The organism is Ruegeria sp. BG8, from assembly GCF_056538325.1.
In genome coordinates this window covers 1-53,989 of record NZ_JBQFSZ010000009.1, presented here as the reverse complement: position 1 = coordinate 53,989, position 53,989 = coordinate 1, and the positions used below count along the sequence as shown (strand labels likewise).

The window sequence follows — 53,989 nt, the reverse complement described above, 5'->3', positions numbered from 1 at the left end:
AGAATTGGTCAAATCATATGACCACGGATTGCGGGTCGGTTCAAGGATGCGCGGCCATACAGTCATGAAAAAGGTCAATAATATTGACATTAATTTGTGAACCACTAGGCTGCCGCCGAAGTGGAGGAGCCCCATGTCAATGCAAGCCCTGTTCGCAACACGTGCATCCCGGATGAAAGCGTCTGAAATCCGCGAATTGTTAAAGCTGTTGGACCAGCCGGACATTATTTCGTTTGCAGGCGGCATCCCCGATCCTGGGTTGTTCCCGGCCGAGCCATTTGCAAAGGCATTCCAGTCGTCATTAGACGCTGGTCGGCAAGCGCAAGCGCTTCAGTATTCGGTCAGCGAAGGGTTCGGTCCCCTGCGGGAATGGCTGGTTGATCACATGCGGGACATTGGCGTTGCCTGCACTGTCGACAACATTTTGATCACGTCAGGGTCACAGCAGGCGCTGGACTATCTGGGTAAGCTGTTTCTTTCGCCTGGCGACACTGCGTTGGTCGGGTGGCCCACATATCTGGGCGCGATCAACGCCTTTGACGCATATGAGCCGCGTTTTGATCGGCTGATTTTGAATGGAAATCGGGGCGCTCGCGAATACACTAAGGCCGCGAAGGAGGGGCGCGTCAAGTTCGCCTACCTCTCACCGGATTTTGCCAATCCGACTGGTGAGACCGTGGATTTGCGCGGGCGCGAGACCTTGCTGGATTTGGCGGATGAGCTGAACATCGCGGTGATCGAGGACGGGGCGTATCAAGCCTTGCGCTATGACGGCGATGCTATTCCCCCGGTCCTTGCGCTGGAACAGGCGCGAAAAGGTGGGATTGAGGCGTGCCGAACGATTTATTGCGGCAGTTTTTCCAAGACACTTTCGCCGGGCCTTCGGGTCGGATGGGTAGTGGCAGCCGCGCCGATCATCTCGCAGCTTGTTCTGGTCAAACAGGCCGCAGACCTGCATTCGGCGACAATCAATCAAATGGCGATCAACGACGTCGCTCGCAGCTGTTTTAACACGCATATTCCGATGATCCGCAAAACCTATGGTGCGCGTCGGGATGCGATGCTGGTCGCGCTGCAGGAACACATGCCCGATGGAGTCGAGTGGACCAGACCTGAAGGCGGTATGTTCATCTGGTTGACTCTGCCGCAGGGTGTTGACGGGGCCGACTTGTTGGCCCGGGCTCTGGCAACGGTCAAACTGGCTTTTGTACCGGGCCGGGCGTTTTTTCCGGATGGCTCGGGTGCCAATACAATCCGGTTGAGTTTTTCGAACTCGGATGAAGACACGATCCGCGAGGGTATTCGTCGCCTGGGCGACGTTCTTCGCAACTAACCAGCAGAAAGAAACCGTTAACCATTCTTAGCCCATACTGTGGCCATGATCCGGTATTTGTCTTTGCTGCTGTTGGCTGCTTGCTCGGCCGGAACGCCTCATTTTCGCGAGGTACCTGCGACCCGCGTGGCGGTGAATGGCAGTGTTTTCGACGTGCGGATACGCGGTGATCTGGCAGAGGCCGTGCGCATTAACACCCAATACGCTCCACGTCTTGGGCCAATCCGTGACCGGGCAGCTTTGGCGATGGCGCAAGTTTCAGGTTGCCCGATTCTAGATGTTCTGGGAGATGCTGCCGTGACAGTTGGCGTGTTGGGCTGTGACCGCAGTGCTGGCGAACGTCTGCTGCTGACGGTCATCACCCGACCGAACTACGAATGTATAGATACGGGCCTTTTCGACCGTAGTGGCGACGATTATGGCTATCAGGTCTTTGAGTGTACGCCCTTCTGACCTACGCGTATTTCCGCGTATTTTGGCAAGATGTTGTGGATAAGTTCGCCCAATATCCCATATCCTGCGCAACTCCGTTGACTCGGGACCAATCCGTTGCGCAGACTTCGTGATATAGGAATCACGGGACTTATTGCCTTTGCGCTTTAGCAAACTCAAACTTACCGGCTTCAAAAGCTTTGTCGATCCGACCGATCTGATTATCGCGGACGGACTGACCGGAGTTGTGGGTCCCAACGGTTGCGGCAAGTCAAACCTTCTGGAAGCGCTGCGTTGGGTGATGGGTGAGAACCGCCCGAAATCCATGCGCGGCGGCGCGATGGAAGACGTGATTTTTGCGGGGGCGGCCACACGTCCGGCGCGCAATTTTGCCGAGGTTGTCCTGACGATGGACAATTCGGAACGTCTGGCCCCGTCAGGTTTCAATGACAATGATCAGCTAGAGATCATCCGCCGTATTACGCGGGATGTCGGGAGCGCGTATAAGACCAACGGTAAGGATGTGCGTGCCCGCGACGTTCAAATGCTGTTTGCGGACGCCTCGACAGGCGCGCATTCCCCGGCGTTGGTCGGGCAGAACCGTATTGCGGAATTGATCAATGCCAAACCGCGCGCCCGCCGTCGTATTCTGGAAGAGGCAGCGGGTATTTCGGGCCTTTATCAGCGCCGACACGAAGCCGAGTTAAAGCTGAAAGGAACCGAATCCAACCTGACCCGCGTGGACGACGTTCTTGAGCAGCTTGGAACTCAGTTGGCGCAGCTTGCGCGGCAGGCCCGTCAGGCCGCGCGATACCGCGAAATCGGCGAGCAGTTGCGGCAGGCTGAGGGCATGTTGCTGTACCGCCGCTGGAAAGAAGCGGACATCGCCCGCCAACAGGCAGAAGACAAGCTGCGCGAGCGGATTACCGAGGCATCCCGGGCTGAGGCCGAAGCGCGTGCCGCCGCCGCCAAACGCGCGGAAGTCGAAGAAATGTTGCCGCCATTGCGCGAGGAAGAGGCGATCGCCGCAGCCGTTCTACAGCGGCACCATGTGCAGCGTGACCAGCTTGCCGATCAGGAGGCCCGCGCCCGCCAGACGATTGAGACCCTGACCAACCGCATTCAACAACTTGGCCACGATATCGAACGTGAGACCGGCCTCAATCGTGATGCGGGCCAAATGATCGAACGTTTGGAGTGGGAAGCGCGTGAACTGGCAAAAGCAGCCGAGGGTCACGACGACAAGGTGGCCGAGGCCGCCGAGATCGCGCGTGAGGCGGCCTCGGTCCTGCAGGATCGCGAAGATCGTCTGTCACAAGAGACCGAAGATATGGCTCGCCTTGTCGCGCGGCACCAGTCGGCACAGCGGCTTGTGGAAGACAGCCGAAAAACGCTGGCGCGGTCAGAGGCCGAGGAAGAAAAGGCGCGCGTTGCGGTAGACGAGGCGCGGGGTGCGGTAAACGACGCCGCGGAAGCCTTTGAAGCCGCGCAAGAAGGCGAAGTCGAGGCACGCGAAGCTGCAGAAGCCGCCGAAGAAGCACTGGCTACGGCTGACGAACTGCGCACAGAAACGCAGGCCCGCGAAGCCGAGGCGCGTGCGCAACGGTCAGAGGCCGAAGGTGAACTGGGTGCGATAAGGGCTGAAACGTCGGCTTTGGCAAAGCTGGTCGAACGGGACACAGCCGAAGGCGGTCAGGTGCTGGATATGCTGCGCGTGGCCTCTGGCTATGAAAAAGCGCTGGGTGCCGCATTGGCAGACGATCTGCGTGCACCGCTGGTTGACGGGGACGGGCCGTCGGGCTGGGTGCAAGTCGCTGGATATGATGCGGATCAGCCATTGCCCGAGGGGGCTGAGCCGCTGGCCCTGCATGTTTCCGGACCAGATCGCCTGAGCCGCAGGATAGCGCAGATCGGTTTGGTCGATGCCGAGCAAGGTGCGCGTCTGCAAGCGTCTCTCAAGCCGGGTCAGCGATTGGTTTCGCTTGCTGGGGACCTCTGGCGTTGGGACGGTTTTCGTGCCTGGGCCGAGGATGCGCCTAGTGCTGCGGCTTTGCGGTTAGAGCAGCTAAACAAGCTGGAAGCGCTGAAGCAGGAACTGACGCGGACCGAAGCGCAAGCAGACGGAGCTCGTGCAGCGCATGAGGCGCTTTCGCAGCAACTGGCCGATGTGACCGAAGCGGATCGCCGCGCCCGCGAAGCGCGACGCGCTGCCGATCAGCGAATGGCCGAAACGGCGCGCCACCTGAGCCGGGCAGAGGCAGATCGCAACTTGGCGCAAGGCAAGCTGGAGACTCTGACTCTGGCAGTAGACCGCCACAAAGAGGACGCGATGTCCGCCCGTGCGCAGTTGCGCGAGGCCGAGGGTGCCTTGGCGGGTTTGGGTGATTTGGACAATGCCAGGGCCCAGGTCGAGGATATCAAGCAAACAGTAGAAGCCGCCCGCATTACCATGCTGACGCACCGCTCAACGCATGACGAATTGCGTCGCGAGGGCGAAGCCCGAACACGGCGGTCCCAAGAGGTGACGAAAGACCTGAGCGGCTGGAAACACCGGCTTGAAACAGCCGAAAAACGCATCTCGGAACTGGCTGAGCGTAAGGAAAGTTCGGAAGAAGAGCTAACCGAGGCAATGGCCGCCCCCAGCGAAATTGCCGAAGCGCGTGAAGAACTGAACGAGCTGATCGAAACCGCCGAGGCGCGCCGCGCAGATGCTGCGGATAAACTGGCCGCTGCGGAAACTCATCAGCGCGAGACTGTCATTGCCGAACGGGATGCGGAACGTTTGGCCTCAGAGGCGCGCGAGACACGCGCAGCGGCTGAGGCACGTTGCGATGCCGCAAAGGAAAGCGTTGCCGCGGCAGCCGAACGGATTGCTGAAGATCAGCAACTGACACCGAACCAACTGCTCAATCAACTGGACGTTAATCCCGACCAGATGCCTGCAGCGGATGCTTTGGAAGCAGAGGTCAACCGACACAAGCGTCAGCGCGACGCCATGGGTGCTGTGAACCTGCGGGCCGAAGAGGATGCCAAGGAAGTTCAGGATGAGTTCGACACGCTGAACGGCGAAAAGGCCGATCTGGAAGAGGCGATCAAGGCCCTGCGAAGTGGTATCGCCAGCCTCAACCGCGAAGGGCGTGAACGTTTGTTGACCGCGTTCGAGCAGGTGAACTCGAACTTTGCGATGCTGTTCAAGCACCTGTTCGGCGGGGGTGAGGCCAATCTGGTCATGGTCGAAAGCGATGACCCACTGGATGCCGGGCTTGAAATCATGTGTCAGCCGCCGGGCAAGAAGCTCTCGACCCTAAGCCTGTTGTCGGGCGGCGAGCAGACCCTGACCGCAACCGCGCTGATCTTTGGCGTCTTCCTCGCCAATCCGGCCCCGATCTGCGTGCTGGACGAGGTCGACGCTCCGCTGGACGACGCAAACGTGACGCGCTTCTGCGACCTGTTGGACGAGATGTGCCGCCAGACCGACACGCGTTTCCTGATCATCACGCACCACGCGGTGACGATGGCACGTATGGATCGTCTGTTTGGCGTAACGATGCAGGAACAGGGTGTCAGTCAGCTGGTCTCGGTCGATCTGAAGAAGGCCGAGCAGATGGTCGCGTGATCCATCACCGCAACGTTATGCCCGTTGCAGGTAAGTTCCGGCTAGACTGCCTAAATGACGCGCTTTTTGATCCTTGGTCTTTTGGCTGCTGGCCCTGTTGCGGCGGCTGACTGGCCTGTTAAACCCGGTGATGTTCCCCTGACTCACGCCGAGCTGGAAGCTCTGGCGGGTCGAACGCTCACCTTTTTTGATGACGGCCAATCCAAGTTTTCCGCAGGTGGGGCATATTCATACACCTATGCCAGCGGTGAATCTGCGTTTGGTACCTATTCCATCGCCGAGGATGGCAGCATCTGCATTGCCTATCGAAATGGGTTCAGCCGTTGTGATCTGTACGTTCGCAGCGGCGAGCGTTTGATCCTGATTGACGAAAACGGGGACCGTTATCCAGTTCGGGCGGAGTGACGGGCCGCATCGCAATTTACGTGCTGGATACATGAGGGGTTCCAAGCTATCACCGTCTGGATTTTGACAGACAGGTAGCCAGCCATGCAGATTGAACCGTTCGGCGTCGAGCTTTGGATGAACGAGTGGGAAACCCGCTGCGACTGGAACCTTGCCGAGACATGCGTTGAAAGCCTGACGATCGAACAGCTTCTGCGGCTGGCCGGTAGGAACGACACCGATCTGTCCGAGTTGCTGCCGATGAAGATGACCTATGGTGCGATTGAGGGATCGGACCGTCTGCGTCACGCTATTGCAACGCTGTATCCGGGACAAAACCCAACCAACATCATCGTGACGCATGGCACCATCGGTGCAAATATGCTGGTGCACAAAACCCTTGTGAGCCGTGGTGACCATGTCGTCGCTGTCGTACCTACTTATCAGCAGCATTATTCGATCCCGACCAGCATTGGAGCTCGCGTAGAGCAATTGATGCTGCGTGAAGAGGATGGTTGGCTACCGGATCTCGACGCGCTTCGCGCCATGGTGACGCCCGACACACGTCTGATTGCGCTGAACAACCCCAATAACCCAACGGGCGCGCTGATCCCGCGCGAGATGTTGGAACAAATTGCCGAGATCGCGCGTCAGAACGATGTCTGGGTTCTATGTGACGAGGTCTATCGCGGCACGGATCAGGAGGGTAACGGGATAACCGCCTCGATCGCCGAAATCTATGAAAAGGGGATCAGTACGGCAGGAATGTCCAAAGCCTTTTCTTTGGCCGGTCTGCGGTTAGGTTGGGTGGTCGCGCCTGAAACCCTGATCGAAGAGATTGCCATTCACCGCGACTATGACACGATCTCGGTCGGCCTGATCGATGATCATTTTGCGGCACTGGCGTTGGAAAATAAAGACGCAGTCCTTGCCCGTAGCCAAGATATAACGCGCGGAAATCTCGACATTCTGGCCAAATGGGTGGCGCAAGAGCCCAAGATTACCTGGGTGCGGCCAAAGTCCGGTACGACCGCTTTGCTCAAGTATGATCTTCCGATGCCATCACGCGAGCTTTGTGTGGCTTTGTTGGAAAAAACCGGCGTGATGTTCACGCCGGGTTCCGCATTGAACATGGAAGGTTATTTGCGGATTGGGTATGCCAACAACCCGCAGATTTTGCGCGAAGGTCTTGCGCGCGTGTCAGAATTCCTGGCGCGGTAATAGCTTTTACAAGCGATTCAGCAGATCGGTTGTCGGCCACGCGTCGGCGGGTAGGCCCAGGCGCAATTGCTCGGCCTGAACTGCTGCACGGGTTCCGGCCCCCAAAATACCGTCGATCTTGCCGACGTCGTGCCCGCGTGCCTGCAATTTGGTTTGCAACTGTTTCATCTGAGCGCCCGACAGGCCTTGTGGTGTGCTGCCTGCGTCATAAATCTGCGCGCCTTCCAGACGAGTGCCGAAATAGGCGGCCGTCAGGACGTAGACAAAACTTTGGTTCCATTCGAAGTAGACGTCAAAGTTGGGGTAGGCCAGAAATGCGGGCCCCTTCTGCCCCTGCGGCAGAATCAATGAGGCGGGCAGATCGGTCAGCGCGCCGCTGCGGGCACGAATACCCATTGACTGCCACTCTGCGATCGGGCGCGGCTTTCCCGGGCCGGACAGGGACCAATCCATCTGGGGCGGAACCGTGACCTCTTGCAGCCACGGCTGGCCCGGTTGCCAACCCAGATGCGACAGCATCTTGGCACCGGATACCAGCGCGTCTGGGGCCGATGTCTTTAGCGAAACAGTACCATCGCCGTCGCCGTCCACACCGTTTTCAAGAATATCTTGCGGCAGCATCTGCACCATCCCGATCTCACCCGCCCATGCTCCGGTAGTGCGGGAAGGATCAAAGTTCCCCCTTTGATACAGTTCAATAGCTGCGAAAATCTGAGGGCGGAACAGGTCGGGTCGGCGGCAATCATGGGCGAGCGTTACCAAGGCGTTTCGTGTGTTGAAATCGCCCTGCACTGCGCCGTAGTCCGTCTCGAATGCCCAAAACGCCAGTAAGACACCGCGCGAAACGCCGTATTCCCGCTCGATCCGGTTGAAAACAGCATCGTATTTGCGTGACATAGCTTGTCCGCGTTCGATCCGGTTGGCTGAAATCAGGCGGCGGGAAAAATCGATGAACGGTCTTTGAAAAACGCCCTGCGCGCGATCTGCTTTGAGAACCGCGCCGTCTTGCTGAACGCCATTGAAAAAGGCGTCGACGGTGGCTTTGCTGTACCCTTTCTGAATGGCCTCGGCTTTCAGGCCATTCACGAAGCTACCAAAGTTGCCGCCACATTGGGCGAAGGCAGACGTGGCGAACAGAGTTGCGGCAGCAAGGCTATAGAGAATGCGCATCAGATGATCCGTCAGAGAATGAAACCCAGACTAAACCACATCGACACGAGGCCAAGTGCAAGCCCCCAAACCCGCCAGAGCATGTTGCATGCGCGGAAAACCTCCGGTGCACCGATATCGCGCGGAGACCTGCCATTGACCCAAGCCAGATCGCGCAACTGACCATCATAGCTGCGTGGCCCGGCCAGGGCGACATTCAGCGCGCGTGCCATCGCAGCTTCGGGCCAACCGGCGTTGGGCGAGATATGGCGGGACGCATCTTCCACAATATCAGACCACTGATCCCGCTGCCCCGTCAGCGCAACGATCATCACGCATGTCAGGCGGGCAGGGATGAGGTTCAACAGGTCGTCAAACCTGGCGGATGCCCATCCAAATTCGCGATATTGCAGCGTCCGGTACCCGATCATGCTGTCCGCAGTGTTCACCGCCTTGTAGATCAACAGGCCGGGCAGCCCACCCACCAAGAACCAGAAGGCGGGCGCAATGACCCCGTCGCTGAGGTTTTCTGCAGCACTTTCGATGGCGGACCGCGCAACTTGTGCTTCGGTCATGTCACGCGTGTCACGGGAAACGATCATTGCCACTTTGGCCCGGCCTTCGGCCAAAGAGCTGCGCAGGCCAATACCAACATCGCGGACATGTGTCACGAGCGACTTCTGCGCGAGCAAGATGGCACATACGACAATCTCAACCAAGGAGCCGAACTGTGCCAGCACTAACCCCAGTATCAATGCGCCCAAGACCAGAATGGCAACGACCGCAACACCTTTGAGACGTTTGTTTGTGCCGTTGTTCAGGCGCTTATCCAACCAACCAATCCCGGTTCCGATCAACACGGCCGGGTGGGGCAACCGGGACCAAAGCCACTTGGGCTCGCCCAGAGCAGCGTCCAGGCACATGGCGCAGACCAAAAGAAAGGAGGTGCTCAAAGTGCAGCCTCCAACTTGTCCCAAGCGTCTGCTGGTGGCAGCCCAAGGCGAAGGAAGGTTTTCGAGTAGGGAAAGATGCGGCTCCAGATATGGGCTCGGGCCAGCCGTGCTTGCCACGCCGCCGCGTCGTCAACATTGTAAAGGCGGAATAAAGGGGTGCCACCGACCAGATTGGCACCTTTGGTTGTCATCAGGTGATCCAGCCTTTTGGCATCTGCCTCCAGTTTTTGACGCGTTGCCTTTGCCCATGCCACATCGCGCAAGGCCTGTTCGCCGACACGCAAGGCGGGGCCGGACACAGCCCATGGCCCGGTCAGATCGTTCAGGCGAGAGATCAGGTTTGGATCACCAATTGCAAACCCCAGCCGAAGCCCGGCGAGGCCCCAGAATTTCCCGAAGCTCTTTAACACTACAACGCCTGAGCGTTCGCTCAGATGTATCAAAGAGGCCGCGGGATCAACGTCGCAAAAACTCTCGTCGATAATGGTCAGCGGCGCATTGGCGTCTGCTTCTGACCAATAGCGACCATCCGGATTGTTTGGGTTTACGATCACCCGTGCTTCGGTCGGACCTTCGGCCTGAACACTCCAACCTTGCGCGCTAAAGGCGGCAGCGTGTTCGTTATAGGTGGGCATGGTGATCTGCACGCGACCTGCAGGTGCCAATGCAGGGATGCGCGCGATGACCGCCGAAGCCCCCGGTGCAGGCAGGATCATGGCGCTGTCTGGCACCGACCAGAAACTGCGCGCAGCATCTGTCAGGCGCTCGAACGCCCCGTGGTCGGGTAGGGCGGTCCAGTCTTCGGATGTCAGACCGCTGACCGCGTAGGGATCGGGGTTGATTCCTGTCGACAAATCGATCCAGTCGGCCCGCGTTCCCCCATAGGTGGAAACAGCCCCGTCCAGCCCGCCGCCGTGGTCCCGAGCGGCGCGCGGGTTCAAGTTTTTGTCAGAGCTTGTCATCGGGTATCTGCCGGAATCGCGTGTTTGAGCTTGTTTCAAGCGGATTTCTGCCATTTTGACAAGCGAATCCGCATGGCTCACCGAACCGGCAAATCGCGTTAACACTTTGTTAACGAAATCGCGTGATCACAAACCTTAGGGATCGGCACCGCTCACCACAAAACGTGCCGAGGTTGTCACTTATGAATGTTTTGATTGTTGAGAGTAACCCCGACTTAGGTCGGGTCTGGACGCGGCACCTTGAACGGCAGGGGGCTGAAGTCACTTTGGTCAGCGGGCAAGAAGCCGCGATACTGGCGCTTTATGGGGCCGAGTTCGACATAATCGTTCTGGATCTTGTGTTGGAAACCGGCAGCGCCCTGGCTGTTGCTGATTTTGCCAGCTATCGCCGCCCCGAGGCGCGGGTGATCTTTGTGACCAACACCACATTTTTTTCGGATGGTTCAATCTTTGCTCATAGTGCAAACGCCTGTGCCTATGTTCAAAGCGCAACGCCGCCCGAAGATCTGGCGGCGTTGGTTGAGCATTATGCTGCGGGACGCTGACCGCGGCCGTGCGGCTCTGTGTAGTCCAGCAGGGGGTTAGTCGGGATGATCCGATGGGGATTAATGCTCTCGTGGCTGTAATGGTAGTGGCGGACGATATGGTCCAAGTTGACCGTCGCCGCAACGCCCGGCCATTGGTACAGCTCACGCGTGTAGGCCCAAAGGTTGGGATAGTCGATCAGGCGGTGCCGGTTGCATTTGAAATGCAGGTGGTACACCGGATCGAACCGGATCAGCGTGGTAAACAACCGCCAGTCGGCTTCGGTGACGCGATGACCCATAAGATAGCGGTTTTGCGACAGGCGCTCTTCAAGCCAGTCGAGTGTATCGAATAACGGGTTAACTGCCGCGTCATAGGCAGCCTGGCTTGTTGCGAAACCGGACTTGTAAACACCATTATTCACGTCGGAATAGATACGAGCGTTGACCTCTTCGATCTGCTCTCGCATCGCCTCGGGCCAATACTCGTCCGTGTTTCCGGTGATCCCGTCGAAAGCCGAATTGAACATCCGAATGATTTCCGAACTCTCATTCGACACGATCGTTTCTTGCTGCTTGTCCCAAAGGATAGGCACAGTCACACGACCGGAATAGGCCGGATCAGCTTTGGTATAGATCTGATGGGCGTAGGTTAGTCCGTAGAGGTCGTCGCCCGTTGCCCCTTTGTCGTCGGTTTCAAAAGTCCAGCCTTGGTCCAGCATATCCGGGTGCACGACCGAAACCGAGATCAGGTCGTTCAACCCTTTCAACTCGCGAAAAATCAATGTGCGATGGGCCCATGGGCAGGCGTGACTGACATACAGATGGTAGCGATCTGGTTCGGCTTTAAAGCCGCCCTTGCCGGACGGGCCGGGGTTGCCATCCGCGGTCAACCAGTTGCGGAACTGCGCAGCGCTGCGTTTGAACGCGCCGCCGCTGGATTTCGTATCATACCATGTGTCGTGCCATTTGCCGTCGACCAACAAGCCCATGCTGATTTCCTCCGAATTCCGGTTTGGGAAAACATAGGTGGCACATGCGCCAGTTCCTATGCGTTGCAACGCGCATGTGACCTGCGTCTGCGCACAGGTTGGCCGGGTATCTCAGTGCAACAGGTCGTGAATTACGGCTCTCATGCACTTCGTTTTACTGGATTTTTACATTCAGTCCTTCAAAATGGAGTCCGCTGCGGGGGAAATTTGTTATGTCTACTTATGTTTCAAAGGAAGTAAGCGCCGAATTAGATGCGGCGCGAATCGCGGGTCTGAAGAAAACCAGCCGCCTTCGTGTCGAATACGGCGACAATACGTTTAAGATTTTAAGATTGTGGAAAGACGGTTTTACGGTTGAGGCCGAAACTACGCCGCGTCTGCGCGGTCTGGTCGATATCTACGATGGTGCCAACCATTTGTACCAATGCCTGATCATTGCAGATCAGGATGAAGCGGGTGAAATGCGCTACGAATTCAAGCGCAGCACGGCCGCCGCCGACAGAGCACCGCTGGATTTCTATCGTGCGCCGGACGCGCCTATCGCGCTGTTGGGCAAAGAAGACTAAAGCAAAACCCAACGGGTTGACCGCTGGGTGATTGTTTACTGCAGATCTGAAAAAGCGCGTTTCAAGCGTTCGCAGGCTTCTTCGACGCGACCTCGTTGCGTGGCCAGATTGAAACGCTCGAACGTCTCACCTCCCGCGCCGAAACCGGGACCCGGAGACGTGGCGATCTTTGCATCCTCGCGCAGACGTCGGATGAACTCGGCATGGTCCATGCCTGTGCCAGAAAAATCGACCCATGCTAGATACGTCGCCTTAAGGGGCATTGACCAAAGGCCGGGTATCTCTGCGATAGCGGCATCAAACACGCGACAGTTTTCGGCCAAATGCGCGACTTGCTGATCAGCCCAGGCCGCACCCTCGGGTGTATAAGCGGCGGTGATCATGGCTACGCCCAAAGCGCTTGGGTCATAGTCAAGCGTTTGAATCCGGTGGCGCATCTCGGCGCGCAGTTTAGCGTCTGGGATGATGATGTTTCCGGTCCGCTGACCGGCGATGTTAAATGTCTTGGATGCTGCGGTCAGGGTGACTGTCCAAGGGCGGGCATCCGGGGCGGCAACGTCCATGGGAACAAACGTGCTGCCGGGATAGACCAGATCGTGGTGAATTTCATCCGATACAAGTATCAGCCCGTTCCGTTCTGCAAAGGCTGCGACCGCGCGTAGTTCATCCGCCGACCACACCCGTCCCGACGGGTTCTGAGGCGAACACCACAGCAACAGCTTCTCTGTTCCGTTCAGCCGAGACTGCGCGTCTTCAAGATCAAGGTCGTAACCGTCTCCGGCACGTTTCAACGGGCATTCGACCACGCGGCGCCCGGCTTTGTTCACCTTATGCGCGAACTCATGATAGACCGGAGTGAATATGACGACGCCGTCGCCATGCTGGGTCCAAACGTCGATACAAAGGGCGATCGCGTTGCCCAACCCTTGCGAGGTCAAAACCCAATCGGTGTCGATATCCCAGCCATGTCGGTTTTTCATCCACCATTGAACGGATGACAGATAATCAGGGTGCATCCAGGAATAACCGAACACCCCGTGATCGGCCGCGCGCTTGACCGCATCAACCACGCACGGAGCCGTCGGGTAATCGGAATCGGCGGTCCACATGGCCAACCCATCCTCGGGTGAGATGCCATAGATCCTTTCGATCTTGTCCCATTTTGAACTGTTGGTTCCCCGGCGGTCGATCAGGTCGTTGAAAGTCATGTCTTCTCCATCTGTCGGGTCGAAAGCTAATCTCTATCTCGGCAGGTGCAAGGGGGCGTTGCGGTGAAGCGTGCGATGGCATAAATCAACCTCATGAAACGTAATATTCTGATCCATCCCGATCCCCGCCTGAAAAAGGTCTGTACCCCCGTGGCGGATCTGTCGGACGAGCTGCGCAAGCTGGCCGACGACATGCTGGAGACCATGTACGATGCGCCCGGTATTGGCCTGGCCGCGCCACAGATTGGTGTGCTGGACCGGTTGATCGTGTTGGATTGCGTCAAAGAAGAGGGCGAGAAACCGCGCCCATTGGTCATGTTCAACCCCGAGATCATCGCATCTTCGGATGAGACCAATGTGTACGAGGAAGGTTGCCTGTCGATTCCCGACCAATATGCGGACGTAACCCGCCCCAAGGTTGTGGACGTAACCTGGATGGACCAGGACGGCAACGCGTGCCAGGAAACGTTTGATGGCCTATGGGCGACATGCGTTCAGCATGAGATTGACCATTTGAACGGCAAGCTATTCATCGACTACCTCAAACCGCTGAAACGTCAGATGATCACACGCAAGATGCAAAAGCTGAAACGCGAGCAGGCCCGCGCATGAGCGTTCGGCCCTGTTTGCCCTGGCCCGACAAACGTCTTCGGACCAAGGCCGAAGATGTGGTCGAAATCACCGATGACATTCGCGCCATTTGGCAAGACATGATCGACACGATGGAGGCAATGCCGGGGGTCGGCCTTGCAGCGCCTCAAATCGGTGTGATGTTGCGACTGGCCGTCGTTGACGGGTCGGCGGAACGCGGCCGGGCCACGCGACTGGCGAACCCGGAAATCCTGCACAGTTCGGTTGAGCTGCGCGAACATGATGAGGCCAGCCCGAACTTGCCCGGCGTGTCCGCCAAGATAAAGCGCCCGCGCGCAGTGACGGTCAAGTTTCTGAACGACAAGGGTTTCATCGATCGCCGAGACTTTGTTGGCATTGAGGCGACGAGTGTTCAGCATCAAATCGACCATTTGAATGGCAGGATGTACTTTGACCGCCTCAGCAAAGTGAAGCGGGACATGTTGCTGCGAAAAGCGAAAAAGCAGGGCTGAAAATGCGCGTTGTTTTCATGGGAACGCCGGATTTCTCTGTTCCGGTTCTGGATGCGCTGGTCGCGGCAGGGCATGAAATAGCGGCTGTTTACTGCCAGCCGCCACGTCCGGCGGGTCGCGGCAAGAAAGATCGTCCAACGCCGGTGCATGCGCGCGCGACCGCGCTGGGCCTGACTGTTCGCCATCCGGTTTCCCTGAAGTCTGCGGAAGAACAGGCCAGTTTTGCCGAACTGAACGCGGATGTGGCAGTTGTCGTGGCCTATGGCTTGTTGTTGCCGCAACCAATTCTGGATGCGCCGCGGCACGGATGCTTGAATATCCACGCAAGCCTTCTGCCCCGCTGGCGCGGTGCCGCGCCGATTCATCGTGCGATCATGGCGGGCGACGCGCAGACGGGCATCTGTATCATGCAGATGGAGGCCGGTTTGGACACGGGCCCCGTCCTGTTGCGCGCAGCGACCGACATTGGGGCCGAAGAGACGACAGGGCAATTGCATGACCGGCTGTCTGAGTTGGGGGCCGACCTGATCGTGCACGCCCTGACATGTTTGCCGGAACTCACTCCAGAACCTCAGCCAGAGGACGGAGTGACCTACGCATCCAAAATCGACAAATCCGAGGCGCGGGTCGATTGGGCGAGGCCAGCCATTGAAATTGACCGCCTGATCCGTGGGCTTTCACCCTTTCCCGGCGCATGGACCGAGATTCAGGGCGAACGGGTTAAGTTGCTGGCCTCTCGGCTTGTGGATGGGCACGGCGCCCCCGGTGAGGTTCTCAACGATTCTTTGCGGGTTGCATGTGGAGATGGGGCCGTTGAACTGCTGCGCCTTCAAAGGGCGGGCAAGGGCGCACAGGATGCAGAGACATTTCTGCGCGGTTGGAACGTGACCAAAGGCAGTCAACTATAACAAAGGGACGATCCAGGTGTATTTGACGTTAATCGGGACAGTGCTGATCGCGGCGGCCGTTGGATCGCTGTCCGAAAAGTCGGGTTTCACGCGCAATGGATATCTTCAATCCATCATTATCTGTATCGGCGGCGCGTTTCTTTTCTATTTCGCACAGATCATGTTGCGCAGGATGTTCGGATTTGGCTTTGCCTTCGGGTCGCCGGGGTTGAACGCCATTGTCTCTTCGATCGGAGCGCTTATCATCGTTCCAACCCATTGGAGAAAATAGCGTGCCGGTTATTGCCCTCATTGTCATCGGAGCAGCAGCGGGATTTCTGGCCACCCGCTTGATGCGGATTGAGGCGGATATCCCAACCACGATGCTCATCGGGATTGTCGGCGCTTTGGTGGGCGGGTTCCTGTTGCGCGCGCTGATTGCCGTATCCGGCTGGCTGTCTGGCTTTGTCGGCGCCGTTCTTGGCGCCTTGCTGGTGATCTGGGTTTGGAAAACGTATCTGCGTCGTTAGTTCGTCGTTTTCCTGTTGGCTAAGCCTTGGTCTGGCTAGCGTGCGTCACATGTTTCCGCTGACCCAAGCTGTGGTGTTTGGCCCGTTGTCATCCCGTAAATCGCAGCTTCGGTGGTGTTCAACCAGTGCATGCCGTCGGCTGGTGCTGCTTCAAGCGTAAACCAGTAGAAATCCTCATCTACGCCGATGTCATTGTAGTAATCCAGATAGCGGTCATGCTCCGGATCGTCCTTAGGCAGCTCGCTGCCTTCGATGTTGAAGCCGCCCCAACTGTGAACGCCGACGCAGGCCCCCGGTTCAAGCGTACGCTGACGTCCAGCCAGAAACAGATCGGTACCGCCCGAGGCAACCAGTCCATCCGAGGGTACAAGCGTGTTGAACCCCCGCTCCCGGACGACCCGTGAAAAGATGACATTCGCTTCGTCGTCAACCGAGCCCTCGATATGCTGCAGAACCAGGGTTTTGGCATCAGGATTTTGCGCCGACGCTTGTAGAAATGCGTCCAGAGTTGTGTGGTCGATTGCGCCTGTCGCAATGATCCTGTCGCCTTGGGACACAAAGCTGACAGGGGTGTATTGCGGGGCGCAGGCGGTCAGCAGTGCAAAGCCTGCGGCGTAAAACTTCCATTTCATGCGAACATGGCCCCTTTTCTAACGGCGTGGCGGGCGGCTTTTATAGACGGGCAGCCTGAGGCCAAACAGCAACGAGCCTGCCCGTAACACCCAACAAATCAAAGCGCATGCTCCTAGCACGGCCAGGTCATCAAAACCGGCCCGATTGGCCATCACCGCCGTGATTGCCCCTGCAAACGCGCATGAGACATAGAGTTCGCCTTGTTTGAGGACCAAAGGAACTTCGTTGCAAACAACATCGCGCATCAGTCCACCCAGACATCCGGTGGCAATACCCATCAAAACAACAACGATCCCGGATTGGTTCAATGACAAAGCCGCGGCCGATCCCGCAGCCACAGCGATAGACAAAGCGAAACTGTCCAGCCAGATCAGCCAATTGTAGCGGCTTTCCACGAGATGCGCGGTAAAGAACACCAGCACCGCTGCGCCCGTCGCAATAAGGATGTAGTCAGGCTGCCCAACCCAGAAAACAGGGTGCCGATCCAACAGCAAGTCGCGAACGGTTCCACCACCTACAGCGGTCAGACAGGCGATAAATGCAAATCCGACAAGATCAAGCTGCGCTCGGCTGGCCACAAGTGCACCTGTCAGCGCAAAGACCAGAACCGAAGCGTAATCAAGCAGGGCAAGCCAGCTCACGCCTGAGCCTTTTTGGGCTTGAAGGGCGCCATGCCGGCACGGGCCAGTTCATCGGCTTTCTCGTTTTCCGGATGGCCCGCGTGACCCTTGACCCATTCCCATGTGACATCATGGCGGGTCTGCGCCTCATCCAGCCGCTGCCACAGATCGACATTCTTGACGGGCTTCTTGTTCGAGGTTTTCCAACCGTTCCGTTTCCACCCAAAGATCCAGCCTGTGACGCCGTTTTTTACATAGGCGCTGTCTGTAACCACGGTGATTTTCGAGGCGCGGTCCAGTGTCTCAAGGGCACTTATGGCAGCCAAAAGCTCCATCCGGTTGTTGGTTGTTTCGGCCTCTCCACCGTTTAACTCACGCTCTTTCAGAACGGTGTCCCCGTCCATGGCGCGCAGCAGGACACCCCAGCCGCCGGGACCGGGATTGCCGGAGCACGCACCGTCGGTATATGCAAAGAGTTCAGGCATGCGCGAGTACCAGAATAAACCCGTCATAGGACCCGGCCAAACCTGTGCCCATTCCGGTCGTGATCTGGTCGATGGTGAAGCCTGTCAGCGACAGCGCCTCTTCGATCTCGGTCTGGGAAAAATAGGTATAATAGCGGTCCAGATCGTCACGGTGTTCACCCGTGCCAAGCTTAAGCCCAAGAAACAGGATCCCTTTTGGTTTCAGCGCTTTGTGTATGGCGGCCAAATGAACAGGGAATTTCTCGCGCGGGGCGTGCAACAAGGAGAAGCTTGCGTATACGCCGTCGTATTCGTCGACTTCGGTCAGGTCATCAAAGGTGCCCAGATGCGCATCCACGCCGTTTTCACGGGCATGTTCGACGAAAGCTGGCGTGGCGTCCAGAGCACGGACATTAAGCCCCTGACGCAGGAAAAAGCTGCTGTCTGCCCCGGGCCCCGCGCCAAGGTCCAGCACATACCCGCCGACCCCAACGGCTTCGGCAAAGGCCATGCGGGCTTCGATCTGTTCGGCGGGCAGAGGGACGCTCAGGTATTCGGCGACTCGTGTGGTATAGGCGTTGATCGTTCTTTGATCGCTCACAAAAACACTCCGACGGCAAGACAGGCCAAAACAACAGCGGTCAAAAGCATACGCAGACGCATCCACCAAACCGGTGTCAGTCGCCAATAAGAGAACACGGCATCCAACAAAAGCAACCCGGCAAACCCCCACATGAGGTTCGTGCCAGCCGCCACAGGCCCGCCGCCCGTTTGAAAGAACGCCCAAAGGGCTGGCAGCACGGACAGCGTGTAGCAGGTTGCGGCCCTTGCCCCCGATGTTTTGGTGGCAAACCCCCACAGCACGCCTGACATGAAACTCAGGATTACAGAGCCATAGAACAGTTGAATGTAGGGCCCTACGAAGCGAGACCCCAAAGCCTCACGGCCCCAATCGTTCAAGTCGCCGTTCAGATAGGTCAGCGCCCCCCAAATGAATGGGATCAGTCCGGCCAAGCCCAGAAATAGCGGGGCCTTTGGAATACCGTTCATACTGGTTCCCGCAAGACACGTGGAACTTTGAATTCGACGTGTTCGACGGCTGTCTCGACCAGTTCAACGGTGACGTCGTAATGGTCGCGAAAGGCCTCGATGACCTCGTTAACCAATACCTCGGGGGCAGATGCACCTGCCGTAATCGCGACAGACGAAATGCCTTTTAAAGCACGCCAATCGATCTCGGTCGCGCGCTGTACAAGCTGCGCGTAGTTGCACCCTGCGCGCGCGGCAACCTCGACCAGTCGGCGCGAGTTTGACGAGTTCGGCGCGCCCACCACCAAAAGCGCGTCGGCTTTGGGCGCAACGGCTTTGACGGCCTCTTGCCTGTTGGTGGTCGCATAGCAGATGTCTTCTTTGTGCGGCCCAACGATCGCAGGAAACCGTGCCTCAAGCGCTGCGATGATGTCCTTGGTGTCATCGACCGACAAGGTCGTCTGGGTCACGAAAGCCAGCTTGTCAGGGTTGCGCACCCGCACATTGGCAACGTCTTCGACGGTCTCAACCAGTAGGACCTCACCTTCGGGCAATTGACCCATCGTGCCCACAGTCTCGGGGTGGCCTTTGTGACCAATCATGATCATCTGCAGGCCTGCATCCGCGTGGCGTTGCGCCTCGACATGCACTTTGGACACAAGGGGGCAAGTCGCGTCCACGTAGATCATCTGGCGCTGCTCTGCCGTGGCGGGCACGGATTTTGGGACCCCATGCGCCGAGAAGATGACCGGACGGTCGTCTGGGCATTCCGTCAACTCTTCGACGAAGACAGCACCTTTTTCCCGCAGCCCGTCGACGACAAACTTGTTGTGCACGATCTCGTGGCGCACATATACCGGTGCGCCCCATTTCTGCAGCGCCATCTCGACGATCTTGATCGCGCGATCCACGCCGGCACAAAACCCGCGCGGGGCGGCAAGATACAGGGTCAGGGGTGGCTTATTCATGTCGCGTTCTCCTTAAGGCCACAGGTAAGTCTTTTCCTGGCCTTGGTCCAGACAGGACTGCGTCACTGAACTGACATGAATCAGTGCTAGCAAACAGATGTTTGAGCACCTGTTCCTAGTTAAAGAAGCGCGGTCAGGGTGTTTATCCTGACCGCGCCGATTTCCTTGCGGTTTTGAGTGGCCGGAATTTATTGCCCACCAGCCGCAACGCTGCGCGGCTCCATGGGTACATCACGCGGAGGGCGGCCGATCACGTCGCGCAGGTCCTCAAGCTCGATGAAGTTGTCGGCCTGACGGCGCAGCTCGTCCGAAATCATCGGCGGCTGGCTGCGGATGGTAGAGACCACCGAGACGCGAACACCCTGACGCTGCAGGCTGGCAATCAGAGGGCGGAAATCCCCATCGCCCGAAAACAGCACGATATGATCCACGCGCGGTGCCAGTTCCATGGCATCGACGGTCAGTTCGATATCCATATTTCCTTTGACTTTCCGACGCCCCATGCTGTCGGTGTATTCCTTGGCCGGTTTGGTGACCATGGTGAAGCCGTTGTAATGCAGCCAGTCTACCAAGGGTCTGATCGGCGAATACTCGTCGTTTTCCAATAGCGCTGTGTAGTAGAAAGCACGAAGCATTTTACCGCGGCGCATGAATTCCTGGCGCAGCAGTTTGTAGTCGATGTCAAATCCCAGTGCTTTTGCGGCTGCGTAAAGATTCGAGCCGTCGATGAACAGCGCTAGCCGTTCGTCTTTATAAAACATAAATAGGTCCTTCCGGTATCAACCAGAGCGCCGGGTGTTACGTGAGTGAGTCCAGGAAATTGGCGACGCGCTGATCAGCCTATAATTAGGGCATTTAATGTGTATCGCAAGTATGCAATTCACCGAATATAGGGAGTAGAATGCGCAAATTTACGTCAGAAGTAGTGATCGCACTGGGGGCGAATCTCAATTTGAGTGGTTGGGGGCCCAAGGTGACACTTGAAAAGGCAATTGACGCAATTTCGCGTCAGGGTGTGATGATTCGCGCCGTCAGCCGCTTTTTTGAAACCCCTTGTTTCCCTGCTGGGGCGGGTCCGGATTACGTCAATGCTGCGGCTAGTATCCAGACCGACCTGGAACCTTTGGAGTTGCTGAACTTGTTGCATCAGGTCGAGCACGAGTTCGGGCGCGAAAGGGTGCAACGTTGGGGGATGCGTACTTTGGACCTGGATCTGGTCTGTTTTGGCGATCAGATATTACCCGATCAGGCGGAATATGACCGCTGGCTTTCATTGTCTGCAGACGAGCAAAGGCAGTTGGCGCCCGAGCAATTGATCCTGCCTCATCCCCGGCTGCAGGATCGTGCATTTGTGCTGGTCCCGATGGCAGATGTTGCTCCTGAATGGCGGCACCCGGTATTGGGTCGAACCGTTCGCGAAATGCTGATGGACCTGCCAGCCGAAGATATCGCGGCCGTCACCCCTTTGTGATTGGTGCGATTGCAGCATTTCCTGCTTGTCAAGGCGGGGATTCGCCCTTAGATAAACCTCTTCCTGACATGGATTCAGTAACGGAGAGCGCCCCATGGCCCGCGTGACGGTTGAAGATTGCGTAGACAAGGTTCCAAACCGGTTCGAATTGGTAATGCTTGCCGCCCATCGTGCGCGCGAGATTTCCGCCGGAGGCCAGATCACCGTCGATCGTGACAACGACAAAAATCCGGTCGTGTCTCTGCGTGAGATCGCCGACGAAACACAAAGCGCCGACGAGCTGCGCGAGCGTCTGATCGAAGCCAACCAGACCCAGATTGAGGTCGACGAGCCAGAAGAAGATCAGATGGCACTGTTGATGGGTGCGGAATCGGACAAGCCTGCAGATGACGATATGTCCGAAGAAAAGCTGCTGCGCGCTCTGATGGAGGCTCAAGGCCAGGGGTAAACCCCTCGAACGAAGGTGCGGACCGGATGATTTCTGCTGACGATCTGATTGCGCTGGTCCGCAACTACAACCCCAAGACAAATGCCGACCGCATCGCCCGGGCATATGAATTCGGGCAGCAGATGCATGAAGGCCAGTTTCGCCACTCGGGCGAACCCTATTTTACCCACCCTGTTGCCGTTGCCGCCATTCTGACCGAACAGCGTCTGGATGACGCTACGATCATTACCGCCCTGTTGCATGACACGATCGAGGACACCAAGGCCAACTACGGCAAGGTGTCCGAGTTGTTCGGGGATGAAGTTGCCAAGCTGGTCGATGGCGTCACCAAGCTGACCAACCTTCAGCTGTCCAGTCGTGAAACCAAGCAAGCTGAGAATTTCCGCAAGCTGTTCATGGCGATGTCCAAAGACCTTCGGGTTATTCTGGTCAAGCTGGCCGACCGTTTGCACAATATGCGTACCATCAAGGCGATGCGTCCGGAAAAGCAGGTCGTCAAGGCGCGCGAGACGATGGATATCTACGCGCCGCTTGCGGGTCGTATGGGGATGCAATGGATGCGCGAGGAATTGGAAGACCTTGCCTTTCGCGTTCTGAATCCCGAAGGCCGCCAGTCGATCATCCGCCGTTTTATCACGCTGCAACGTGAAACCGGGGATGTGATCCATCGGATCACTGGCGATATGCGGCATGAACTGGAAAAGGCTGGCATTGAGGCCGAGGTATTCGGCCGCGCCAAGAAACCCTATTCAATCTGGCGCAAGATGCAGGAGAAGGATCAGGGCTTTTCCCGTCTGTCCGACATCTATGGTTTTCGCATCATAACTCAGACCGAAGAAGACTGTTACCGGACGCTGGGCGCGATCCACCAACGCTGGCGCGCGGTTCCGGGCCGGTTCAAAGATTACATCAGTCAGCCAAAATCCAACGGATACCGTTCGATCCATACAACTGTGTCTGGCCGCGACGGCAAACGGGTCGAAGTGCAGATCCGCACGCGACAGATGCACGACGTGGCCGAAACCGGTGTGGCGGCGCACTGGTCCTATCGCGATGGGGTGCGATCTGAGAACCCGTTTGCCGTTGATCCGGCCAAGTGGATTTCCAACCTGACCGAACAATTCGACAGCGAAGATGACCACGAAGACTTCCTCGAGGCGGTCAAGCTTGAGATGTATTCGGACCAGGTGTTTTGCTTCACACCAAAGGGTGATGTGGTCAAGCTACCGCGCGGTGCGACCCCGATTGATTTTGCCTACGCAATCCACACGCGTATCGGGCACGCTTGTGTCGGCGCCAAAGTGGACGGTATCCGGGTTCCGCTTTGGACGCGGATCAAGAACGGGCAATCCGTTGATGTCATCACTGCGGATGGCCAGACACCGCAGGTCACATGGCTTGAAATCGCGGTCACCGGTAAGGCGCGCACAGCCATTCGTCGTGCGCTGCGCGAAGTAGACCGGGAACGGTTCATCAAACTCGGCAAGGAACTGGCGCGATCTGGATTTGAACATGTGGGCCGCAAGGCAACCGAAAAAGCGTTGGATACGGCTGCGAAACACTTGCGCCTCAAAGATCGCCACGAACTGCTTGCGCGGTTGGGTAGTGCCGAGTTGACGGCTCATGATGTGGTCAGCGCTGTTTATCCTGAACTGACGCAGGATGAGGGCGATGCCATTCCGCTGCGCCGCGCGGTGATCGGCCTTGAGCCCGGCCAGAAGTTTGACCGCGCGCCTTGCTGTCAGCCTTTGCCGGGCGAACGGATCGTTGGCATTACGTATCGCGGCAAAGGCGTTGTTGTGCATGCCATCGACTGTGACCGACTGTCCGAGTTCGAAGGAGAGCCCGATCGGTGGGTCGACCTGCACTGGCATTCGGGGACGCACCCCGCCGTTTACGGCGCAACGATCGATGTGACGATCGGGAATGATGCCGGTGTATTGGGACGCATCTGCACGTTGATCGGTGAGAAAAAGGCCAATATCTCGAACCTCGAATTCGTCGACCGCAAACCGGATTTTTACCGATTGCTGATCAATGTCGAACTGCGCGACCTCGAACAGCTTCACTCACTGATGCTGATGCTCGAAGCGGAAAGCGACGTCGCAGCGGTCGAACGGTTCAGAGACAGGACCAAGACCGCCGTGGCGGCTGGTTGAGAAGGGGTGATCAGGAGTGGTTTTCAAGCGCCGAGATCGACGCTCGCCTGTCCAGATCGCATCAGAATTCGTCTATCCGCGGGGTGGATGGACCCGGGCTTTTCACTACGTCAAACACCGTGTCCGCCGACTACCGGACTCGCCTGAGCGGATCGCGCGGGGAATTGGTGCCGGCGTATTTGCAGCGTTCACGCCGTTTTACGGGTTCCACTTTTTCATAGCCGCCTTTCTGGCGCGCATGATCAACGGCAATATCCTTGCAGCCCTGAGCGGGACCTTCTTTGGGAACCCACTGACCTACGTTCCCATCGGGGTTATCTGTCTGCAAACCGGTCATTTTCTGCTGGGTACCGAGTTTCGCGAAGGTGATACCCATGGTCTGATGGGTAAATTCGCTGATGCTCTGGGCGATCTGAAAGACAATTTTCTGGCCATGTTCACGGACCGGGTTGCCGACTGGTACGGTTTGCGGATTTTCTATGACGAGGTTTTCTTTCCTTATTTGATTGGTGGCATACTTCCCGGCTTGTTGGCCGGGGCTATTTGCCACTATCTCAGCTTACCTTTGATCCGCACCTATCAGCAGCGTCGGCGTGCCAAGATCAAAGCGAAATTTGAGGAAATCAAACGTTTGGCCGAAAGCGAGGCTGACGTTCCCCTCACAAAACCACTAGTCTCGGGCCAGAATTCGGGAAAGGAATCAACTGATGTCTGAGAACCCTTTGCGATTGGGCGTAAATATTGACCACGTGGCCACCGTACGGAATGCCCGCGGTGGTGCTTACCCAGACCCACTGCGCGCCGCAAAACTGGCGGAAGAGGCTGGTGCCGATGGTATCACAGCCCATCTGCGCGAGGACCGCCGTCATATTTCAGATGCCGATATCCACGGTCTGATGGAGGTCCTGTCCGTTCCCCTGAACTTCGAGATGGCCGCAACACCCGAGATGCAGAAAATCGCCTTGCGGCATAAGCCCCACGCCGTTTGCATCGTCCCCGAAAAACGCGAAGAGCGTACCACCGAAGGCGGGCTGGAGGTCGCGCGCGAGGAAAACAAGCTGGCCCATTTCATTGCGCCTTTACGCGATGCGGGATGCCGGGTGTCCATCTTCATAGCTGCCGACCGCCGCCAGATCGAGGCCGCACATCGCATCGGCGCCGAGGTTATCGAATTGCACACAGGGGCCTACTGCGATGCCTTCGCCGAAGGGGACATGGATCATGCCAATCGCGAGCTTGAGGCGCTGCGTGAAATGTCCACTTTTGCCCATTCGCTAGGTCTTGAGGTTCACGCAGGCCACGGCCTGACTTACGATACCGTCCAGCCCGTCGCAGCTTTCCCTGAAGTCCGAGAGTTGAATATCGGGCACTTCCTGATTGGCGAGGCCATATTCCTGGGTCTGACCCCAGCCATAGCCGAGATGCGCCGCCTGATGGATGAGGCGCGGTAAAGGTACCTTGATTTTAGCGGGTGGCCGTCAATTTAACAAACCAGGTGGCCACCTGATCTGCCCAATCTTTTTGTCTGCCGTGACCGTAGGGACCAAGAGCCAAGGTGACAGATCCTGACTGACACTTACCCCAGTGTTTTATCCAGGATGACGTCTCGATAGTTACCTTGTCCGCCATTTGACCACATCCATTTGTCCGGGTCAGCAGTTCGACCGACTTCATGACACTTCCCTGTTCGAACTCGTAGCCACCGAACACGACGAACCTGCCTTCCAACGGGACCGTTCGATCGGCAAAACCATGAGAATGATGCATGTGTACTGGGCCGCTGCAGCGCCTCCAAAATGGCTCCCAAAAAGCACCAGAGGCAGAAGCGTAAGCGAATGCAAAATCATGGTTGTAGCAGGCTTTGTCCCACACCATCGACCCCCCGCGCGAATAACCTGCAAGCAGCACCTGGTCCCCGTTCAAACCAAAGCGCGCCACGGCATCTGCCTTGATCTCGTCAAGCGCTTCCAGATCATCTCTGGGCCAGCGGTGCCCGTCATGCACGCCCCAGTCCAACGCCTTTGGGTTCCCCACGTCGACTTGTCCATTTGGTGCGATAACGGCGATCCCGCGTTCTGTGAAAGCAGGCGTCAGGTTGGGCAGGTTAACAGCGGAATCTGCCGTCGCAGCATATCCGTGCAGGTAGATGACACTGGGAGCATCGACAGGGTCCTCCGGTAAAACAACCCGATAGCTAAGCTCACCAACGGTACAGGGGTTGTCCTTGGTTCCACATGGTTGCTCTTGCGCGAGGGCAGCCGCACCAAGTGTCAAACCAAGCAAGGTTGCTACCGATAAAATCGTGTTGTTCATTCCGCTCGCCCTTGATGCTACTTTAGCTTTCATACCACAAGGGTCCACCAAGCCACCATCCGCTTGCCAAGCGAGGTAAATTAACGTTGATTGTCGCCATCGCAGAATTGAGAGACAGATGATCCTCGGCATCGGCACAGACCTCGCAAATATAGAACGAATTCAAGGTACGCTCGACCGGTTTGGCGACCGGTTTCGGAATCGTGTTTTCACGGATATCGAACAGCGCAAGGCCGAACGGCGAGCCGACACCGCAGGTACCTATGCCAAGCGCTGGGCCGCGAAAGAGGCGTGTTCCAAGGCGCTGGGCACCGGTTTGCGCATGGGGATCGCGTGGAAGGATATGTCGGTGACCAACTTGAAAACGGGTCAGCCGATCATGCACGTAACCGGGTGGGCTGCCGAACGCCTCAGGGAAATGACACCAGCCGGGCACGAAGCGGTCATCCATGTCACGCTGACTGACGATCACCCCTGGGCGCAGGCCTTCGTGGTGATCGAGGCGCGCCCGCTTCACGATGGTACGGCACAGCCTTGACTTGCCACCTTAGGCCCCGCATGTAGCACCCCAACAAACCAAAGACCGGAGAGCAGTATGGCCGAGGACGTCAAAACCGGAAATCCCGTGTGGGAGACGATCAAGACCATTGTTTATGCGTTGTTGATCGCGGGTGTGTTCCGCACGCTGTTCTTTCAGCCGTTTTGGATTCCGTCGGGATCGATGAAACAAACCCTGTTGATCGGTGACTTTCTGTTCGTCAACAAAATGGCCTATGGCTATTCCTACGCCTCTTGCCCCAGTGTGATCATTCCCAGTGTTGGTCTGAATATCGACGCCAAGGATGTTTGCGGTTGGCTTCCGGGTGGTGACAACTCACGTCTTTGGGGCGGTGAGCCTGAACGCGGGGACGTCATCGTTTTCCGCCACCCAGTCACAGAACGCGATTTTATCAAACGTTTGATCGGTTTGCCGGGCGATCGCATTCAAATCCGGGCTGGTCAGATCATTTTGAACGGCGAGCCCATCCCTCAGCAACCGGACGGCGTATTTACCGAAACCGCGGCGCCACAGGGGCCGCAGGGTTTGCGCCCACGCTGTGAAAACGGACCGGTCGGGTTTGGTGCCATTTGCGAGAAATCGCGCGTGATCGAAACGCTCCCAAATGGCGTATCCTATGATGTGCTCAATATCGGAAATCAGGCTTCGGATAACACGGGTATCTATACTGTACCTGAAGGGCATTACTTCTTTATGGGCGATAACCGCGACAACTCCAGCGACAGCCGTCTGCCGCAATCTGCGGGTGGTGTGGGATATGTGCCTTATGAGAACCTGATCGGGCGTGCAGATCGCATCATGTTCTCGTCTGCGGGCCGGTCAATGCTGTTCTTCTGGACATGGCGCAGTGATCGCTTTTTCAAGGCGGTCAATTGAAGCTATCAGCCGAGATAAAAGCGTTTCAAAACCGTTTGGGGTACGAGTTTGAGAACCCCGAATTGCTGTTGCGCGCTCTGACGCATGGGTCGGTTTCGTCCCCGACACGACCAGACAATCAGCGCCTCGAATTTCTGGGTGACCGCGTTCTGGGTCTTGTTATGGCAACCGCCTTGCTGGAAGCCGACAAAAAGGCAACCGAGGGCCAGCTTGCGCCCCGCTTCAACGCTCTCGTCCGAAAAGAGGCCTGTGCTGATGTGGCCCGACAGGTCGATCTGGGCGCTGTATTAAAACTGGGGCGCTCAGAAATGCTGTCTGGTGGTCGCCGCAAGCAAGCCTTGCTGGGTGACGCAATGGAGGCTGTCATTGCCGCAATCTACCGCGATGCAGGCTTCGAGGCCGCCCGCGATGTGATCCTCGCCTTATGGGGAGAGCGCATTCACAAGGTCGAAGCAGATGCGCGCGACGCAAAAACGTCTTTGCAGGAATGGGCGCAGGCCCGAGGGCAAAAACCGCCAGCTTACATTGAGGTAAAGCGCAGCGGGCCAGACCATGCACCGGTTTTCACCATCGCAGCGCGCCTGCAAAACGGAAAAGAGGCGCAAGCAACCGCTGGATCTAAGCGTCAAGCCGAACAAGCGGCGGCTAAGGCGTTGCTGGACGACCTTACGAAATAACCAGCGGATTTAAGTCGGATCCGACTTCATCTGGCCAGAAATATCCCGGGGGTGTGCCCGGATGAAATCCGGGCGAGGGGGCTGGCCCCCTTTCTGGTCGGATCGGCGCAGCTGATCCGAAACTCAGATGACGCGAATAAACCCTGTTAAGCCCGTTTTTTGGTGTTCGATCACGTGGCAATGGAACGCCCAATCACCCGGATTGTCTGCAACAAGTGCAATCTCAACCACCTCGTCTTTCAGCAGCAACATCGTATCCGTCAGCAAAGGTGGCAGTGTGCGCAGATTAGATCGCAGCGGGGTAAACACCAAACCGTGCAGGTGGATTGGGTGCAGGTTCGGAGACTCGTTGCGTAAACGCAGAACATAGCTTTTGCCCATCTCCAACGTCGCCAATGACCCGAGATCAGAGGCTGCATCTCCGGGCCAAGGCGTTCGGTTTATCGACCAGAAATTATATCCCAACGAGCCGCAGAATCCGTTGTCCGGTACACCGCCTTCCGGAGTCCAGCCGAATACGAACTCATGTAACTCGGCATTTGACAGATCAGGTTTGGCCGTCGGGTTGGTGGCTAGTGGTCGCAACTCTCGCAAGTCACGTCTCTGGTTTTTCCCTGTTGCTCGCAATTGGACCATTTCGCGATGGGGCTGACCGGAGAATTTGGCAATCACATCGACGGTCTGACCCTCACTGTCGGGCATGCGCAGCGCAAAATCCACACGCTGACCTGGGCCGAGCAGTAAAGGATCCTCGGCGCTGGGCATCGGAACGCTGACCGCGACTGGATGGCCATCCCAGGCGATGATCTTCGCGTCCTTAGCCTTAAGGTGCAGTTTGTAGATTCGGGTGGTGTCGGTATTGACAACACGCAACCGAACCAATGCGCCCGCTGGATGGTCATAGGTTGCAGCTGTCTGCCAGTTTGCCGTTTGAACGTTGCCGAAGGTTCCCGAGCGCGCAGCGCCGCGCGCGGTGTAAGCGGGCAGAAAAGACCCGGCCTCATCCAGGCGAAAATCACGCAGATTGACCACCTGCTCACCGTCGAAACCTGGGTCTTCGGCCTCAGCGACAACCAGTACCCCTGTCAGCCCGTGCGCCATCTGATCCATTGTCATGCAATGCGGATGATACCAGTAGGTGCCTGCATCTGGCGGGGTGAACTCATAGTCAAATACCTCATCTGGTCCGATCGGCATCTGCGTCAAATAGGGAACCCCGTCCATAGAATTGGGGATACGCAACCCGTGCCAATGCATAGCTGTGTAATCAGGCAGAGCGTTCCGCACAGGCAGACGCATGACTTCACCCTGTTTGCCAAACAATACCGGAGGCGGCGCGTTTGGTGATAAACTGACCATCCCGTTGGTGATCTGTTCGCGTAAGGCGTAGCTTGCCGCTTGGATGGTCAACTCCTGAGGGCGCGCCGATAGGCCAACTGCACCTGCGCCCAGTACTCCGGTGGCAGCAGCGCTGCCTAAAATAAACTCTCGACGGTTCATTCTATGTCTTTCGTGAATGGTGGTGTGGCCAGGCTCGGTTCGGCTGGGCGCGTCATTTGTCTTTTGCATTCTCGCTGCATGGCGGCAATGCGACAAATCTCTCTGGCCCAAGCAATGTTTCTGCTATAGGGGTGCGCACTTGCAAATAGGATCGCAGGACACATGACCACACGCGCCGGATTTATCGCTCTGATCGGAGAGCCCAACGCAGGCAAATCCACCCTTCTGAACCGCATGGTCGGGGCTAAGGTCTCGATCGTGACGCACAAGGTGCAGACAACCCGCGCGCGCATTCGCGGTGTGGCGATGGAAGGTGACGCGCAGTTGGTGTTTGTAGACACACCAGGCCTGTTCAAGCCGCGTCGACGCCTGGACCGCGCTATGGTCGCAGCCGCGTGGGGTGGGGCGGCAGATGCGGATGTCGTCGTTCTTATGGTCGAGGCCCACCGGGGTATTACCGAAGGGGTTGAGCGCATTCTGGAAGGTCTTGAAGAGATCGGGCAGGGTCGCAAGGTGGCGCTGGCCATCAACAAGATTGACAAGGTGCCTTCCGAAAAACTGCTGGCGCTGACCAGCGATTTGAACACGCGTTACCCCTTTACTGAGACTTTCATGATCTCCGCCGAGAAAGGCCACGGGGTTGACGACCTGAGAAAATGGTTGGCATCCGAGCTGCCCGAAGGTCCATGGCTTTATCCAGAAGATCAGATTGCAGATCTACCTCTGCGGATGATTGCCGCAGAAATGACGCGAGAGAAACTGACCCTGCGGCTGCATCAGGAATTGCCTTACCAGTTGACGGTTGAGACTGAGAACTGGGAGGAACGCAAAGACGGATCGGCCAAGATTGATCAGGTCATCTATGTCATGCGAGATGGTCACAAGGGCATTGTTCTGGGTAAACGCGGGGAAACGATTAAGGCTGTAAGCCAAGCCGCCCGGGCCGAATTGGAAGAGTTCCTCGATCGTAAGATTCACCTGTTTCTGCAGGTCAAAGTTCGCCCCAACTGGCTTGAGGAATCCGAGCGTTATTCGGAAATGGGGCTAGACTTCAAAGACGGCAACGCATGACGCCGGCCGAGAATTTTCGTCGAAAATTCTTACGCCCAGTGGACAGGGCGGTTCAATGACACGTCTGACGGCGGAATTTTGGGTGCATGCCTATCTAGCTCGGCTGCGGTTTCAGGAGATTCCGGCCTTTGTTGTGGCGCATGGGGATGACACGGCTGGTGCGGTGTTGGTCAAGCTGAACACTCTGGATGGTCGGGCGGTCGCCTATCAACGCAGCTTTGATCTGATGAGTGGCGAAAGGAAATGGGTGGAACTTTCAAGCGGTCCCGAGGCCGACGTGGACGCCACTATTTCGAAACAACGCAGCTTTGATCCTGACCTCTGGGTGATTGAGGTCGAAGACCGGCAGGGACGCCACCTTTTGGATGAGGAAGGGTTGGAATAACTCCGAACCTATGTGCATTGGCTTTCAACGGAACGTCGTTGCCCTTTCGGAATTGCGGCCTGGGCAAACTTGCCATCGCAAAGTCATCCCGTTTGTACCTTGAACGTGCGGGAGTCATAAGATTTCCTAGAAACCACTATAGTGGCACAACGGAGCCAAACTTGGACTGGCGCGATCACGGCATACTTTTGACCACTCGCAAACACGGCGAGACAGCGGCGATCATCGAGGTCTTTACCGAAGGTCACGGGCGCCACGCCGGTGTCGTGCGCGGTGGGACCAGCCGCAAAGTTGCGCCGATTTTGCAGCCGGGTGCGCAACTGGACGTGTTGTGGCGTGCGCGGCTTGAGGAACATATCGGAGCGTTTCAGGTTGAGCCCCTGAGATCGCGGGCAGCGGCCGCCTTTTCGGGTCGATTGGCGTTGGCAGGCTTGAATGCGGTTGTTTCGTTGCTGTCCTTTTGCCTGCCCGAGCGGGAACCACATCCGGCGATCTATAAGCAGACCGAGCAGTTGATGGACCTGCTCGGGCAGGATGAGATCTGGCCGCTGGCGTACCTCCGCTGGGAATTGGCGCTGCTGGAGGAGTTGGGGTTTGGGCTTGATCTTTCAGCCTGTGCGGTAACGGGCGCAACTGTCGGGCTTGTTTATGTCTCACCTAAAACAGGTCGGGCCGTCAGCGCCCAAGGCGCGGGTGAATGGGCGGATAAGCTATTGCCACTGCCTCCATGTTTGCGCGGCGAAGGGCACGCGCCGGACTCTGAAATCGCCGATGCATTGCGGACAACCGGGTATTTTCTGGAGCACAGGGTCGCGCCGTCCTTAGGCCATCACCCGCTACCTGAAGCGCGGTCGCGATTTGTCGAGCGGTTTACTCGACGGCTTTGAAAACCATTTCGTGCCCGTCTTCGTTGCGCAAGATCAGCACATCGCCGGATACTTCGGATTGGGTCATCGCCATCAGCGCTGCAAAGTAGAAACCCTCTGCTTCCAACCCTGCACAAGCAGCGGGGGTTGCCGTCAGATCGGCGATCTCGAACCATGGGTAAGGCGCGTTCAAAGAACCGCTGTAGCTGTTACAAGGTGCGTTGCCAGCGATCTTGCCGTCTTCCGGGAAACGCAAGAGGGCGCTGGCTTCAAAGTGTTGACCGTCGATTTCCTGCAGTGACCATTCCTGATCAGCGGCACCATAGGCGGCGACCGTTTCGTCCTTTTGGCATTGGAACACTGCCAGCAACGGAAGGGTCAGGAAAAGCCGAGTCATACCAGAAACCTATGCGACTTGGTGCAGAGAGAAAGTTCCAGTCAGTTGTTCAGTAGCGCGTCGCGCACTTCGGCGCGAGGACGCCAGTTGTACCTTGTATCTTCACGCGTCGGAGCCCATACCAACGCGCCGCTGTTCCGCCAGGGGTCAAGGATAATCCCATCATACATAGAGTCTCCTTTGGCACTAATAAGCGCAGAGTGGTGGATGATCCGGAACTCGGTCGGCGGGGATGTGGCCCAGTGCAGATCGAGTGTCTGAAAGTTTTCCTGCCGCAGGCGGGCAGTCATGGCCTCGGCCCAGTCATTGCACAAGCCTTTTTCGCGGAACCCGTTAATAACCTTGGCATTGTGGATGATTGCCGGATCTGAGACGTTCCATTCTACGGCCAGGTTCTGAGAATGCGTGAAGGCAATTTGCGCAGCCTGTTGTGCCTCGGCAGGGTCAACATTGGGCCCCAATGAGCGGATTGCGACAGCCAGTTCATCAATTTCCGCTTGGCTTGCAGTCGGCGGGGGAGTGGAACAGCCACCTAGCGCGAACGTCACAGTGATGGCGATAAGGGCAATGAGGGGTTTGATCATGGTAAGCTTTCACGCGTTAAGACTGCGCGGGTGATGTATCGGTAATCATTTAATGAGGATAGGGGGAAGTTTAGGCACAAGCGATTCATGGCTGGTGAAGAAAACGTTAGCTGTGACACAGAAAGCAACTGAACCCGAATTGCACAGAAATCTGGCCATCGCAAAAAAGAACCGGCGCGAGCGCCGGTTCAAGTTGGGGAAACAGGGGTGCCGATTTGTGTCAGCCCAGTAGGCGTCGGGCAATGACTTGTGCCTGGATCTCGGCAGCCCCTTCGAAAATATTGAGAATACGCGCATCGCACAGGACGCGGCTGATTTTGTACTCCAAAGCGAAACCGTTACCGCCGTGAATCTGCAGACCATTGTCTGCGGCGGCCCAGGCAACGCGTGCGCCCAGCAGTTTCGCCATCCCGGCTTCCAGATCGCAACGCTGACCATGATCTTTTTCCCAGGCCGAGAAATAGGTCAGTTGCCGCGCGATCATGATTTCGACGGCCATCATTGCCAATTTACCGGATACCCGTGGGAAATTGATCAGAGACTTGCCAAACTGTTTGCGGTCTTGCGCATATTGCATCGCAATATCCAGCGCACTTTGCGCCACGCCGATGGCGCGTGCTGCGGTCTGGATGCGGGCAGATTCAAAGGTCTCCATCAGTTGCTTAAAGCCTTTGCCTTCTTCTCCACCCAGAAGGTTCTCGCCTTTGACTTTGAAGCCATCAAAGCCCAACTCGTACTCTTTCATGCCGCGGTAGCCCAGCACCTCGATCTCTCCACCGGTCATGCCGGGGGTCGGAAAGGGGTTGTCGTCAGTTCCGGGCGTTTTTTCGGCCAGGAACATGGACAGACCACGGTGGTCAGTGGTGTCCGGATTTGTACGGGCCAACAGGGTCATCACGTGGGTGCGTGCGGCGTGGGTAATCCAAGTTTTGTTGCCGGTGACCTGATAATCACCGTTTTCATCCTTGACTGCGCGCGTCCGCAGGCTGCCAAGGTCCGAGCCCGTGTTGGGTTCGGTAAAGACGGCCGTCGGAAGAATTTCTGCGCTGGCAATTTTGGGCAGCCATTGCGCTTTTTGGTCTTCGGTGCCGCCTGCGATGATCAGTTCGGCGGCGATCTCGGACCTTGTCCCCAAAGAGCCCACTCCGATATAGCCGCGCGACAGTTCTTCGGACACGACACACATGGAGGCTTTGGACAGGCCAAAGCCACCGAATTCTTCGGGTATCGTCAGGCCAAATACACCCATTTCCGCGAGTTCTTCGATGATTTCGATCGGGATCAACTCGTCTTTCAGGTGCCATTCATGCGCGTGCGGCTCTACCTTTTCCTGTGCGTAACGGCGGAACTGGTCACGGATCATTTCCAGCTCTTCGTCCAGCCCCGATGCGCCGAACATGGTTGCGCCGGCCTGATCCTCCATCAATGAGACCAAGCGCGTACGGGCCGCTTGGGAATTGGCGCCGGCCATCAGCGCTTGTACTTCTGCACTTTGGAACCCGGACAATGCGTCCCATCCCAGCCCCATGTCCTGCAGGCGAATAACCTCGCCCTGGTTCATCGGGATGCCGCCTGCGACCTGATGCAAGTACTCGCCAAATGCTATTTGGTGCAGCAATTGTTCCATTTCACCGAACTTACCATCCGATTCCAGCGCTTCGGCCCAGCGTTGCATCTGCTGCAGCGACTGGTTGTAGGTTGCCAACCAGGCTAAACCATGCGCGGCGGTTTGATGAGCTTCGATCAGAGCACCGGAAACCCGGCCATCCGCTGTGACCATATCGCGGACCGATTCCCGCGCGCGTTCAAACACGGCCTCGACGGCGGGCACGGCGGCGCGTGTCATCGTCAAAAGGTCGGGCAAAACCGCTGATGCTTTCATCTGTGTCATATCCTGTCCGTCATGGGCCATGAATCACGTCCTTTTCTGGGTCGTCTGGTCATATCATGCTGCACGTGCAGCGCAACAAAAATACGTATTATCGCTCAAAAAAGTTCTAAAATTTCTTGATCAATTTTGCAGTGCAGAGAACGACCAGAGTGATATGACGTGTTCATGACTGTGTTTTCGTTCCTTTCCCTGCAAGATGTTTGTCTTGCGCTGGGCGTGGCTTTTGCCGCGGGTTGGGTCAAGGGAATGGTTGGGTTTGCGATGCCCATGGTGATGGTCTCGGGGCTGAGTATGTTTCTGCCGCCTGAACTCGCTATTGCGGGTTTGATCCTGCCAACGTTGGCAACCAACGGTGTCCAAGCTTTACGCGAAGGCTTGGCCGCTGCGGTTGACGCGGCTAAACAGTTTCGAGTGTTCCTGATCGTTGGTTTTGTCTTTCTGATTTTAGGCGCACAGCTGGTCAGCCTTGTTCCGGCTAAGACATTCCTGCTGTTGATAGGTGTGCCCGTCACGGTGTTTGCCCTCATCCAGATGTTGGGTCTGCAACTCACGCTAAAGCATCCGTCTATGCAGATTGAGGCGTTGATCGGCTCGATCGCCGGGTTCGTTGGCGGCATGTCTGGAATATGGGGGCCGCCAACTGTTTCTTACCTGACGGCCTTGAACACGCCAAAAGATGTTCAGATGCGTGTCCAGGGGGTGATTTACGGCTTGGGCGCTGTTGCCTTGGTTCTGGCCCATACAGGGTCCGGAGTTCTCAACACAAAGACAGCACCGTTTTCTGCCCTTATGATTTTTCCGGCAATGATCGGGATGTGGGTTGGGCTGCGGATGCAGTCAGGCATTGATCAAGCCCGTTTTCGAAAGTTCACGCTTTTGGTGCTTTTGATTGCAGGCGGTAATCTGTTGCGGCGCGGCTTGTTTGGCTAGCCCCGGCGTTCGAGAAACCGAAACGCGAAATAAAGGCCCAGCATCAGGAAGAACAGGCCGGAAATATCTCCGATCAAAAAGGCTATATATTCGACACGCGCGCTGCCAAAGGCCAGATTGGTCAGCCCAGAGACAAGGAATGACGTAATAATGCCCACGCCCATTATGCAAATCCAACATGGTCGTCGGTCAGCGCGTGGAAACAGATCCCATCCTGCCCATTTCAGGGCGTAGAACACGGCTGGTACCGTCGTTACTGCAATGGCGATTGCCATAAGTCGGCTGGGTAGAAACACATCCGAGCCACCCAAGACGGCAAACACAATAAAGACACCGGGCAATAGGGCAAAAATCGCGCGCCATCCCAAAAGCCACGCGGATAGAACGCGAACGCCATGCGGCAGAAACAGCAAGCTGGCCCGGCTTGGGTATTCGGGAAAGAACACGTTTTGAAGCGGCATCAGAATCTCGAAAGTGAGGAATGACGCCACTACGTAGGCCAATGAGGCATAAAAAGTGTCAGAAGCCCAACCGCGCACGATGCTTAGCCGTCAATGCGCGGCGTAAGCGCATTACTTGGGGGCATGAACGATGTACCGACCCCGGTTGGCGCTACCGCTTTGAGAAAGGTAACCCTTTTGTACCAGTGACTTCAGGGCGCGGAAAAATGTCGGACGCGAAACGCTTTGTACCAGGGTGTGCTCGATCAGGCCAAAGGTGCGAACTTCCTGATCTGATTTGGACAATTCCTCGGCGGCGTAATAAATGTCGCGCTCAACCGGAGAGAGTTGTTCCAGTCCCAGCGTGCGCTCCATGCTCTGCATGAGTTTACGCAGTTCAGTCAGTTTCGAGATTTCCGTCATATCGTTACCTGTTGTCTCTTGTGCCAATCGCCAACTATGTCTGACGATTCAAGACTGGCCGGTTTGTGAGTTTTCCGGCATGTCTCATATTGACACTCATCCCCTTTAGAATACACTATCAATCTGATTAGGCTGCTCGATCCGCGTTTCGTGAGTGTGCGCCCGAGCATCCCATAGGTCTTTTTCACTTTCTGCCCGGCGCGCAAGCGTCGGGCTTTGTCACATTAATGACATGTTGGGATAACTCAATCCGACACATCGGGCAACGGGTTTGTATTCACAGTTTGTAATATACAACTTAAGCGTGATCACGTTGCAGTGATGTGCCAAAGAAAAAGGGGCCGCTATCGGCCCCTTTGATGTGTTCAGCCGATTGCGACGGCTTTGATATCGTCATCAATAAACGGCAGATATTGTTCGAAGTTCTCGGCGAACATCTGCACCAGTTTTTCGGCTTGCTTGTCGAAAGCCGCCTGATCGTCCCAAGTGCGGCGCGGGTCCAGCAGGACCTCGGCAACACCCGGTACCGAAACAGGTACGTCAAAGCCGAAATTGGCATCCTTGCGGAATTCGGCGTCGCGCAGCGATCCATCCAACGCAGCCGTCAAAAGTGCGCGCGTGGCCCGGATTGGCATCCGGCTGCCTACACCATAGGCGCCGCCCGTCCAGCCAGTGTTAACAAGCCAGCAGGTCGCGCCGTGCTGCGCGATCTTGTCACGCAACAGGTTGCCGTATTCTTCCGGCCGGCGGGGCATGAAAGGCGCGCCAAAGCAGGTCGAGAATGTAGGCTGAGGTTCCGTAATACCACGTTCCGTACCGGCAACCTTAGAGGTAAAGCCCGAAAGGAAGTGATACATGGCCTGCGCAGGCGTCAGCCGCGCGATCGGAGGCAGAACACCGAACGCATCGCAGGTCAGCATGATGATATTCTTCGGATGGCCACCCAATGCACTTTTTGACGCGTTCGAGATATACTCCAGCGGGTAGGCGCAGCGCATGTTGGCAGTCAACGAGTCGTCTTCGAAATCCAGTTCTTTGGTCTCAGGATCGAAGACCATGTTCTCGATCACTGTACCGAACTTGCTGGTTGTCGCGTAGATCTCAGGCTCGGCCTCAGCGTTCAGGTTGATTGTCTTGGCGTAGCAGCCGCCTTCAAAGTTGAAGGTGCCGCGATCTGACCAGCCGTGTTCGTCATCCCCAATCAAGGTGCGTGCGGGGTCGGCCGACAGGGTGGTCTTGCCGGTACCCGACAGGCCAAAGAACACAGCCGTATCAACCGGGTTGCCAACGGCATGGTTGGCCGAGCAGTGCATCGGCATTACGCCTTTTTCGGGCAGCATGTAGTTCAACAGCGTGAAGACAGACTTCTTATTCTCGCCCGCGTATTCGGTGCCGCCGATCAGGATCAGCTTGCGGTCGAAATTCATCGCGATCACAGTCTCAGAGCGGCAGCCATGCTTGGCTGGGTCGGCCTGAAAGCTGGGGCAGTTGATGACGGTGAAGTCTGCGGTGAATTCGTCCAGATCCTCGCGGTCCGGACGACGCAACAGGTGGCGGATGAACAGGTTGTGCCAGGCCAGTTCGGTTACCATTCGCACATTGATCGAATAGGCAGGGTCGGCGCCACCAACGAGGTCCTGAACGAAATAATCGCGACCTTTCATATGCTCAAGCATATCCACGTACAGCGCCTCAAAGCCCTCGGGGCTCATTTCGGCATTGTTTTCCCACCAGATATGCTCTGCTACACTATCGGTCCGGACGACGTGCTTGTCCTTTGGCGAGCGGCCCGTGAACTTGCCGGTTGTGACAAGAAATGCACCGCCATTGCCAAGTGTACCTTCACCGCGCTTCAGCGCCTCTTCGATCAGCGCCGGTTCCATGAAGTTATAATAGACATTGCCCAGACCCTCGATGCCCTGATCTTCGAGGCGGAATTGCGGGTTAACCCGTCCAGATGTCATGTGTGTCTTCTCCTGTGGCGGCGCGGCGGCGGTTGGGCCAAGGTGCGCTTTTTGGGCATTATGCCGGAAAATCCGGCGGACAGTGCGGGTCTTATCACGGTCGTTTGGGGCATGAACAGAAGGGTTTGGCGCAGTTAGCGCAACCAAGTTCAAGTTTAGCGCCACCAAACATTTCCTGTCGGAAACCGGGGCGCTTTTCTGGCAACATTAACGGCTTTTTTGCCGCAACTGTGTGACAACAAACGCACGATTCGCAGATACGGATTGATTCGCGGCCACAAAAACGCCAGAAATACCCTACTAATAACGATATATTGCATGAGTGAGCAGGAATAGGGGCTAACCCGATGTCAAAGATTGCACTGGTGGATGACGACAGAAACATTCTGACGTCTGTATCCATGACGCTTGAAGCCGAGGGCTTCGAGGTCGAAACGTACAACGATGGACAGGCAGCGTTGGACGCATTTAACAAAAAGCTTCCGGACATGGCTGTTCTGGACATTAAGATGCCACGCATGGACGGCATGGATTTGTTGCAGCGCCTGCGTCAGAAAACGCAAATGCCGGTGATTTTCCTAACGTCCAAAGATGATGAAATCGACGAAGTGCTTGGCTTGCGCATGGGCGCGGATGACTACGTCAAAAAGCCGTTCTCGCAGCGGTTGCTCGTCGAACGTATCCGCGCATTGCTGCGCCGTCAGGAGGCGACCTCGGGAGATGCGACGGTTGCCAATACCGGTGATGCCAAAGTGATGGAACGTGGCGACCTGCGTATGGACCCTTTGCGCCATGCGGTTAGCTGGAAGGGTGCCGACGTGTCGCTGACCGTGACTGAGTTCCTTTTGCTTCAGGCGTTGGCGCAGCGTCCGGGTTTTGTCAAAAGCCGGGATCAGTTGATGGACGTGGCCTATGACGATCAGGTCTATGTCGATGACCGCACGATCGACAGCCATATCAAACGTTTGCGCAAGAAAATGCGTGCCGCGGATTCTGAGTTTTCGGCCATCGAAACGCTCTATGGAATTGGTTACAGATACAACGAAGAATAATACCAATCTGAAAGGGTAGTTGGAACTCGTGCGCGATACGGATCAAGCCAACGAATTCAGGGATGGCGATGTCGTACTGGGGGATGATTGGGTCATCCCGCAGGATCCCGAGTCGGCCGAGCAGAGCGCATCGCGCCGCCGCCGAAACCTATTTGCATTACGTGAATCGCCGCTGGCGCGGAAAATCGTTATGTTTAACCTGATCGCCTTGGTGATCCTTGTTGCTGGTTTGTTGTATCTGGACGACTCTCGCGAGGAACAGGTGCAAACGACTGCACAAAATCTGGTCGTGAACGCGCAGCTCGTCAGTAATGTGTTTGAGGCAAAGCTGAGCCAAGGGTCTGACACTTTGGCCCAAGACACCGGCGAGCTAAACGTCGATGAAACGCTGGCAGGTCTGAGCCTGCCGCCGGGCGGCGAAGTCTTCGTTTATGATGCCGCTGGTACGCTGACCGGGTGGACCCGCGGCGCAGAGGCGTCCTCGCAACTGCCCGTACTGTTCCGATCTGAAACCGAGGTGCAAACGGGTAGCACCCTGATAAGCGACGCGTTGAACGCGGTCTGGACGGGGCTGTCTCGTGTGTTCAACAGCTATGACCCCAGCACCGCACCAACCCTCGCGCAGCGTGTGCAGGACACTATCCCGCCCGCGTTTGAAGGTCAGACGCAGGTTCAGGCAGTTCAGGATGAAGCGGGCCAGACGGTAATCGTTGCGGCCTCTCCCATCCTTCTGGATGGTGTGCCAGTCGGGGCGGTTGCCATTTCGGGCCCTGCCGGAGAAATTGATGCGCTCGCGCGGCGTGAGCAAGAGCGGATCCTGCAGATGTTCGTAGTGGCGCTCTTGGTGTCCATCGGCCTGAGTCTGGTTCTGGCATCCACGATCGCCAACCCATTGGCTGATTTGGCGTCCGCTGCTGAAACCGGAAAGGACAGGGGCGCGGGAATGAACCCCGGTCGCATCCGTATCCCGGATTTGAGCGCCCGCCCCGATGAGATCGGCCGCCTGAGCCGGGCGCTGCGCGGCATGGTGACGGCGCTTTACAATCGAATTGACGCGAACGAACAGTTTGCCGCCGATGTCTCGCACGAGATCAAGAACCCGCTTGCCAGTCTGCAATCTGCGGTTGGGACCCTGCGCATGGTCAAACGCGACGATCAGCGCGAAAAGCTTTTGGGTGTGATCGAACATGACGTGCGCCGGCTGGATCGACTGGTCAGTGATATTTCCAATGCGTCCCGCCTAGACGCTGAACTGGTCAAGGAAGAAGAGCAACCATTTGACCTGCTCAAACTGTTGGGCAATATCGGTCAGTATCTGGGTGAAGAAGCGCGTGCCAAGGGCATTGACTATATTACTGATCTGCCCAGCCAGCCAATTGTGATCCATGGTCTCGAGGCGCGGCTTGCGCAGGTTTTCGTGAACCTGATCACCAATGCGATTTCGTTTTGCGAAGACAGCGACGCAATCCGTGTCTGGGTGCGGCAGCGCGAAAATCGGGTGCTGATCGTGGTCGAAGACACCGGTCCGGGCATCCCCGAGCAGGCACTGACAAAGGTCTTCAAGCGGTTCTATTCGCAACGCCCCGCTGAGCATTTCGGGAACAACTCGGGTCTGGGACTTGCGATTTCCAAGCAGATCATCGAGGCCCATGGCGGCGTGATCTGGGCTGAGAACATCAGACCGACCGAGGCCGACATCACCTCGGACCCGCTAGGGGCAAGATTTGTCGTTGGGTTGCCTGTGTAAGCCATGGGTGGCCAGCCCCTTGCCGATGTAGAAAACCTGGAAACTGCAGTGATACACGCAACATGCGTGGCCGTTGGCGGGTGCGGTGTACTCATTGTTGGCGCCTCGGGGACTGGCAAATCCGCGTTGGGATTGCAGATGATGGCTTTAGGGGCCGATCTCGTCGCGGATGACCGTGTTACGCTGAAGATGGCAGGAGATGTCGCCACGGCAGATGCTGCCCCCAATATCGGCGGCTTGATCGAGGCGCGCGGTATTGGCCTGATACGCGCCGACGCGGTTGGACCTGTCCTGCTATCTTACGTGGTCGACTTGGACCAAGCAATGACATCGCGCCTGCCAGAACCTGAATTTGCTTTGGTCCTGAGGCAAACTGTTCCCTTGCTAAGGGCTGCGAGTGTCCCCAATTTGGCAGCAGCGTTAATGCAATTGTTAAAAACAGGACGCGTAGATCCGCAATGGCCCAGCACGTAACACCTCAGCGGCGTATCGTATTGGTAACCGGTCCTTCGGGCGCAGGCAGGTCCACCGCCATTCGTGTCCTGGAAGATCTTGGGTTCGAGGCAATCGACAACCTTCCGATGGGCTTGTTGACACGTTTGCTGGACGGTCCGCAAAGCGATCGCCCAATGGCGCTGGGTATAGACGCCAGAAACAGGGATTTTTCAACGATCGGGTTCATCGAACTGGCCGTCAAGCTACGCCAAATGGAACGCGTGGATTTAACGACCTTGTATTTGGACTGCAGCGATGAAGTGTTGCTCAGACGATTTTCTGAAACACGCCGACGGCATCCGGTCGCAACCGACGCCAGTCCGGAAACCGGGGTTGTCCAGGAAAAGGAATTATTGGCGCCCATTCGTGAGATCGCCGATACGTTAATCGATACCAGCCCCCTGAATGTTCATCAGTTGCGCGAAGAGGTGGAACGCTGGTTTGCACCGCAAGGCGGAAGACATTTGGCGGTGTCCATCGAATCTTTTTCCTACAAGCGGGGTTTGCCCCGCGGGTTGGATATGGTTTTCGATTGCCGCTTTCTTGCGAACCCATACTGGCGTCCGGAACTGCGTGCGGAAGATGGTCGAAATCCCGATGTCGCGCACTATGTGCAGTCAGACGCGAACTATGCGCCGTTTTTCACCCGGGTCGTGGACCTGCTGCAAGTTTTGCTGCCGGCCTACCGTGCCGAAGGAAAAGCGCATCTGTCAGTGGCTTTTGGCTGCACAGGGGGGCAACACAGATCGGTTGCCACTGCTGAAGCAGTTGCAAAGGCACTTGCAGAGCAGGGGCAGCAAGTGGCAATTAGGCATCGCGAAATGGAACGTCGTTCTTTGAATGTGAGGCCGGATTGATCGGGATCGTAATCGTTGCACATGGGGGGTTGGCGCAGGAATACCTGTCTGCCATGCAACATGTGGTCGGAAAACAATCTGGCTTGGCCGCGATTTCAATCGAGGCGGATCACGACCGTGATGCAAAACAAGCCGAAATCTGTGCTGCAGCCGATGGCGTGGACGTGGGCGATGGCGTGGTTGTGGTGACCGATTTGTTCGGCGGCAGCCCGTCGAATCTGAGTCTCAGGGCCTGTGCACCGCAAGACCGGCGTATCCTTTACGGTGCAAATCTGCCTATGCTGATAAAACTGGCTAAAACCCGCCACCTGCCAATCGGCGATGCCGTGCGTCAGGCGATGGAGGCTGGACGCAAGTACATCAATGCGCAAAATGTGACCTTGGACGAAGACCGGACTGATAAAGAATGACTTCCCGAAGCTTGAAAATAATCAATGAAAAGGGTTTGCACGCCCGCGCCTCTGCCAAACTGGTTGAGGTCGTCGAGGGGTTCGATGCGCAGGCAGAAGTATCAAAAGACGGTCTCTCAGCGTCGGGTGATAGCATCATGGGTCTTTTGATGTTGGCAGCGTCGCGTGGAACGACTATTGACGTCGAGACGTCCGGACCGGATGCTGAGGCGTTGGCTGATGCGTTAGAGACCCTTGTAAACGATAAGTTCGGGGAAGGCTTCTGACAGCGTCTGCCGCGAAACGAAGAACGGGAAGACCAGGAATTGGCGGAAACAACGCACGATACCAAGACGGGCCCGGTTGTAGACGGTGTCGACGACCAGGGTGAAATCTACGACCGTAGAACCCTGACTTACGCGAACTCGTTCGACGATGCCTGGACTTCGACGGCCATTCGCGCGATCGAATGGTGCACCGGGAAGCTGACCATTTTGCGGATGGTCAACAAGTTCGAAAAGAAGAACGAATACTACCGGGGACAGCGGTTCTGGGGCGGCGCTCTCGAGGTGATGGGGATCGATCTGACCACACCGGAAGAACAAATTGCCCATATCCCAAAAACAGGTCCCGTTGTCGTGGTGGCAAATCACCCGCATGGTATGGTGGACGGAATGATATTGGCCGAGCTTATCGGCAGGGTCCGAAGTGATTATCGCATCCTGACCCGCTCGGTTCTTACGGGGCTGGACGAGGCCGCGACGTCTTTCATGATTCCCGTACCGTTTCCCCACGACCCCGAAGCTCAGGCCAAAATGTTGGAAATGCGCGGCAAGGCCATGGAGCATCTCAAAAACGGCGGCGTTGTCGCTCTGTTCCCGTCTGGCGTCGTGATGTCTTCGGACGATTGGTTCGGTCCGGCGATCGAGCGGGAATGGAACGTGTTTACCGCCAAGATGATCCGCCGCTCCGGCGCTCAGGTGGTTCCGATCTTTTTCCCGGGTAGAAACTCGCGTGCGTACCAGATTGCTAACAAACTCTCAGCGATTTTGCGTCAGGGCTTGCTGCTGCATGAAATCGTAAGATCCTGCAACAAACCGCAATCTCCGGTGATTGGTGAACCAATCTCGGACGAAAACATGCAGGTGCTGGAGCGGGACCCGCGGGGTTTCATGACCTGGCTGCGGAAACATACGTTGGATTTGGGGCAGTCGCCCAAACCCTGATCCGGATCTTCATCTGGCCAAAAGTATCCCGGGGGTGAGCCCGGATGAAATCCGGGCGAGGGGGCTGGCCCCCTGATCTACCGCGTGGGAACAGGCGCGTCGCCTCTGTAATCGTAAAACCCACGTTGCGTCTTGCGACCCAACCATCCAGCTTCAACGTATTTCGTCAGCAAAGGACAAGGGCGATACTTTGTATCGGCCAGCCCATCGTGCAAAACGTTCATAATCGCCAGACAGGTATCCAATCCGATGAAGTCCGCCAGTTCCAGCGGGCCCATCGGGTGATTGGCCCCCAGTTTCATTGACTGATCAATTGATTGCACGTTTCCAACGCCTTCATACAGGGTGTACACGGCCTCATTGATCATCGGCATCAGAATTCGATTTACGATAAAGGCAGGAAAGTCCTCGGCGCTGGCGGCGGTTTTCCCCAGCCGGTCCACAACGGCCTTACAGGCGCTAAAGGTTTCTTCGTCGGTCGCAATGCCACGGATCAACTCGACCAGTTGCATGACGGGGACCGGATTCATGAAGTGGAATCCCATGAAACGTTCCGGCCGGTCCGTGCGGCTCGCCAGCCTTGTTATGGAAATCGAAGATGTATTCGAGGTCAGGATCGTGTGGGGCAGAAGATGGGGTTGCAGGTCTTCGAAAATAGCTTGTTTAATCGTTTCGCGCTCGGTCGCGGCTTCGATTACAAGGTCCGTCTGCCCAAGCTGAGGCAACTCCAGCGTAGTTGTAATGCGCTTCAAAGCAGCTTGCATTGCCTCATCCGAGATTTTCCCACGAGAGGCCTGACGGGCCAGATTACCCTCGATCGTCGCCATGGCGCTGTTAAGAGCATCCTGGCTGACGTCATTCAACAGCACGTCATATTCCGCCAGGGCCAAAACATGAGCAATACCGTTACCCATTTGACCTGCGCCAATCACTCCGATTGATTTAACATCCATTTTCAAGTGCCTTTGTGCCTCGGGATATCGGGACAGTATCGGTAGATGGGGGCGGGCGGCAAGGGCAACGCGCCCATGCAATTTGCTTCAAATCCGCACATTAGCCTTTTCTAAAGACTTGCGGCTGCAAGGTGGCAATTGGGTGAAAAATTGGGTGAGTGTTATGAGCTACCATCAAACAGGATCGGGGGGACCCGAGGAAGCAGTCTGCCAGTATGACGGGTCGCGCCTATGGTTTCGCGGGCCGGAACGATCAATTGAAAAGCCGTATGTCGCCGTGGCAGGTGGAACTGAAACGTTTGGGCGATTTGTTGATCGCCCATTCGCAACGGTTCTGGAAGAAAGGTTGGACAGGAGGTGCCTGAACCTTGGCAGTTTGTTTTGCGGGGTCGATGCGTTGTGCGGCGACACAGGATTGCAGTCTTTATTGGACAGAGCAGACCTTTGCGTTCTGCAAGCGCCCGATATTTTGGGGCAATCGAATCGATTCTACAAAGTGCACCCCCGGCGCAACGACAGGTTCCTAACTACGACCGACGCGTTGGTATCGCTGTATCCGGAAGTTGACTTTGCGGATGTTAATTTTGTGCATCATTTGATTACACTTTTACACAGGCATCAGGATGCCCGGTTCGAAGTTGTGGTCGAGGAATTGCGCAGAAACTGGACCAGGCAGGTGACAACACTGGCGCAAAGTATTCAAACGCCGATCATCCTGTTGCATCTGCGTGTTCTGAAACAGCCGCAAGAGGTGCGACCGGTACATGAAACCGAGGTGTCCGTTACACCAGAAATGCTCGAAGCAGTCAGACCGTTTTGTGCAAAGCTTGTCGAAGCGTCCGTCGCTGTTTCGGGCCAATCGGATGAGCTTGAGGATATGCTGTTCGGTACGTTGCAACAGCCGATGGCCGAGCACATGATCGGCCCCGCTGCTCATCGCTCCATAGCTTCTTTACTCAGCGCGGCGATCAACGATCTTCAATAACAAAGGCCCGCGGTGACGCGGGCCTTTCTGAGATTTTTCGACGAAAAATCTTCGAATGTGATCAGCCGAGTTTCTCAGTCAATTCCGGCACGGCCTGGAACAGGTCGGCGACAAGGCCGAAGTCTGCGACCTGGAAGATCGGTGCTTCTTCATCCTTGTTTATCGCAACAATGACCTTCGAGTCCTTCATGCCAGCCAAGTGCTGGATTGCGCCCGAGATGCCGACAGCGACATAGAGGTCCGGTGCAACAACCTTTCCGGTCTGACCCACCTGCCAGTCGTTGGGTGCGTAGCCCGAGTCAACGGCGGCGCGCGAGGCACCAACAGCGGCACCCAGTTTGTCGGCCAGTGTTTCGATCAGCTTGAAGTCCTCTTCCGAGCCGACACCACGGCCACCGGAAACAACAACGCCAGCCGAAGTCAGTTCAGGACGATCGCTTTCGGCAACCTTATCCTCGACCCATTCGGACAGACCTGGGTGTTCACCGACCGAGATTGTCTCAACCGTAGCCGATCCACCTTCGCCTGCAGCGTCAAAGCTTGCGGTCCGGATGGTGACGACTTTCTTGGCGTCGCTTGATTTCACGGTCTGAATTGCGTTACCCGCGTAGATCGGGCGCTCGAAGGTCGAGCCGTCTACCACGCCGGATGCATCCGAGATAACCATCACGTCCAGCAGTGCAGCAACGCGCGGCATCACGTTTTTGGCGTCGGTGGTGGCAGGGGCGACGATGTGCTCGTACCCGTCGGCCAAACTTACGATCAGCGCTGCGGTCGATTCCGCAAGGCGATGGCCCAGAGAGGCGTCCTCGGCAACCAGAACCTTGGATACACCGTCGATCTTGGCAGCAGCCTCACCAGCAGCGGCGGCAGAACCACCAGCGGCCAGAACGGTCACATCACCCAGGGTTTTCGCAGCAGTTACCGCCTTGGCGGTTGCGTCCAACGCCAGTTCGCCATTGTTGACTTCGGCAAGCAGAAGTACAGCCATTACACAGCCCCCGCTTCTTTGAGTTTCTCGACCAGCTCGTCAACCGAGCCAACCACGATACCAGCGGCACGCGCGGCAGGTTCGTCTGTCTTGACGACTTCCAGACGCGGCGTGACGTCGACGCCGTAATCGGCGGCGGTTTTCTCATCCAGCGGCTTTTTCTTCGCCTTCATGATGTTGGGCAGCGACGCATAGCGCGGCTCGTTCAGGCGCAGGTCAACGGTCACGATGGTCGGCATCTTGACGCTGATGGTCTGCAGACCGCCGTCTACCTCGCGGGTGATCTTGGCGGTGTCGCCTTCAATGTCCAGCTCGGATGCAAAGGTACCTTGCGACCAACCCAGCAGGGCCGACAGCATCTGACCGGTGGCGTTCATATCGTTGTCGATCGCCTGCTTGCCTGCCAGAACGATACCCGGCTGCTCTTCCTCAACCACTTTGGCAAGGATTTTCGCAACGGCCAGAGGCTCGATATCTGTGTGTACGTCTTCCGCAGCGACAACCAGGATCGCACGGTCAGCACCCATCGCCAGCGCGGTACGCAGGGTTTCCTGCGCTTGCTTCACGCCGATGGAAACAGCAACGACTTCGTCGGCTTTGCCTGCTTCTTTCAGGCGGATGGCCTCTTCCACTGCAATCTCGTCGAAGGGGTTCATCGACATTTTTACATTGGCGAGATCAACACCGCTGCCATCCGCTTTGACGCGAACTTTCACGTTGTAGTCAATCACGCGCTTGACAGGCACAAGTACCTTCATTTTTGCGTAAGCTCCTTACAAAAACGGCAAGCCGCAATGCGACTCCACCAATGCTCTCGCGGGTGTAGATAGCGCCTCGGCCCGGTCCGGAACAGAGCAAAATCGTCACGTCATGTCGCGAGGACGTCGCGTTTCGACATTTTTTACGTTAGGGAACGAAATTTTGTTTCCCGCAGAGCCCGTTTAGCGGTTTGCGCCAGGAACCCACAAAACATCATCGCGGCCATCATTGTTGGCGCATCTCGCCGCAACAAAGAACCAATCGCTCAGGCGGTTGAGGTATTTCACCGCCGTTTCGTTCACCGGTTCCATGTTCGTCAGTTCAACTGCCAACCTCTCGGCGCGCCGGGAGACGGTGCGACAGACATGAAGATGTGCGGCCAGACGCGAGCCGCCGGGCAAAATAAAGCTGCGCAGCGGTTCCAGCGTCTCGTTCATATGGTCGATCTCGGCCTCGAGCCGGTCAATCTGTGCCGAGACGACGCGAAGGGGTGGGAAGTCCGCTTCGGCGTCTTTTTCCATGTCCGGACGGCAGAAATCTGCACCCAGATCAAAAAGGTCATTCTGAATGCGTGACAGCGCTGCCTCTACCTCGCCCTCGGCTTCTGTGCGTGCAACGCCCACAAATGCATTCAGCTCATCCACCGTGCCATAGGCGGTTACCCGGCCCGAGTATTTGGCAACGCGTTCGCCATTACCCAGCGCTGTTTTCCCGTCATCGCCGGTACGTGTGTAGATTTTGTTGAGAACAACCATTTATTGACCTCCTTGTCCGCGCAGCCAGACGTAGAGCACGATCAGCACCACGGCAATGAACTGAAACAGAATCCGCAGCTGCATCATCTTGTTGCTTTTCAGCGCGGCGCTTTTACCGGCTTTCCCGAAATTCGATATGCCAATGACCAGCACGACGACAACAGCCGCCATAGCCAGCAACAAAACGACCATCAAAGGGTCCATGAATACACCGTCCGCGTTTTGTGTTTCGTTAGCCTCTCATCTAGCCCCATGGGCGCGAAAAGCGAACGGGTAATTTCGCCTCAGACATCCGACAGGATGCGGTCGATTGTACGCGTTGGCAGTATGCGGCGCAGATATCCGGCGATGTAGGTGGGCGTCGTCACATAGTAGCGCGGGCGCGGGCGCTTGGACTCAACCGCATGCGCGAGTTTTTCGGTGACGGCAGATGCGGGTAGTTCAAAGCGATCCGGGCCAGAAGATTCGTATAGCCGCTTCAATAAGTTGGACTCGTATCTGTCGCGCAGGGCAGAGCTCTGCCAGTTGATGAATTTCTCAAAAAACGGGATCGAGTTTTCGCGGATTTTGGACGTGATCGGGCCAGGCTCAATCAGGATGACGTTGATGTCGGTATTTGCCAGTTCCAGCCGCAATGTGTCTGTCAGACCTTCGATCGCGTATTTCGTGGCGACGTAAGCACCGCGCCAAGGATACGCCACAAGGCCCAAGACCGAAGAGTTTTGTACGATTCTGCCATGTCCTTGGTTGCGCATGACCGGAAGGACCCTCCGCGTCAGCTCATGCCAGCCAAAAAAGTTCGCCTCGAAAATCGCGCGCAGACCATCCGTCGGCAGGTCTTCGACCGCGCCGGGCAGTCCGTGCGCGCCATTGTTGAACAGGGCGTCCAGAGTCCCGCCGGTGGCTGTCAGAACTTCGGCCAACCCGGTTTCGATGCTTGCGGTGTCGGTATAGTCGATGCGGGGGCTCTCAAAGCCCTGCGCGCGCAGTCTGTCGCAATCACGCTGCTGTCGGCACGAGGCGAATACACGCCATCCGCGCGCGCGCATGCCGTGGGCTGCGTCCAGCCCAATGCCGGACGAGCAGCCAGTAATGAGGATGGTTCTTTGCATGATTTTCCCAATGCTGATCCCACGCCATAGCTAGGGCTTGGTCTCAGCCGGGACAATCATTGCGGCGGGTCAGTCGGCGACTTTTCTAACCAAAGAAGCAGAAATCCAGCCAACCTGTTGCTCGGGCAACACGCGCAGACGCAGCCAGCCCGTGCCAGAATCGCTCAGGACTTCAACCTGCTGCCCAATCGAGGCTTTGCCGACAATCGGATAGATCGTACCCGGCCCGTCGCGCATGTTGACGCGCGTGCCCGAGATTTCGCGAATGTCTTTTTTCGGTTCAAATTCAACCGGGGCAACGGGTGTGTCTACGGGGTCTTCCACGCTAACTTGCTGAAGGCCGGCTACTCCGTCTTCCAGCGACGCCAAAGTTATGTTGGCGGTTTCGTCTTCGAATACGGACAGGCCCTTGAGGTCCTCGAGGCTGACAGTTTCTGCAACAAGCTCGACAGCGGGCGGTTGCGCTTGGATCGGCTTGATGCGGACAGCGGGCGTGCGCGCTGCGACGTTGGTTACAAGCGCGTCGGCTGGTGTGGTTGCGATCGGTGTGATACTTGGTGTTGATGCGACACGAACCGGTTGCTCGGCGCGCGTTCCGCGCGGCTCAAAGTCGGGCCCTCCGCTCATGATGTAAAAGCACCAGCCGAGTGCAGCAAAACTGATAATGATAAGGCGCGTCATGGCGCATCCCCCAGGCAAATCGTAAATCTGAAAAAAAAGCAGCAGTCTAATGGCAGCGAGCATACCATATCAGTGCTATGGAGTCGAAAGATTGGGGGAAATCGGGGTGTTGCCTCCCCGTGTTGTAAAAACCGCCACTTGTCCCCAGCAAAATATACGCTGCTTGCTTTACCCGGGCGCTCTTGCGTCGTATCACATCATATATGAACGATACGATCGACGACCCCAACATGGAGGCTCCCGAAGGTGGGGGCGAGGTAGCCGAACCGCTGCGCCGCGCAATTGGTGAACGCTATCTGACCTATGCGCTGTCCACCATCATGCACCGGGCTTTGCCTGATGCGCGGGACGGGCTGAAGCCGGTTCACCGGCGAATCCTCTATGCGATGCGCGAGCTGCGACTCAGTGCGACGGGCGGATTCCGTAAGTCGGCCAAGATTTCCGGCGACGTGATGGGTAACTATCACCCCCACGGTGATGCCGCGATTTATGACGCGATGGCGCGTCTGGCGCAGGACTTCAACGTGCGTTACCCGCTGGTCGACGGGCAGGGGAATTTCGGCAATATCGACGGCGATAACCCGGCGGCCTCGCGATATACCGAGGCGCGGATGACCATCGTTGCCGAGGCGCTGCTGGAAGGGTTGAACGAAGACGCCGTCGATTTCCGCGACAACTATGACGGCACGCTGACCGAGCCCGTCGTGTTGCCCGCGCAGTTTCCGAACCTGTTGGCCAATGGGGCCAGCGGTATCGCGGTGGGCATGGCGACGAATATTCCGCCGCACAATATCTCGGAACTTTGCGACGCCTGTCTGCACCTGATCAAAACGCCGGATGCGCGCGACGATACGCTGCTGAACTATGTGCCCGGCCCGGATTTCCCGACCGGCGGCGTGATCGTTGAACCGCCCGAGAACATCGCGCAAGCCTATCGCACCGGGCGCGGCTCGTTCCGGTTGCGTTGTAAGTTCGAGGTCGAAGATCTTGGCCGCGGGCAGTGGCAGATTGTCGTTACCGAGATCCCCTATCAGGTTCAGAAATCCAAGCTGATCGAAAAGATCGCGGAACTGATCCAGACCAAGAAAATCCCCATCCTCGGCGATGTCCGCGACGAATCCGCCGATGATATCCGTCTGATCCTCGAGCCACGCTCCAAGAACGTGGACCCCGAGGTGCTGATGGGCATGCTCTATCGCAACTCGGACCTTGAGGTGCGGTTCAGCCTGAACATGAACGTGCTGATCGATGGTGTGACGCCCAAGGTCTGTTCGATGAAGGAAGTGCTTCGCGCCTTCCTCGATCACCGGCAAGAAGTTCTGCTGCGTCGTTCGCGCCACCGCATGGCGAAGATCGACCACCGGCTTGAGGTGTTGGAGGGCTTTATCGTCGCCTTCCTGAACCTCGACCGTGTGATCGACATCATCCGTTACGACGACGATCCCAAAGCCGCGCTGATGCGCGAGGATTGGGGCATCGACCACGTCCGCGCCACAGACGAATCCGATTACGTTTCACCCAAGCCGGGTGAGGGTGAACTGTCCGAGGTTCAGGTCGACGCTATCCTCAACATGCGCCTGCGCAGCTTGCGTCGTTTGGAAGAGATGGAACTGGTACGCGAACGCGATGAGCTGATGCTGGAACGCGCGAACCTAGAAGACCTGCTGGCCGATCCCACGCTGCAATGGGCCAAGATTGCCGAGCAGTTGAAAGAGACCAAAAAGACCTTTGGCAAAGACTACGAAGGTGGCGCGCGGCGCACCCAATTCGCCGAGGCCGGTCAAGTCGAAGAAGTGCCGCTTGAAGCGATGATCGACAAAGAACCCATTACGGTCGTCTGCTCTCAGATGGGTTGGATTCGCGCCATGACCGGCCATATCGATCTGACCCGGGAATTGAAGTTCAAGGATGGCGACGGCCCACGTTTCATCTTTCACGCCGAAACCACAGACCGTCTGCTGGTCTTTGCCTCGAACGGCCGGTTCTACACGGTGAGCGCCGCCAACTTGCCCGGCGGGCGGGGGATGGGCGAACCGCTGCGTCTGATGGTCGACCTGCCCAATGAGGCGCAGATCGTCGATATCCTGATCCACACACCCGGGCGCAAGCTTCTGGTCGCCTCGGATGCTGGCAACGGATTCATGGTGCCGGAAGATGAGGTGCTGGCACAGACCCGCAACGGTAAACAGGTGCTGAACGTCAAAGGAGACGAGGCGGCTGTAATCTGCAAACCGGTTGATGGCGACCACGTTGCGGTCGTGTCGCAGAACGGCAAGTTCCTTGTGTTCCCGGTCACCGAACTTCCTGAGATGACGCGCGGAAAGGGCGTGCGTTTGCAGAAATATAATATGGCGCGTGGTCGACAAGGGACGCTGGAACTGGATGGCGGGCTATCGGACGTGACGACGTTTAATTGGGATGATGGTCTGAAGTGGTCGATGGGTGGTGACAAAACCCGACACGAGGCCGACATGTCACAATGGCTGGCAAAGCGGGCGGGTGTTGGGAAAAAGCCGCCATATGGCTTCCCGCGGGACTATAAATTCTCGTGATCATGCGCGTGTCGGCGGGGAATTTCGCCGATACGGCTTGGCACAAGTCGCATAGGTGCGCTAGATCAAAGAAAAACAGGCCTATCGGGACGTTACCATGTTGCGCATTCTGACCTTGATTACCGGACTGGCCCTGCTGGGCGCCTGCACACAGACGCAGGTCTATGAAGAGCCCGAGTCCTTGGGTGAGTTCAAACTTCGGGTGAATTACGCCTTTGCCGACAAGGCCGTTCAGGGGCCTGTATCACGCGACGCCACGCCGGACGAATGGACCGCGGCCATTCAGAATGCTGTGGATATCCGCTTGGGCCGGTATGAGGGTGCACAGGACTATGATATTGGTATCAGCCTTGAAGGCTACATGTTGGCGCCCCCCGGCATTCCGGTGATCTATAATCCCAAAAGTACCGCGATCGTGCTGGTCAACGTCTATGACGTGAACAAGAAAGAGTTTCTGGCCAAAGGAAAACAGTTCCAGGTTCTCGAAGACACAACCGGTGAAAGCGCCCTGGCGGGATCGGGGCATTCTCGGACAAAAGAAGAGCAAATGAGTGGCCTTGCGCTCAAGGTTGCGGACCGAGTCGAAGAGTGGCTGGCCGAAGAACATCAGGAGAACGGCTGGTTCCAGCGGCGTCCCGATCTGATCCAGCCGCTGGATTCTGGCGAACTCGCGCAAAATCCAGCGTCGTAAACGGCTTTTCCCGCAGGATGTGCTTGATTTTCCCCTGCGAACCAAATATCTCGCGCGCGCAGATGTAACCGCGGGACCAAGGGTCCCCCAAATTGCAAAAGGGCGCCTGAGGAATGGCAAAGGAAAAGTTTGAGCGTACAAAACCGCACGTCAACATCGGCACGATTGGCCACGTTGACCATGGTAAAACGACGCTGACCGCAGCGATCACCAAGT

At 56.9% G+C, this 53,989-nt stretch carries 62 protein-coding genes; 35 read left to right on the top strand and 27 right to left on the bottom strand.

The genetic code is table 11. From position 1 onward, the window contains the following. Nucleotides 1-133: 133 nt before the first annotated feature. The 5 genes from ACR0DG_RS16465 (at nucleotide 134) to ACR0DG_RS16445 (ending at nucleotide 6,986) form a co-directional block, all read left to right on the top strand. The gene (locus tag ACR0DG_RS16465) at nucleotides 134-1,333 is read left to right on the top strand and encodes an aminotransferase-like domain-containing protein (RefSeq protein ID WP_480698624.1); all 1,200 of its coding nucleotides are present in this window, start codon (nucleotides 134-136) and stop codon (nucleotides 1,331-1,333) included. Between the two features lie 45 nt (nucleotides 1,334-1,378). After that, a complete protein-coding gene (locus ACR0DG_RS16460) occupies nucleotides 1,379-1,786 on the top strand; it encodes a hypothetical protein (protein ID WP_480698622.1) in 408 nt (135 codons plus the stop codon). 139 nt (nucleotides 1,787-1,925) lie between these two features. Beyond that, nucleotides 1,926-5,381 (top strand): chromosome segregation SMC family protein, encoded by a 3,456-nt coding sequence (locus ACR0DG_RS16455; RefSeq protein ID WP_480698620.1) that lies wholly within the window; start codon nucleotides 1,926-1,928, stop codon nucleotides 5,379-5,381. A 54-nt stretch (nucleotides 5,382-5,435) separates the two neighbouring features. Beyond that, nucleotides 5,436-5,786 (top strand): hypothetical protein, encoded by a 351-nt coding sequence (locus ACR0DG_RS16450; RefSeq protein ID WP_480698618.1) that lies wholly within the window; start codon nucleotides 5,436-5,438, stop codon nucleotides 5,784-5,786. A gap of 84 nt (nucleotides 5,787-5,870) precedes the next feature. Further along, complete coding sequence (locus tag ACR0DG_RS16445; RefSeq protein ID WP_480698616.1) at nucleotides 5,871-6,986, top strand: aminotransferase; 1,116 nt, start codon at nucleotides 5,871-5,873, stop codon at nucleotides 6,984-6,986. A 6-nt stretch (nucleotides 6,987-6,992) separates the two neighbouring features. On the opposite strand, the gene ACR0DG_RS16440 is transcribed toward ACR0DG_RS16445, so the two are convergent. Genes ACR0DG_RS16440 through ACR0DG_RS16430 form a run of 3 tightly spaced genes read right to left on the bottom strand, consistent with a single transcriptional unit; the run spans nucleotide 6,993 to nucleotide 10,050 of the window. Beyond that, entirely contained in the window at nucleotides 6,993-8,156 is a 1,164-nt protein-coding gene (locus tag ACR0DG_RS16440; RefSeq protein ID WP_480698614.1) for a lytic murein transglycosylase, read from the bottom strand. 11 nt (nucleotides 8,157-8,167) lie between these two features. Beyond that, nucleotides 8,168-9,088 carry an adenosylcobinamide-phosphate synthase CbiB gene (cbiB, locus tag ACR0DG_RS16435; protein ID WP_480698612.1) on the bottom strand — a complete coding sequence of 307 codons (921 nt, stop codon included), beginning with the start codon at nucleotides 9,086-9,088 and terminating at the stop codon, nucleotides 8,168-8,170. Next, nucleotides 9,085-10,050: a threonine-phosphate decarboxylase gene (locus tag ACR0DG_RS16430; RefSeq protein ID WP_480698610.1), complete on the bottom strand. Its 966-nt coding sequence runs from the start codon at nucleotides 10,048-10,050 to the stop codon at nucleotides 9,085-9,087. Before ACR0DG_RS16430 ends, cbiB begins: the two co-directional genes overlap by 4 nt. Before the next feature lie 182 nt (nucleotides 10,051-10,232). Here ACR0DG_RS16430 and ACR0DG_RS16425 point away from each other — a divergent pair, with 182 nt between their 5' ends. After that, on the top strand, nucleotides 10,233-10,595 hold the full coding sequence (locus ACR0DG_RS16425) for a response regulator transcription factor (protein WP_480698608.1): 363 nt from the start codon (nucleotides 10,233-10,235) through the stop codon (nucleotides 10,593-10,595). On the opposite strand, the gene ACR0DG_RS16420 is transcribed toward ACR0DG_RS16425, so the two are convergent. Then, entirely contained in the window at nucleotides 10,577-11,566 is a 990-nt protein-coding gene (locus ACR0DG_RS16420; protein ID WP_480698606.1) for a glutathione S-transferase family protein, read from the bottom strand. The two genes, ACR0DG_RS16425 and ACR0DG_RS16420, sit on opposite strands and share 19 nt — an antisense overlap. A 212-nt stretch (nucleotides 11,567-11,778) precedes the next feature. Between ACR0DG_RS16420 and ACR0DG_RS16415 the strand changes: the two genes are divergently transcribed. After that, nucleotides 11,779-12,132, top strand: coding sequence for a hypothetical protein (locus ACR0DG_RS16415; RefSeq protein ID WP_480698604.1), 354 nt, complete (start codon nucleotides 11,779-11,781; stop codon nucleotides 12,130-12,132). A 35-nt stretch (nucleotides 12,133-12,167) separates the two neighbouring features. Here the strand turns inward: ACR0DG_RS16415 and ACR0DG_RS16410 are convergent, their stop codons facing one another. After that, entirely contained in the window at nucleotides 12,168-13,340 is a 1,173-nt protein-coding gene (locus tag ACR0DG_RS16410) for a MalY/PatB family protein (RefSeq protein WP_480698602.1), read from the bottom strand. Nucleotides 13,341-13,433: 93 nt separating this feature from the next. Here ACR0DG_RS16410 and def (ACR0DG_RS16405) point away from each other — a divergent pair, with 93 nt between their 5' ends. Genes def (ACR0DG_RS16405) through ACR0DG_RS16385 form a run of 5 tightly spaced genes read left to right on the top strand, consistent with a single transcriptional unit; the run spans nucleotide 13,434 to nucleotide 15,860 of the window. Continuing rightward, nucleotides 13,434-13,952, top strand: a complete 519-nt coding sequence (gene def, locus ACR0DG_RS16405; protein ID WP_480698600.1) for a peptide deformylase — start codon at nucleotides 13,434-13,436, stop codon at nucleotides 13,950-13,952. After that, on the top strand, nucleotides 13,949-14,443 hold the full coding sequence (def, locus tag ACR0DG_RS16400; RefSeq protein WP_480698598.1) for a peptide deformylase: 495 nt from the start codon (nucleotides 13,949-13,951) through the stop codon (nucleotides 14,441-14,443). The genes def (ACR0DG_RS16405) and def (ACR0DG_RS16400) overlap by 4 nt, the downstream gene beginning before the upstream one ends. A 2-nt stretch (nucleotides 14,444-14,445) precedes the next feature. Continuing rightward, on the top strand, nucleotides 14,446-15,351 hold the full coding sequence (fmt, locus tag ACR0DG_RS16395; RefSeq protein ID WP_480698596.1) for a methionyl-tRNA formyltransferase: 906 nt from the start codon (nucleotides 14,446-14,448) through the stop codon (nucleotides 15,349-15,351). Nucleotides 15,352-15,367: 16 nt separating this feature from the next. Further along, the gene (locus ACR0DG_RS16390) at nucleotides 15,368-15,622 is read left to right on the top strand and encodes a hypothetical protein (protein ID WP_480698594.1); all 255 of its coding nucleotides are present in this window, start codon (nucleotides 15,368-15,370) and stop codon (nucleotides 15,620-15,622) included. A 1-nt stretch (nucleotide 15,623) separates the two neighbouring features. Beyond that, nucleotides 15,624-15,860 carry a GlsB/YeaQ/YmgE family stress response membrane protein gene (locus ACR0DG_RS16385; protein ID WP_480698592.1) on the top strand — a complete coding sequence of 79 codons (237 nt, stop codon included), beginning with the start codon at nucleotides 15,624-15,626 and terminating at the stop codon, nucleotides 15,858-15,860. 35 nt (nucleotides 15,861-15,895) lie between these two features. On the opposite strand, the gene ACR0DG_RS16380 is transcribed toward ACR0DG_RS16385, so the two are convergent. The 7 genes from ACR0DG_RS16380 to ACR0DG_RS16350 all read right to left on the bottom strand — a co-directional run bounded on the left by ACR0DG_RS16380 (nucleotide 15,896) and on the right by ACR0DG_RS16350 (nucleotide 20,335). Continuing rightward, nucleotides 15,896-16,492, bottom strand: coding sequence for a COG3904 family protein (locus tag ACR0DG_RS16380; protein ID WP_480698590.1), 597 nt, complete (start codon nucleotides 16,490-16,492; stop codon nucleotides 15,896-15,898). A gap of 18 nt (nucleotides 16,493-16,510) precedes the next feature. Continuing rightward, nucleotides 16,511-17,134 carry a trimeric intracellular cation channel family protein gene (locus ACR0DG_RS16375; RefSeq protein WP_480698588.1) on the bottom strand — a complete coding sequence of 208 codons (624 nt, stop codon included), beginning with the start codon at nucleotides 17,132-17,134 and terminating at the stop codon, nucleotides 16,511-16,513. Next, nucleotides 17,131-17,598, bottom strand: a complete 468-nt coding sequence (rnhA, locus tag ACR0DG_RS16370) for a ribonuclease HI (protein WP_480698586.1) — start codon at nucleotides 17,596-17,598, stop codon at nucleotides 17,131-17,133. The genes ACR0DG_RS16375 and rnhA overlap by 4 nt, the downstream gene beginning before the upstream one ends. Continuing rightward, entirely contained in the window at nucleotides 17,591-18,178 is a 588-nt protein-coding gene (locus ACR0DG_RS16365; protein ID WP_480698584.1) for a class I SAM-dependent methyltransferase, read from the bottom strand. The genes rnhA and ACR0DG_RS16365 overlap by 8 nt, the downstream gene beginning before the upstream one ends. Then, a complete protein-coding gene (locus ACR0DG_RS16360) occupies nucleotides 18,175-18,627 on the bottom strand; it encodes a DUF3429 domain-containing protein (protein ID WP_480698582.1) in 453 nt (150 codons plus the stop codon). The genes ACR0DG_RS16365 and ACR0DG_RS16360 overlap by 4 nt, the downstream gene beginning before the upstream one ends. Beyond that, nucleotides 18,624-19,574: a 4-hydroxy-3-methylbut-2-enyl diphosphate reductase gene (gene ispH / locus ACR0DG_RS16355; RefSeq protein ID WP_480698580.1), complete on the bottom strand. Its 951-nt coding sequence runs from the start codon at nucleotides 19,572-19,574 to the stop codon at nucleotides 18,624-18,626. The genes ACR0DG_RS16360 and ispH overlap by 4 nt, the downstream gene beginning before the upstream one ends. Nucleotides 19,575-19,762: 188 nt before the next feature. Then, entirely contained in the window at nucleotides 19,763-20,335 is a 573-nt protein-coding gene (locus ACR0DG_RS16350; RefSeq protein ID WP_480698578.1) for a LabA-like NYN domain-containing protein, read from the bottom strand. 140 nt (nucleotides 20,336-20,475) lie between these two features. On the opposite strand from ACR0DG_RS16350, the gene folK reads away from it, so the two are divergent. The 5 genes from folK to ACR0DG_RS16325 all read left to right on the top strand — a co-directional run bounded on the left by folK (nucleotide 20,476) and on the right by ACR0DG_RS16325 (nucleotide 25,103). Then, nucleotides 20,476-21,045, top strand: coding sequence for a 2-amino-4-hydroxy-6-hydroxymethyldihydropteridine diphosphokinase (gene folK / locus ACR0DG_RS16345; protein WP_480698576.1), 570 nt, complete (start codon nucleotides 20,476-20,478; stop codon nucleotides 21,043-21,045). A gap of 94 nt (nucleotides 21,046-21,139) precedes the next feature. Beyond that, entirely contained in the window at nucleotides 21,140-21,493 is a 354-nt protein-coding gene (gene rpoZ / locus ACR0DG_RS16340; RefSeq protein WP_480698574.1) for a DNA-directed RNA polymerase subunit omega, read from the top strand. Nucleotides 21,494-21,519: 26 nt separating this feature from the next. Further along, on the top strand, nucleotides 21,520-23,652 hold the full coding sequence (locus ACR0DG_RS16335; RefSeq protein ID WP_480698573.1) for a RelA/SpoT family protein: 2,133 nt from the start codon (nucleotides 21,520-21,522) through the stop codon (nucleotides 23,650-23,652). A gap of 16 nt (nucleotides 23,653-23,668) precedes the next feature. After that, complete coding sequence (locus ACR0DG_RS16330) at nucleotides 23,669-24,367, top strand: DUF2062 domain-containing protein (RefSeq protein WP_480698571.1); 699 nt, start codon at nucleotides 23,669-23,671, stop codon at nucleotides 24,365-24,367. Further along, the gene (locus ACR0DG_RS16325; RefSeq protein ID WP_480698569.1) at nucleotides 24,360-25,103 is read left to right on the top strand and encodes a pyridoxine 5'-phosphate synthase; all 744 of its coding nucleotides are present in this window, start codon (nucleotides 24,360-24,362) and stop codon (nucleotides 25,101-25,103) included. Before ACR0DG_RS16330 ends, ACR0DG_RS16325 begins: the two co-directional genes overlap by 8 nt. 13 nt (nucleotides 25,104-25,116) lie before the next feature. Here the strand turns inward: ACR0DG_RS16325 and ACR0DG_RS16320 are convergent, their stop codons facing one another. Continuing rightward, entirely contained in the window at nucleotides 25,117-25,965 is an 849-nt protein-coding gene (locus ACR0DG_RS16320) for a CE1 family esterase (RefSeq protein WP_480698567.1), read from the bottom strand. Between the two features lie 118 nt (nucleotides 25,966-26,083). Between ACR0DG_RS16320 and acpS the strand changes: the two genes are divergently transcribed. Genes acpS through rnc form a run of 3 tightly spaced genes read left to right on the top strand, consistent with a single transcriptional unit; the run spans nucleotide 26,084 to nucleotide 28,077 of the window. Beyond that, complete coding sequence (gene acpS, locus ACR0DG_RS16315) at nucleotides 26,084-26,503, top strand: holo-ACP synthase (protein ID WP_480698565.1); 420 nt, start codon at nucleotides 26,084-26,086, stop codon at nucleotides 26,501-26,503. 57 nt (nucleotides 26,504-26,560) lie between these two features. Beyond that, nucleotides 26,561-27,400: a signal peptidase I gene (gene lepB / locus ACR0DG_RS16310; protein ID WP_480698563.1), complete on the top strand. Its 840-nt coding sequence runs from the start codon at nucleotides 26,561-26,563 to the stop codon at nucleotides 27,398-27,400. Further along, nucleotides 27,397-28,077 (top strand): ribonuclease III, encoded by a 681-nt coding sequence (gene rnc, locus ACR0DG_RS16305; RefSeq protein ID WP_480698561.1) that lies wholly within the window; start codon nucleotides 27,397-27,399, stop codon nucleotides 28,075-28,077. The genes lepB and rnc overlap by 4 nt, the downstream gene beginning before the upstream one ends. 123 nt (nucleotides 28,078-28,200) lie before the next feature. On the opposite strand, the gene ACR0DG_RS16300 is transcribed toward rnc, so the two are convergent. Continuing rightward, nucleotides 28,201-29,577 (bottom strand): multicopper oxidase family protein, encoded by a 1,377-nt coding sequence (locus tag ACR0DG_RS16300; protein ID WP_480698559.1) that lies wholly within the window; start codon nucleotides 29,575-29,577, stop codon nucleotides 28,201-28,203. 162 nt (nucleotides 29,578-29,739) lie between these two features. Here ACR0DG_RS16300 and era point away from each other — a divergent pair, with 162 nt between their 5' ends. From era to recO, 3 genes are all read left to right on the top strand, one after another. Further along, the gene (era, locus tag ACR0DG_RS16295) at nucleotides 29,740-30,648 is read left to right on the top strand and encodes a GTPase Era (protein ID WP_480698557.1); all 909 of its coding nucleotides are present in this window, start codon (nucleotides 29,740-29,742) and stop codon (nucleotides 30,646-30,648) included. Between the two features lie 55 nt (nucleotides 30,649-30,703). Then, nucleotides 30,704-31,033 (top strand): DUF1491 family protein, encoded by a 330-nt coding sequence (locus ACR0DG_RS16290; protein WP_480698555.1) that lies wholly within the window; start codon nucleotides 30,704-30,706, stop codon nucleotides 31,031-31,033. Between the two features lie 161 nt (nucleotides 31,034-31,194). Continuing rightward, complete coding sequence (gene recO / locus ACR0DG_RS16285) at nucleotides 31,195-31,920, top strand: DNA repair protein RecO (RefSeq protein ID WP_480698553.1); 726 nt, start codon at nucleotides 31,195-31,197, stop codon at nucleotides 31,918-31,920. On the opposite strand, the gene ACR0DG_RS16280 is transcribed toward recO, so the two are convergent. From ACR0DG_RS16280 to ACR0DG_RS16270, 3 genes are all read right to left on the bottom strand, one after another. Continuing rightward, nucleotides 31,904-32,296, bottom strand: a complete 393-nt coding sequence (locus ACR0DG_RS16280) for an META domain-containing protein (RefSeq protein ID WP_480698551.1) — start codon at nucleotides 32,294-32,296, stop codon at nucleotides 31,904-31,906. The genes recO and ACR0DG_RS16280 overlap by 17 nt on opposite strands. 41 nt (nucleotides 32,297-32,337) lie before the next feature. Next, nucleotides 32,338-32,880 carry a hypothetical protein gene (locus tag ACR0DG_RS16275; protein ID WP_480698549.1) on the bottom strand — a complete coding sequence of 181 codons (543 nt, stop codon included), beginning with the start codon at nucleotides 32,878-32,880 and terminating at the stop codon, nucleotides 32,338-32,340. A 220-nt stretch (nucleotides 32,881-33,100) separates the two neighbouring features. Next, nucleotides 33,101-34,792, bottom strand: coding sequence for an acyl-CoA dehydrogenase family protein (locus tag ACR0DG_RS16270; protein ID WP_480698547.1), 1,692 nt, complete (start codon nucleotides 34,790-34,792; stop codon nucleotides 33,101-33,103). Nucleotides 34,793-34,936: 144 nt separating this feature from the next. On the opposite strand from ACR0DG_RS16270, the gene ACR0DG_RS16265 reads away from it, so the two are divergent. Next, nucleotides 34,937-35,701 carry a sulfite exporter TauE/SafE family protein gene (locus ACR0DG_RS16265; protein ID WP_480698545.1) on the top strand — a complete coding sequence of 255 codons (765 nt, stop codon included), beginning with the start codon at nucleotides 34,937-34,939 and terminating at the stop codon, nucleotides 35,699-35,701. Here ACR0DG_RS16265 and ACR0DG_RS16260 read toward each other — a convergent pair. The 3 genes from ACR0DG_RS16260 to ACR0DG_RS16250 form a co-directional block, all read right to left on the bottom strand. Then, nucleotides 35,698-36,162 (bottom strand): hypothetical protein, encoded by a 465-nt coding sequence (locus ACR0DG_RS16260; protein WP_480698543.1) that lies wholly within the window; start codon nucleotides 36,160-36,162, stop codon nucleotides 35,698-35,700. The genes ACR0DG_RS16265 and ACR0DG_RS16260 overlap by 4 nt on opposite strands. Before the next feature lie 111 nt (nucleotides 36,163-36,273). Then, the gene (locus ACR0DG_RS16255; protein WP_170744606.1) at nucleotides 36,274-36,564 is read right to left on the bottom strand and encodes a hypothetical protein; all 291 of its coding nucleotides are present in this window, start codon (nucleotides 36,562-36,564) and stop codon (nucleotides 36,274-36,276) included. Nucleotides 36,565-36,929: 365 nt separating this feature from the next. Further along, a complete protein-coding gene (locus ACR0DG_RS16250) occupies nucleotides 36,930-38,528 on the bottom strand; it encodes a phosphoenolpyruvate carboxykinase (RefSeq protein WP_480698541.1) in 1,599 nt (532 codons plus the stop codon). Between the two features lie 347 nt (nucleotides 38,529-38,875). On the opposite strand from ACR0DG_RS16250, the gene ACR0DG_RS16245 reads away from it, so the two are divergent. Genes ACR0DG_RS16245 through ACR0DG_RS16215 form a run of 7 tightly spaced genes read left to right on the top strand, consistent with a single transcriptional unit; the run spans nucleotide 38,876 to nucleotide 44,294 of the window. Beyond that, entirely contained in the window at nucleotides 38,876-39,580 is a 705-nt protein-coding gene (locus ACR0DG_RS16245; protein ID WP_480698539.1) for a response regulator transcription factor, read from the top strand. 28 nt (nucleotides 39,581-39,608) lie between these two features. Continuing rightward, nucleotides 39,609-41,327, top strand: coding sequence for an ATP-binding protein (locus ACR0DG_RS16240; protein ID WP_480698537.1), 1,719 nt, complete (start codon nucleotides 39,609-39,611; stop codon nucleotides 41,325-41,327). A gap of 48 nt (nucleotides 41,328-41,375) precedes the next feature. After that, nucleotides 41,376-41,801 carry an HPr kinase/phosphorylase gene (locus ACR0DG_RS16235; protein ID WP_480698535.1) on the top strand — a complete coding sequence of 142 codons (426 nt, stop codon included), beginning with the start codon at nucleotides 41,376-41,378 and terminating at the stop codon, nucleotides 41,799-41,801. Continuing rightward, the gene (rapZ, locus tag ACR0DG_RS16230) at nucleotides 41,786-42,679 is read left to right on the top strand and encodes an RNase adapter RapZ (protein ID WP_480698533.1); all 894 of its coding nucleotides are present in this window, start codon (nucleotides 41,786-41,788) and stop codon (nucleotides 42,677-42,679) included. The genes ACR0DG_RS16235 and rapZ overlap by 16 nt, the downstream gene beginning before the upstream one ends. Continuing rightward, on the top strand, nucleotides 42,676-43,089 hold the full coding sequence (locus ACR0DG_RS16225; protein ID WP_480698531.1) for a PTS sugar transporter subunit IIA: 414 nt from the start codon (nucleotides 42,676-42,678) through the stop codon (nucleotides 43,087-43,089). Before rapZ ends, ACR0DG_RS16225 begins: the two co-directional genes overlap by 4 nt. Beyond that, nucleotides 43,086-43,355: an HPr family phosphocarrier protein gene (locus tag ACR0DG_RS16220; RefSeq protein ID WP_480698530.1), complete on the top strand. Its 270-nt coding sequence runs from the start codon at nucleotides 43,086-43,088 to the stop codon at nucleotides 43,353-43,355. The genes ACR0DG_RS16225 and ACR0DG_RS16220 overlap by 4 nt, the downstream gene beginning before the upstream one ends. Before the next feature lie 39 nt (nucleotides 43,356-43,394). Then, on the top strand, nucleotides 43,395-44,294 hold the full coding sequence (locus ACR0DG_RS16215; RefSeq protein ID WP_480698528.1) for a lysophospholipid acyltransferase family protein: 900 nt from the start codon (nucleotides 43,395-43,397) through the stop codon (nucleotides 44,292-44,294). Between the two features lie 77 nt (nucleotides 44,295-44,371). Here the strand turns inward: ACR0DG_RS16215 and ACR0DG_RS16210 are convergent, their stop codons facing one another. After that, entirely contained in the window at nucleotides 44,372-45,247 is an 876-nt protein-coding gene (locus tag ACR0DG_RS16210) for a 3-hydroxybutyryl-CoA dehydrogenase (protein ID WP_480698526.1), read from the bottom strand. 163 nt (nucleotides 45,248-45,410) lie between these two features. Between ACR0DG_RS16210 and ACR0DG_RS16205 the strand changes: the two genes are divergently transcribed. Further along, nucleotides 45,411-46,232, top strand: coding sequence for a DUF6473 family protein (locus tag ACR0DG_RS16205; protein ID WP_480698525.1), 822 nt, complete (start codon nucleotides 45,411-45,413; stop codon nucleotides 46,230-46,232). 61 nt (nucleotides 46,233-46,293) lie between these two features. Here ACR0DG_RS16205 and ACR0DG_RS16200 read toward each other — a convergent pair whose 3' ends face one another. From ACR0DG_RS16200 to ACR0DG_RS16175, 6 genes are all read right to left on the bottom strand, one after another. Continuing rightward, nucleotides 46,294-47,223 (bottom strand): electron transfer flavoprotein subunit alpha/FixB family protein, encoded by a 930-nt coding sequence (locus ACR0DG_RS16200; protein ID WP_480698523.1) that lies wholly within the window; start codon nucleotides 47,221-47,223, stop codon nucleotides 46,294-46,296. Then, nucleotides 47,223-47,981, bottom strand: a complete 759-nt coding sequence (locus ACR0DG_RS16195; RefSeq protein ID WP_480698521.1) for an electron transfer flavoprotein subunit beta/FixA family protein — start codon at nucleotides 47,979-47,981, stop codon at nucleotides 47,223-47,225. The genes ACR0DG_RS16200 and ACR0DG_RS16195 overlap by 1 nt, the downstream gene beginning before the upstream one ends. A 183-nt stretch (nucleotides 47,982-48,164) precedes the next feature. After that, on the bottom strand, nucleotides 48,165-48,737 hold the full coding sequence (locus tag ACR0DG_RS16190) for a cob(I)yrinic acid a,c-diamide adenosyltransferase (RefSeq protein ID WP_480698519.1): 573 nt from the start codon (nucleotides 48,735-48,737) through the stop codon (nucleotides 48,165-48,167). Next, nucleotides 48,738-48,941, bottom strand: a complete 204-nt coding sequence (locus ACR0DG_RS16185; protein WP_480698517.1) for a twin transmembrane helix small protein — start codon at nucleotides 48,939-48,941, stop codon at nucleotides 48,738-48,740. A gap of 80 nt (nucleotides 48,942-49,021) precedes the next feature. Next, nucleotides 49,022-49,849: an SDR family NAD(P)-dependent oxidoreductase gene (locus tag ACR0DG_RS16180; RefSeq protein WP_480698515.1), complete on the bottom strand. Its 828-nt coding sequence runs from the start codon at nucleotides 49,847-49,849 to the stop codon at nucleotides 49,022-49,024. Between the two features lie 69 nt (nucleotides 49,850-49,918). Next, nucleotides 49,919-50,530 carry an SH3 domain-containing protein gene (locus tag ACR0DG_RS16175; RefSeq protein WP_480698513.1) on the bottom strand — a complete coding sequence of 204 codons (612 nt, stop codon included), beginning with the start codon at nucleotides 50,528-50,530 and terminating at the stop codon, nucleotides 49,919-49,921. Nucleotides 50,531-50,733: 203 nt separating this feature from the next. Between ACR0DG_RS16175 and parC the strand changes: the two genes are divergently transcribed. From parC to ACR0DG_RS16160, 3 genes are all read left to right on the top strand, one after another. Further along, on the top strand, nucleotides 50,734-53,082 hold the full coding sequence (gene parC / locus ACR0DG_RS16170) for a DNA topoisomerase IV subunit A (protein WP_480698511.1): 2,349 nt from the start codon (nucleotides 50,734-50,736) through the stop codon (nucleotides 53,080-53,082). 97 nt (nucleotides 53,083-53,179) lie between these two features. Continuing rightward, a complete protein-coding gene (locus ACR0DG_RS16165) occupies nucleotides 53,180-53,773 on the top strand; it encodes a hypothetical protein (RefSeq protein WP_480698509.1) in 594 nt (197 codons plus the stop codon). A 113-nt stretch (nucleotides 53,774-53,886) separates the two neighbouring features. Further along, the coding region (locus ACR0DG_RS16160; RefSeq protein WP_377181647.1) for a GTP-binding protein at nucleotides 53,887-53,989 on the top strand (103 nt) is incomplete at its 3' end.

Bases quoted from the DNA above. Each gene is read 5' to 3' on its own strand.
- ACR0DG_RS16465 (WP_480698624.1), top strand. From the start codon at position 134: ATGTCAATGCAAGCCCTGTTCGCAACACGTGCATCCCGGATGAAAGCG.
- ACR0DG_RS16460 (WP_480698622.1), top strand. From the start codon at position 1,379: ATGATCCGGTATTTGTCTTTGCTGCTGTTGGCTGCTTGCTCGGCCGGA.
- ACR0DG_RS16450 (WP_480698618.1), top strand. From the start codon at position 5,436: ATGACGCGCTTTTTGATCCTTGGTCTTTTGGCTGCTGGCCCTGTTGCG.
- ACR0DG_RS16445 (WP_480698616.1), top strand. From the start codon at position 5,871: ATGCAGATTGAACCGTTCGGCGTCGAGCTTTGGATGAACGAGTGGGAA.
- ACR0DG_RS16440 (WP_480698614.1), bottom strand. From the start codon at position 8,156: ATGCGCATTCTCTATAGCCTTGCTGCCGCAACTCTGTTCGCCACGTCT.
- ACR0DG_RS16430 (WP_480698610.1), bottom strand. From the start codon at position 10,050: ATGACAAGCTCTGACAAAAACTTGAACCCGCGCGCCGCTCGGGACCAC.
- ACR0DG_RS16425 (WP_480698608.1), top strand. From the start codon at position 10,233: ATGAATGTTTTGATTGTTGAGAGTAACCCCGACTTAGGTCGGGTCTGG.
- ACR0DG_RS16420 (WP_480698606.1), bottom strand. From the start codon at position 11,566: ATGGGCTTGTTGGTCGACGGCAAATGGCACGACACATGGTATGATACG.
- ACR0DG_RS16415 (WP_480698604.1), top strand. From the start codon at position 11,779: ATGTCTACTTATGTTTCAAAGGAAGTAAGCGCCGAATTAGATGCGGCG.
- ACR0DG_RS16410 (WP_480698602.1), bottom strand. From the start codon at position 13,340: ATGACTTTCAACGACCTGATCGACCGCCGGGGAACCAACAGTTCAAAA.
- def (WP_480698600.1), top strand. From the start codon at position 13,434: ATGAAACGTAATATTCTGATCCATCCCGATCCCCGCCTGAAAAAGGTC.
- def (WP_480698598.1), top strand. From the start codon at position 13,949: ATGAGCGTTCGGCCCTGTTTGCCCTGGCCCGACAAACGTCTTCGGACC.
- fmt (WP_480698596.1), top strand. From the start codon at position 14,446: ATGCGCGTTGTTTTCATGGGAACGCCGGATTTCTCTGTTCCGGTTCTG.
- ACR0DG_RS16380 (WP_480698590.1), bottom strand. From the start codon at position 16,492: ATGAAATGGAAGTTTTACGCCGCAGGCTTTGCACTGCTGACCGCCTGC.
- rnhA (WP_480698586.1), bottom strand. From the start codon at position 17,598: ATGCCTGAACTCTTTGCATATACCGACGGTGCGTGCTCCGGCAATCCC.
- ACR0DG_RS16360 (WP_480698582.1), bottom strand. From the start codon at position 18,627: ATGAACGGTATTCCAAAGGCCCCGCTATTTCTGGGCTTGGCCGGACTG.
- ispH (WP_480698580.1), bottom strand. From the start codon at position 19,574: ATGAATAAGCCACCCCTGACCCTGTATCTTGCCGCCCCGCGCGGGTTT.
- ACR0DG_RS16350 (WP_480698578.1), bottom strand. From the start codon at position 20,335: ATGTTTTATAAAGACGAACGGCTAGCGCTGTTCATCGACGGCTCGAAT.
- folK (WP_480698576.1), top strand. From the start codon at position 20,476: ATGCGCAAATTTACGTCAGAAGTAGTGATCGCACTGGGGGCGAATCTC.
- rpoZ (WP_480698574.1), top strand. From the start codon at position 21,140: ATGGCCCGCGTGACGGTTGAAGATTGCGTAGACAAGGTTCCAAACCGG.
- ACR0DG_RS16335 (WP_480698573.1), top strand. From the start codon at position 21,520: ATGATTTCTGCTGACGATCTGATTGCGCTGGTCCGCAACTACAACCCC.
- ACR0DG_RS16325 (WP_480698569.1), top strand. From the start codon at position 24,360: ATGTCTGAGAACCCTTTGCGATTGGGCGTAAATATTGACCACGTGGCC.
- ACR0DG_RS16320 (WP_480698567.1), bottom strand. From the start codon at position 25,965: ATGAACAACACGATTTTATCGGTAGCAACCTTGCTTGGTTTGACACTT.
- acpS (WP_480698565.1), top strand. From the start codon at position 26,084: ATGATCCTCGGCATCGGCACAGACCTCGCAAATATAGAACGAATTCAA.
- lepB (WP_480698563.1), top strand. From the start codon at position 26,561: ATGGCCGAGGACGTCAAAACCGGAAATCCCGTGTGGGAGACGATCAAG.
- ACR0DG_RS16300 (WP_480698559.1), bottom strand. From the start codon at position 29,577: ATGAACCGTCGAGAGTTTATTTTAGGCAGCGCTGCTGCCACCGGAGTA.
- era (WP_480698557.1), top strand. From the start codon at position 29,740: ATGACCACACGCGCCGGATTTATCGCTCTGATCGGAGAGCCCAACGCA.
- ACR0DG_RS16290 (WP_480698555.1), top strand. From the start codon at position 30,704: ATGACACGTCTGACGGCGGAATTTTGGGTGCATGCCTATCTAGCTCGG.
- ACR0DG_RS16280 (WP_480698551.1), bottom strand. From the start codon at position 32,296: ATGACTCGGCTTTTCCTGACCCTTCCGTTGCTGGCAGTGTTCCAATGC.
- ACR0DG_RS16275 (WP_480698549.1), bottom strand. From the start codon at position 32,880: ATGATCAAACCCCTCATTGCCCTTATCGCCATCACTGTGACGTTCGCG.
- ACR0DG_RS16270 (WP_480698547.1), bottom strand. From the start codon at position 34,792: ATGGCCCATGACGGACAGGATATGACACAGATGAAAGCATCAGCGGTT.
- ACR0DG_RS16265 (WP_480698545.1), top strand. From the start codon at position 34,937: ATGACTGTGTTTTCGTTCCTTTCCCTGCAAGATGTTTGTCTTGCGCTG.
- ACR0DG_RS16260 (WP_480698543.1), bottom strand. From the start codon at position 36,162: ATGCCGCTTCAAAACGTGTTCTTTCCCGAATACCCAAGCCGGGCCAGC.
- ACR0DG_RS16255 (WP_170744606.1), bottom strand. From the start codon at position 36,564: ATGACGGAAATCTCGAAACTGACTGAACTGCGTAAACTCATGCAGAGC.
- ACR0DG_RS16250 (WP_480698541.1), bottom strand. From the start codon at position 38,528: ATGACATCTGGACGGGTTAACCCGCAATTCCGCCTCGAAGATCAGGGC.
- ACR0DG_RS16245 (WP_480698539.1), top strand. From the start codon at position 38,876: ATGTCAAAGATTGCACTGGTGGATGACGACAGAAACATTCTGACGTCT.
- rapZ (WP_480698533.1), top strand. From the start codon at position 41,786: ATGGCCCAGCACGTAACACCTCAGCGGCGTATCGTATTGGTAACCGGT.
- ACR0DG_RS16220 (WP_480698530.1), top strand. From the start codon at position 43,086: ATGACTTCCCGAAGCTTGAAAATAATCAATGAAAAGGGTTTGCACGCC.
- ACR0DG_RS16210 (WP_480698526.1), bottom strand. From the start codon at position 45,247: ATGGATGTTAAATCAATCGGAGTGATTGGCGCAGGTCAAATGGGTAAC.
- ACR0DG_RS16205 (WP_480698525.1), top strand. From the start codon at position 45,411: ATGAGCTACCATCAAACAGGATCGGGGGGACCCGAGGAAGCAGTCTGC.
- ACR0DG_RS16200 (WP_480698523.1), bottom strand. From the start codon at position 47,223: ATGGCTGTACTTCTGCTTGCCGAAGTCAACAATGGCGAACTGGCGTTG.
- ACR0DG_RS16195 (WP_480698521.1), bottom strand. From the start codon at position 47,981: ATGAAGGTACTTGTGCCTGTCAAGCGCGTGATTGACTACAACGTGAAA.
- ACR0DG_RS16190 (WP_480698519.1), bottom strand. From the start codon at position 48,737: ATGGTTGTTCTCAACAAAATCTACACACGTACCGGCGATGACGGGAAA.
- ACR0DG_RS16185 (WP_480698517.1), bottom strand. From the start codon at position 48,941: ATGGACCCTTTGATGGTCGTTTTGTTGCTGGCTATGGCGGCTGTTGTC.
- ACR0DG_RS16180 (WP_480698515.1), bottom strand. From the start codon at position 49,849: ATGCAAAGAACCATCCTCATTACTGGCTGCTCGTCCGGCATTGGGCTG.
- ACR0DG_RS16175 (WP_480698513.1), bottom strand. From the start codon at position 50,530: ATGACGCGCCTTATCATTATCAGTTTTGCTGCACTCGGCTGGTGCTTT.
- parC (WP_480698511.1), top strand. From the start codon at position 50,734: ATGAACGATACGATCGACGACCCCAACATGGAGGCTCCCGAAGGTGGG.
- ACR0DG_RS16165 (WP_480698509.1), top strand. From the start codon at position 53,180: ATGTTGCGCATTCTGACCTTGATTACCGGACTGGCCCTGCTGGGCGCC.